Source organism: Ruegeria sp. BC1 (assembly GCF_056539305.1).
The window spans coordinates 1-54,582 of sequence record NZ_JBQFUT010000011.1 but is presented as its reverse complement, the minus strand read 5'-3'; the positions used below and the strand labels follow the sequence as shown (position 1 = coordinate 54,582).

Annotated in this window: 59 protein-coding genes and 2 pseudogenes (1 of these 61 only partly in view); 23 read left to right on the top strand and 38 right to left on the bottom strand. The window is 58.2% G+C overall.

Annotation, left to right across the window (positions count from 1 at the left end):
• On the bottom strand, positions 1-41 hold the start of the coding sequence (locus ACR0IY_RS19695) for a ribonuclease HII (protein ID WP_480676365.1). Its footprint begins 577 nt before the window's first position; 41 of the gene's 618 nt are visible here — the first part of the coding sequence; its start codon is at positions 39-41; the stop codon falls past the left edge of the window.
• A 110-nt stretch (positions 42-151) separates the two neighbouring features.
• Entirely contained in the window at positions 152-676 is a 525-nt protein-coding gene (locus tag ACR0IY_RS19690) for a hypothetical protein (RefSeq protein WP_480676363.1), read from the bottom strand.
• 138 nt (positions 677-814) lie between these two features.
• Between ACR0IY_RS19690 and ACR0IY_RS19685 the strand changes: the two genes are divergently transcribed.
• The 3 genes from ACR0IY_RS19685 (at position 815) to ACR0IY_RS19675 (ending at position 3,451) form a co-directional block, all read left to right on the top strand.
• Positions 815-1,102 carry a hypothetical protein gene (locus ACR0IY_RS19685; RefSeq protein ID WP_480676361.1) on the top strand — a complete coding sequence of 96 codons (288 nt, stop codon included), beginning with the start codon at positions 815-817 and terminating at the stop codon, positions 1,100-1,102.
• A complete protein-coding gene (locus ACR0IY_RS19680; RefSeq protein WP_480676359.1) occupies positions 1,074-1,775 on the top strand; it encodes a winged helix-turn-helix domain-containing protein in 702 nt (233 codons plus the stop codon). Before ACR0IY_RS19685 ends, ACR0IY_RS19680 begins: the two co-directional genes overlap by 29 nt.
• Before the next feature lie 104 nt (positions 1,776-1,879).
• Entirely contained in the window at positions 1,880-3,451 is a 1,572-nt protein-coding gene (locus ACR0IY_RS19675; protein ID WP_480676502.1) for a DUF427 domain-containing protein, read from the top strand.
• 85 nt (positions 3,452-3,536) lie between these two features.
• Here ACR0IY_RS19675 and ACR0IY_RS19670 read toward each other — a convergent pair whose 3' ends face one another.
• From ACR0IY_RS19670 to ACR0IY_RS19645, 6 genes are all read right to left on the bottom strand, one after another.
• Entirely contained in the window at positions 3,537-4,328 is a 792-nt protein-coding gene (locus tag ACR0IY_RS19670) for a DUF1217 domain-containing protein (protein ID WP_480676357.1), read from the bottom strand.
• Complete coding sequence (gene flbT / locus ACR0IY_RS19665) at positions 4,325-4,726, bottom strand: flagellar biosynthesis repressor FlbT (protein ID WP_480676355.1); 402 nt, start codon at positions 4,724-4,726, stop codon at positions 4,325-4,327. The genes ACR0IY_RS19670 and flbT overlap by 4 nt, the downstream gene beginning before the upstream one ends.
• Complete coding sequence (flaF, locus tag ACR0IY_RS19660) at positions 4,726-5,100, bottom strand: flagellar biosynthesis regulator FlaF (protein ID WP_480676353.1); 375 nt, start codon at positions 5,098-5,100, stop codon at positions 4,726-4,728. Before flaF ends, flbT begins: the two co-directional genes overlap by 1 nt.
• 77 nt (positions 5,101-5,177) lie before the next feature.
• The gene (locus ACR0IY_RS19655; RefSeq protein ID WP_480676351.1) at positions 5,178-6,389 is read right to left on the bottom strand and encodes a flagellin N-terminal helical domain-containing protein; all 1,212 of its coding nucleotides are present in this window, start codon (positions 6,387-6,389) and stop codon (positions 5,178-5,180) included.
• A 207-nt stretch (positions 6,390-6,596) separates the two neighbouring features.
• Positions 6,597-6,956 carry a flagellar biosynthesis protein FlgN gene (locus ACR0IY_RS19650; protein WP_480676349.1) on the bottom strand — a complete coding sequence of 120 codons (360 nt, stop codon included), beginning with the start codon at positions 6,954-6,956 and terminating at the stop codon, positions 6,597-6,599.
• Entirely contained in the window at positions 6,940-7,221 is a 282-nt protein-coding gene (locus ACR0IY_RS19645; protein WP_480676347.1) for a rod-binding protein, read from the bottom strand. The genes ACR0IY_RS19650 and ACR0IY_RS19645 overlap by 17 nt, the downstream gene beginning before the upstream one ends.
• A 110-nt stretch (positions 7,222-7,331) precedes the next feature.
• Between ACR0IY_RS19645 and ACR0IY_RS19640 the strand changes: the two genes are divergently transcribed.
• The 3 genes from ACR0IY_RS19640 to ACR0IY_RS19630 all read left to right on the top strand — a co-directional run bounded on the left by ACR0IY_RS19640 (position 7,332) and on the right by ACR0IY_RS19630 (position 10,128).
• Positions 7,332-8,537 carry a flagellar hook-length control protein FliK gene (locus tag ACR0IY_RS19640; RefSeq protein ID WP_480676345.1) on the top strand — a complete coding sequence of 402 codons (1,206 nt, stop codon included), beginning with the start codon at positions 7,332-7,334 and terminating at the stop codon, positions 8,535-8,537.
• 2 nt (positions 8,538-8,539) lie between these two features.
• Positions 8,540-9,205, top strand: coding sequence for a flagellar hook capping FlgD N-terminal domain-containing protein (locus ACR0IY_RS19635; protein ID WP_480676343.1), 666 nt, complete (start codon positions 8,540-8,542; stop codon positions 9,203-9,205).
• Positions 9,206-9,294: 89 nt separating this feature from the next.
• On the top strand, positions 9,295-10,128 hold the full coding sequence (locus ACR0IY_RS19630; RefSeq protein ID WP_480676341.1) for a phosphotransferase family protein: 834 nt from the start codon (positions 9,295-9,297) through the stop codon (positions 10,126-10,128).
• Between the two features lie 3 nt (positions 10,129-10,131).
• On the opposite strand, the gene ACR0IY_RS19625 is transcribed toward ACR0IY_RS19630, so the two are convergent.
• From ACR0IY_RS19625 to ACR0IY_RS19605, 5 genes are read right to left on the bottom strand one after another with little or no spacing between them, the layout of a single operon-like run.
• Positions 10,132-11,433, bottom strand: coding sequence for an NAD(P)/FAD-dependent oxidoreductase (locus ACR0IY_RS19625; protein ID WP_480676339.1), 1,302 nt, complete (start codon positions 11,431-11,433; stop codon positions 10,132-10,134).
• Positions 11,430-12,251, bottom strand: coding sequence for an ABC transporter permease (locus tag ACR0IY_RS19620; RefSeq protein WP_480676337.1), 822 nt, complete (start codon positions 12,249-12,251; stop codon positions 11,430-11,432). The genes ACR0IY_RS19625 and ACR0IY_RS19620 overlap by 4 nt, the downstream gene beginning before the upstream one ends.
• The gene (locus ACR0IY_RS19615) at positions 12,248-13,138 is read right to left on the bottom strand and encodes an ABC transporter permease subunit (protein ID WP_480676335.1); all 891 of its coding nucleotides are present in this window, start codon (positions 13,136-13,138) and stop codon (positions 12,248-12,250) included. Before ACR0IY_RS19615 ends, ACR0IY_RS19620 begins: the two co-directional genes overlap by 4 nt.
• Positions 13,138-14,304, bottom strand: coding sequence for an ABC transporter ATP-binding protein (locus tag ACR0IY_RS19610; RefSeq protein ID WP_480676333.1), 1,167 nt, complete (start codon positions 14,302-14,304; stop codon positions 13,138-13,140). Before ACR0IY_RS19610 ends, ACR0IY_RS19615 begins: the two co-directional genes overlap by 1 nt.
• A 35-nt stretch (positions 14,305-14,339) precedes the next feature.
• A complete protein-coding gene (locus ACR0IY_RS19605; RefSeq protein WP_480676331.1) occupies positions 14,340-15,425 on the bottom strand; it encodes a polyamine ABC transporter substrate-binding protein in 1,086 nt (361 codons plus the stop codon).
• A 142-nt stretch (positions 15,426-15,567) separates the two neighbouring features.
• On the opposite strand from ACR0IY_RS19605, the gene ACR0IY_RS19600 reads away from it, so the two are divergent.
• From ACR0IY_RS19600 to ACR0IY_RS19590, 3 genes are all read left to right on the top strand, one after another.
• Positions 15,568-16,245, top strand: coding sequence for a GntR family transcriptional regulator (locus tag ACR0IY_RS19600; protein ID WP_480676329.1), 678 nt, complete (start codon positions 15,568-15,570; stop codon positions 16,243-16,245).
• A 75-nt stretch (positions 16,246-16,320) separates the two neighbouring features.
• Positions 16,321-17,718 (top strand): aspartate aminotransferase family protein, encoded by a 1,398-nt coding sequence (locus ACR0IY_RS19595; RefSeq protein ID WP_480676327.1) that lies wholly within the window; start codon positions 16,321-16,323, stop codon positions 17,716-17,718.
• Positions 17,719-17,914: 196 nt separating this feature from the next.
• Positions 17,915-18,472, top strand: coding sequence for an ankyrin repeat domain-containing protein (locus ACR0IY_RS19590; RefSeq protein ID WP_480676325.1), 558 nt, complete (start codon positions 17,915-17,917; stop codon positions 18,470-18,472).
• 76 nt (positions 18,473-18,548) lie between these two features.
• Here the strand turns inward: ACR0IY_RS19590 and ACR0IY_RS19585 are convergent, their stop codons facing one another.
• Together ACR0IY_RS19585 and ACR0IY_RS19580 are read right to left on the bottom strand one after the other, a co-directional pair.
• Positions 18,549-19,847, bottom strand: a complete 1,299-nt coding sequence (locus ACR0IY_RS19585; protein WP_480676323.1) for a lytic murein transglycosylase — start codon at positions 19,845-19,847, stop codon at positions 18,549-18,551.
• Positions 19,848-19,909: 62 nt separating this feature from the next.
• Positions 19,910-20,623, bottom strand: a complete 714-nt coding sequence (locus ACR0IY_RS19580) for a helix-turn-helix transcriptional regulator (RefSeq protein WP_480676321.1) — start codon at positions 20,621-20,623, stop codon at positions 19,910-19,912.
• A gap of 82 nt (positions 20,624-20,705) precedes the next feature.
• On the opposite strand from ACR0IY_RS19580, the gene ACR0IY_RS19575 reads away from it, so the two are divergent.
• Positions 20,706-21,404 carry a glutathione S-transferase family protein gene (locus ACR0IY_RS19575; protein WP_480676319.1) on the top strand — a complete coding sequence of 233 codons (699 nt, stop codon included), beginning with the start codon at positions 20,706-20,708 and terminating at the stop codon, positions 21,402-21,404.
• Positions 21,401-21,799: a DUF1801 domain-containing protein gene (locus ACR0IY_RS19570; RefSeq protein WP_480676317.1), complete on the top strand. Its 399-nt coding sequence runs from the start codon at positions 21,401-21,403 to the stop codon at positions 21,797-21,799. The genes ACR0IY_RS19575 and ACR0IY_RS19570 overlap by 4 nt, the downstream gene beginning before the upstream one ends.
• Positions 21,800-21,876: 77 nt before the next feature.
• Here ACR0IY_RS19570 and rnr read toward each other — a convergent pair whose 3' ends face one another.
• From rnr to dapE, 3 genes are read right to left on the bottom strand one after another with little or no spacing between them, the layout of a single operon-like run.
• Positions 21,877-24,135: a ribonuclease R gene (rnr, locus tag ACR0IY_RS19565; RefSeq protein ID WP_480676315.1), complete on the bottom strand. Its 2,259-nt coding sequence runs from the start codon at positions 24,133-24,135 to the stop codon at positions 21,877-21,879.
• Positions 24,136-24,183: 48 nt separating this feature from the next.
• Positions 24,184-24,759 carry a TIGR04282 family arsenosugar biosynthesis glycosyltransferase gene (locus ACR0IY_RS19560; RefSeq protein ID WP_480676313.1) on the bottom strand — a complete coding sequence of 192 codons (576 nt, stop codon included), beginning with the start codon at positions 24,757-24,759 and terminating at the stop codon, positions 24,184-24,186.
• Positions 24,760-24,762: 3 nt separating this feature from the next.
• Complete coding sequence (dapE, locus tag ACR0IY_RS19555; RefSeq protein ID WP_480676311.1) at positions 24,763-25,902, bottom strand: succinyl-diaminopimelate desuccinylase; 1,140 nt, start codon at positions 25,900-25,902, stop codon at positions 24,763-24,765.
• A gap of 211 nt (positions 25,903-26,113) precedes the next feature.
• On the opposite strand from dapE, the gene ACR0IY_RS19550 reads away from it, so the two are divergent.
• Positions 26,114-27,169 (top strand): transporter substrate-binding domain-containing protein, encoded by a 1,056-nt coding sequence (locus ACR0IY_RS19550; protein ID WP_480676309.1) that lies wholly within the window; start codon positions 26,114-26,116, stop codon positions 27,167-27,169.
• On the opposite strand, the gene ACR0IY_RS19545 is transcribed toward ACR0IY_RS19550, so the two are convergent.
• Positions 27,166-27,510 carry a hypothetical protein gene (locus ACR0IY_RS19545; RefSeq protein WP_480676307.1) on the bottom strand — a complete coding sequence of 115 codons (345 nt, stop codon included), beginning with the start codon at positions 27,508-27,510 and terminating at the stop codon, positions 27,166-27,168. The two genes, ACR0IY_RS19550 and ACR0IY_RS19545, sit on opposite strands and share 4 nt — an antisense overlap.
• A gap of 346 nt (positions 27,511-27,856) precedes the next feature.
• Between ACR0IY_RS19545 and ACR0IY_RS19540 the strand changes: the two genes are divergently transcribed.
• Entirely contained in the window at positions 27,857-28,420 is a 564-nt protein-coding gene (locus ACR0IY_RS19540; RefSeq protein WP_480676305.1) for a hypothetical protein, read from the top strand.
• Positions 28,421-28,562: 142 nt separating this feature from the next.
• Here ACR0IY_RS19540 and dapD read toward each other — a convergent pair whose 3' ends face one another.
• Positions 28,563-29,390, bottom strand: a complete 828-nt coding sequence (gene dapD, locus ACR0IY_RS19535; protein ID WP_480676304.1) for a 2,3,4,5-tetrahydropyridine-2,6-dicarboxylate N-succinyltransferase — start codon at positions 29,388-29,390, stop codon at positions 28,563-28,565.
• Between the two features lie 108 nt (positions 29,391-29,498).
• Positions 29,499-30,416, bottom strand: coding sequence for a threonine/serine dehydratase (locus ACR0IY_RS19530; RefSeq protein ID WP_480676302.1), 918 nt, complete (start codon positions 30,414-30,416; stop codon positions 29,499-29,501).
• 78 nt (positions 30,417-30,494) lie between these two features.
• Here ACR0IY_RS19530 and ACR0IY_RS19525 point away from each other — a divergent pair, with 78 nt between their 5' ends.
• Both ACR0IY_RS19525 and ACR0IY_RS19520 read left to right on the top strand, forming a co-directional pair.
• On the top strand, positions 30,495-31,337 hold the full coding sequence (locus tag ACR0IY_RS19525) for an LOG family protein (protein WP_480676300.1): 843 nt from the start codon (positions 30,495-30,497) through the stop codon (positions 31,335-31,337).
• A gap of 24 nt (positions 31,338-31,361) precedes the next feature.
• Positions 31,362-32,438, top strand: a complete 1,077-nt coding sequence (locus ACR0IY_RS19520; protein WP_480676500.1) for a cystathionine gamma-lyase — start codon at positions 31,362-31,364, stop codon at positions 32,436-32,438.
• Here the strand turns inward: ACR0IY_RS19520 and ACR0IY_RS19515 are convergent, their stop codons facing one another.
• Complete coding sequence (locus tag ACR0IY_RS19515; protein WP_480676298.1) at positions 32,439-32,822, bottom strand: hypothetical protein; 384 nt, start codon at positions 32,820-32,822, stop codon at positions 32,439-32,441.
• A 162-nt stretch (positions 32,823-32,984) separates the two neighbouring features.
• Here ACR0IY_RS19515 and ACR0IY_RS19510 point away from each other — a divergent pair, with 162 nt between their 5' ends.
• The 3 genes from ACR0IY_RS19510 (at position 32,985) to ACR0IY_RS19500 (ending at position 35,959) form a co-directional block, all read left to right on the top strand.
• Positions 32,985-33,902, top strand: coding sequence for a DnaJ C-terminal domain-containing protein (locus ACR0IY_RS19510; RefSeq protein ID WP_480676296.1), 918 nt, complete (start codon positions 32,985-32,987; stop codon positions 33,900-33,902).
• Positions 33,899-34,237 (top strand): chaperone modulator CbpM, encoded by a 339-nt coding sequence (locus ACR0IY_RS19505; RefSeq protein ID WP_480676295.1) that lies wholly within the window; start codon positions 33,899-33,901, stop codon positions 34,235-34,237. Before ACR0IY_RS19510 ends, ACR0IY_RS19505 begins: the two co-directional genes overlap by 4 nt.
• Positions 34,238-34,300: 63 nt before the next feature.
• Complete coding sequence (locus tag ACR0IY_RS19500) at positions 34,301-35,959, top strand: U32 family peptidase (RefSeq protein WP_480676293.1); 1,659 nt, start codon at positions 34,301-34,303, stop codon at positions 35,957-35,959.
• Here the strand turns inward: ACR0IY_RS19500 and ACR0IY_RS19495 are convergent.
• The 5 genes from ACR0IY_RS19495 to ACR0IY_RS19475 all read right to left on the bottom strand — a co-directional run bounded on the left by ACR0IY_RS19495 (position 35,956) and on the right by ACR0IY_RS19475 (position 39,443).
• The gene (locus ACR0IY_RS19495) at positions 35,956-36,582 is read right to left on the bottom strand and encodes a cytochrome P460 family protein (protein ID WP_480676291.1); all 627 of its coding nucleotides are present in this window, start codon (positions 36,580-36,582) and stop codon (positions 35,956-35,958) included. The genes ACR0IY_RS19500 and ACR0IY_RS19495 overlap by 4 nt on opposite strands.
• A 236-nt stretch (positions 36,583-36,818) precedes the next feature.
• Positions 36,819-38,000 carry a dual-specificity RNA methyltransferase RlmN gene (gene rlmN / locus ACR0IY_RS19490; protein ID WP_480676289.1) on the bottom strand — a complete coding sequence of 394 codons (1,182 nt, stop codon included), beginning with the start codon at positions 37,998-38,000 and terminating at the stop codon, positions 36,819-36,821.
• 79 nt (positions 38,001-38,079) lie between these two features.
• Positions 38,080-38,457, bottom strand: a complete 378-nt coding sequence (locus ACR0IY_RS19485) for a lysozyme inhibitor LprI family protein (protein ID WP_480676287.1) — start codon at positions 38,455-38,457, stop codon at positions 38,080-38,082.
• A gap of 121 nt (positions 38,458-38,578) precedes the next feature.
• A complete protein-coding gene (locus ACR0IY_RS19480; protein ID WP_480676285.1) occupies positions 38,579-38,746 on the bottom strand; it encodes a hypothetical protein in 168 nt (55 codons plus the stop codon).
• Between the two features lie 163 nt (positions 38,747-38,909).
• Entirely contained in the window at positions 38,910-39,443 is a 534-nt protein-coding gene (locus tag ACR0IY_RS19475) for an invasion associated locus B family protein (RefSeq protein WP_480676283.1), read from the bottom strand.
• 177 nt (positions 39,444-39,620) lie between these two features.
• Between ACR0IY_RS19475 and ACR0IY_RS19470 the strand changes: the two genes are divergently transcribed.
• Positions 39,621-40,619 (top strand): asparaginase, encoded by a 999-nt coding sequence (locus tag ACR0IY_RS19470; RefSeq protein ID WP_480676281.1) that lies wholly within the window; start codon positions 39,621-39,623, stop codon positions 40,617-40,619.
• 196 nt (positions 40,620-40,815) lie between these two features.
• Positions 40,816-41,169: a hypothetical protein gene (locus ACR0IY_RS19465; RefSeq protein WP_480676279.1), complete on the top strand. Its 354-nt coding sequence runs from the start codon at positions 40,816-40,818 to the stop codon at positions 41,167-41,169.
• A 122-nt stretch (positions 41,170-41,291) separates the two neighbouring features.
• Here ACR0IY_RS19465 and ACR0IY_RS19460 read toward each other — a convergent pair whose 3' ends face one another.
• From ACR0IY_RS19460 to hutI, 9 genes and pseudogenes are all read right to left on the bottom strand, one after another.
• Positions 41,292-41,612, bottom strand: coding sequence for a YciI family protein (locus ACR0IY_RS19460; protein WP_480676277.1), 321 nt, complete (start codon positions 41,610-41,612; stop codon positions 41,292-41,294).
• 21 nt (positions 41,613-41,633) lie between these two features.
• Positions 41,634-42,062: an SRPBCC family protein gene (locus tag ACR0IY_RS19455; RefSeq protein ID WP_480676275.1), complete on the bottom strand. Its 429-nt coding sequence runs from the start codon at positions 42,060-42,062 to the stop codon at positions 41,634-41,636.
• On the bottom strand, positions 42,050-42,379 hold the full coding sequence (locus ACR0IY_RS19450) for an ArsR/SmtB family transcription factor (protein ID WP_480676273.1): 330 nt from the start codon (positions 42,377-42,379) through the stop codon (positions 42,050-42,052). Before ACR0IY_RS19450 ends, ACR0IY_RS19455 begins: the two co-directional genes overlap by 13 nt.
• A gap of 44 nt (positions 42,380-42,423) precedes the next feature.
• Positions 42,424-43,302 carry a phosphoserine phosphatase SerB gene (gene serB / locus ACR0IY_RS19445; RefSeq protein WP_480676271.1) on the bottom strand — a complete coding sequence of 293 codons (879 nt, stop codon included), beginning with the start codon at positions 43,300-43,302 and terminating at the stop codon, positions 42,424-42,426.
• 62 nt (positions 43,303-43,364) lie between these two features.
• Positions 43,365-44,224: pseudogene (locus ACR0IY_RS19440) on the bottom strand (urocanate hydratase family protein).
• Positions 44,225-44,272: 48 nt separating this feature from the next.
• Positions 44,273-44,596 (bottom strand): annotated as a pseudogene (locus tag ACR0IY_RS19435) (N-formylglutamate amidohydrolase); the annotation flags it as partial.
• A gap of 6 nt (positions 44,597-44,602) precedes the next feature.
• Positions 44,603-44,791: a hypothetical protein gene (locus ACR0IY_RS19430; protein WP_480676269.1), complete on the bottom strand. Its 189-nt coding sequence runs from the start codon at positions 44,789-44,791 to the stop codon at positions 44,603-44,605.
• 41 nt (positions 44,792-44,832) lie between these two features.
• Entirely contained in the window at positions 44,833-46,368 is a 1,536-nt protein-coding gene (gene hutH, locus ACR0IY_RS19425; protein WP_480676267.1) for a histidine ammonia-lyase, read from the bottom strand.
• Positions 46,365-47,573, bottom strand: a complete 1,209-nt coding sequence (gene hutI, locus ACR0IY_RS19420; protein WP_480676265.1) for an imidazolonepropionase — start codon at positions 47,571-47,573, stop codon at positions 46,365-46,367. Before hutI ends, hutH begins: the two co-directional genes overlap by 4 nt.
• A gap of 81 nt (positions 47,574-47,654) precedes the next feature.
• Here hutI and ACR0IY_RS19415 point away from each other — a divergent pair, with 81 nt between their 5' ends.
• From ACR0IY_RS19415 to ACR0IY_RS19405, 3 genes are all read left to right on the top strand, one after another.
• Positions 47,655-49,037, top strand: coding sequence for a formimidoylglutamate deiminase (locus tag ACR0IY_RS19415; RefSeq protein WP_480676263.1), 1,383 nt, complete (start codon positions 47,655-47,657; stop codon positions 49,035-49,037).
• The gene (locus tag ACR0IY_RS19410; protein ID WP_480676261.1) at positions 49,021-49,725 is read left to right on the top strand and encodes a GntR family transcriptional regulator; all 705 of its coding nucleotides are present in this window, start codon (positions 49,021-49,023) and stop codon (positions 49,723-49,725) included. The genes ACR0IY_RS19415 and ACR0IY_RS19410 overlap by 17 nt, the downstream gene beginning before the upstream one ends.
• 92 nt (positions 49,726-49,817) lie before the next feature.
• Positions 49,818-51,335, top strand: coding sequence for a malonate--CoA ligase (locus ACR0IY_RS19405; RefSeq protein ID WP_480676259.1), 1,518 nt, complete (start codon positions 49,818-49,820; stop codon positions 51,333-51,335).
• Between the two features lie 146 nt (positions 51,336-51,481).
• Here ACR0IY_RS19405 and serA read toward each other — a convergent pair whose 3' ends face one another.
• Complete coding sequence (serA, locus tag ACR0IY_RS19400; RefSeq protein WP_480676257.1) at positions 51,482-53,077, bottom strand: phosphoglycerate dehydrogenase; 1,596 nt, start codon at positions 53,075-53,077, stop codon at positions 51,482-51,484.
• 58 nt (positions 53,078-53,135) lie between these two features.
• Positions 53,136-54,290, bottom strand: coding sequence for a phosphoserine transaminase (locus ACR0IY_RS19395; protein ID WP_480676255.1), 1,155 nt, complete (start codon positions 54,288-54,290; stop codon positions 53,136-53,138).
• Positions 54,291-54,582 lie beyond the last annotated feature (292 nt).

Sequence of the window (54,582 nt, the reverse complement as noted above, 5' to 3'; positions counted from 1 at the left end):
GCCAACAACGCCCGTTCAAGTTCAAAATCTGGTATCGTCATATCACCGGAAAATCGCGTTTCACCGCCTATCGCAAGAAAAAAGAGAGGGTGGCCCGCGCCACCCTCTCTCTGCGCGGCGCTTCTGCGGCGCCGCTCCTGCTCGAAAACGATTACTTGTAAACCACTCGGTATCCTTGCTGGCGCAGGCATACGGGTTCATACGCCCGCTTCACCTTTTTGCCATCCCAGAACCCGACTTTGCACTTTTGCGGCAGGCTATTGGCATATTTGTAATGTTTGGTAAGGCACTTCTGCCGAAGCAGCGGGCGCTTGGACGAATAGGTTTCATAGGTCTTCAAGCATTTCTGCGGCAGGTCATACTTTGCAACGCGACGCGGCAATGGCCGCACCGGGTAACGAGGTTTAACCGGGTCCGGGCGATAAACTGGGGCCGGTCGATAAACATGCGTCTGATTACGGCTGACGCGCTGCTTGTCTTTCTCGTTGTTATAGTAATGAACCCCTGCGCCAATAAGCGCGATGGCCGCCAGGCCCCCTAGAATATCCTTGGCGTCGGCTGCACGCGCCTGAGAGGCCGATACGCCGGTAATGGCAATTGCGGTGGCAACAATCAGTGCAATGAATTTTCGGTGCATGATGCTTGTCCTTGTTTGTCGTTTGATGCGATCCGGCATGAGCCGCGAATTCCTTGCACCGAACCTGGGCCCTGTCCCCTCAGACAAGCAATAACGCCCCCTTGTTATCGGATATCAGGCCACCGAAACCCCTTAGGTTATTGAATATCGCGCAATCCCGTGCGCAGGATGCGGCCTATGAAACAGATCCTCTCTTCTCTGGCCCTGTTGGCCCTGATATCGCTAGGCACTGCTGCGGCGGCGGCCGATTGCTATGCCGATTACAAGGCCAAGCAGGATAATCCGCTTCGTCTGCACTACGGCGTGATGCAGGTTTCAGCCTGCGACAAAGGGCAGGCAAAGAAAGAGATTGCCCAACGCCTCAACGGGTCGGGCTGGACCCTGCTGAACGTCATGTCCGTTTTCGGACCGGAAGGGTTGGATAAAAGGAAGGCCAATGCCGGAAAATTCTATCTCCGTTACTGAGGCCCGCCGATCCGGTGTCAGACTGGTCGGCGCGGGCATCGCGGCAATCGTAGTGATTCTGGTGACGGCAGCGATCTTTCTGTTCTGGACCCTGCCCGATGCCAACGCCTTCAACGCCAGGGTGGAACGGCTGTTTATCGAAAGCGACCTGACCTCGCAGACCGAGATTCGCCTGTTAGAGATTTTGGCGCAATCAGGCACCGCCTTTGCCGATACGTTGTCCAGCTATCGCATGGTCATTTTTGTTCTGCTGGTTTTTGCCAGCGCCATGTTGGTGACCGCGCTGGTGTTTCTGGTGATGCTGGTACTGCTGAACCGCCGGATGGCTCAGATCGAGCGCACCGGCATTCAGGTGACCTCGCTGCTGATCAGCCGCGAGGAAAATACTGTTTACCTGAACAACATGGATTTCAAACTGACCCCGGCGGCGATGGAAACCCTATCCGTGCTGGCGGAATCTCGACTGGATGATGAGGTTCTGTCCGGTGCCCAAATCGAAGGGATGATATCGGGCAAAGACGCCGCCGATTGCGATGAGGCCGCAGGAGCAACGCGGATCAAACGGCTTCGCGATGCTTTGGGCAATCAGATGGTCAGCGAATTGTTGGTCAAGAACATCGCGAAAAAGGGTTATATGCTGTCGATTGAGAAAAGCGTGATTCAGATGGTCTGAGCGCGGCTTTGCACAAGTATTGTTCAGAAAAATACCGGTGTTCCCCCTTGGAAAACCCAGGCCAAAGACCCATCCTATAACAACCTGTGCCAGGGAGGTTGATGATGAACGTCCACGCCACACCAAAAACCAAGGGCTATGGGATCTCAGTTGAGCGATTGAGCGGCCGGATCGCGATTTACCGGGATGAGGTTCTGTTGGCCGAAAGCTCTGACGCCAAGGTCATGTACGAAACGCGCCTGCCGGCGACAATTTACATCCCGCGCAAGGATGTTTGCATCGAACTGAGCGAAGAGACCGAACTGCAGACCTTCTGCCCGTTCAAAGGGACGGCAACCTATCACGATATCCTTGTTGACGGTCAGCGGTTGGCGAATTCCGTCTGGGCCTACGAAGATGCTCTGCCCGAAAGCACTGCTATTCAGGGTCACATCGGGTTCATGCCGAACGCTTATTCGCGGATTGATCTGGGTAAAAACCAACTCAGAGCCCCCGATGACGGCAATATCAGCGGGCCGCTTATTGACTGGTTGATGCGCGGCGCGTCCGAGAATGATTCTCCGGAGACATTCACCAAAGCGCTGGCCGAAAAGATGCTGGAACACGGGATCGCCATTCAGCGGCTGAGCATCCTGGCTTGGTCCTTGCATCCGCTGATTGCCGGGAAACACTACATCTGGGAAAAGGGCGAGGAAGAGATTTCGACCAATGTGCCCACTTATGAGATTCATGATCACCCGGCCTACATCAACAGCCCCCTGCGCCACGTGGCGAACGGGCTGGGCGGTGTGCGCCAGCGTCTGAACGATGAAAACCCCCAAAACAGTTTTCCGATCATGGAGGATCTGCGGGCAAAGGGAGCCACTGATTACGTCGCCATGCCGCTGCCGTTTTCCGATGGGCGAACCAATGTTTTGACCCTGACCTGTGATCACCCGGACGGATTTACCACGGCAAATCTCGGGCTGGTTTTTGAATGCTCGGCGGTGATTGCCCGATACTATGAGGCCTTCATGCAGCGTGAAAATGCCCAGGTCCTGCTTGAAACCTATGTAGGCAAGCGGTCCGGTGCCCGAGTCCTGGGTGGGGAAATCCGGCGCGGCGACGGGGATGAGATCGACGCCGCCATCATGTTCTGCGACCTGCGCAACTCTACCAGCCTCGAAGAACAACTGGGTCGGGCTGACTATATCAACCTGCTGAACGATTTTTTCGAAACCGTGTCCGGAGTTGTACATGACAACGGAGGAGAGGTTCTGAAGTTCATCGGCGACGCTGTTCTGGCAGTTTTCCCCGAGGGTGAGGACTCGATCGTTGCGCGCGGAAATGCGCAACGCTCGGCCATCGAAATCGTCGAAAAACTGGACGAACTGCGGCTGTCAGGCTCCGATACCCATTGCGATTGCTCAATCGGCGTCGCTTATGGGCAGGTCACTTACGGCAACGTCGGGTCCCGCGAGCGGTTGGATTTTACGGTGATCGGTCAGGCCGCGAACATTGCCGCCCGGTTGGGCGAGTATGGTAAGACGGTAAATCACAGAATTGTCGTGTCAGCAGACATCATGCCTGCCTGCGCCAATGCACTGCCGTTGGGGGAGGTCAAGCTGCACAACGTGTCCCAACCCGTTAAGTCCTATGCCCTCAGAACATCCGCAGACGCCCCGTTAAACTCCTGAAGTCTCGGGATGAGGCTTCTACCGCCCTCGCTGAGGGAATGATCCAACGCCTTGCAACCCGCACACCGGGCCAATGCCGCTTTGGTTACGCCCCCAACAGGATCAAGGCCGTTTGCGCAGGCGAAATGATGCTTTGAAGTTGGGCGATCTGGCTGCGGGCAAGATACTGATCCGTCAGACGGGCAATAGCTCCCTCGTCAGTGAATTGCCCAAGATCGTCGGACCCGGTTATCCCTGACAACCTGTCCTTGAACACCTCGAGCTGTTTGTCGATATCCAACTGGGCAAAGCTAGATGGCAATCCTAGCGCCGTTTCAATCATGCTCCGCAGCGGCGGCAGGCCCATCAAGTCAAACCACTTTGTGTCCGGGCTGCTGTCCTGTGCAGCCAGATCAGCAAGGGCGTGCTGCGCGTAAAGAGATATACGCATCGTTTCGTTAGCCGAGCCCACGGCGATTTCAAAGCGGGACACAACATTGTTCTGGGCTATGTCTTCCATGTTGGAGATCACACTCGTCTTTCGAACCTCTCCCGGCCCCAACCCGAAAGCCGCAGAAAACTCCCGGTATCTTTTGTCCGCCAACCTGTTTGACAAAGCGTCATCTGCATGTGTGCCATCGGACAGGATTTTCTGGACGAAATAGCGATTGTCCAGATCACCCTCCAAACCGAAAGCACCCAACGCGACTTGAAGAAGGCGGCGATCCGAAACAAGGTCTTCAGCTGTTTGCACCCTGCCAATGTTATTCAAAAAATACTCCGTCTCCCTTTCATTGGCGGCTGATGACGAAAAGCTGTCCAGTTGCGCCTCGTAGGTGCGTTGCAGGAACCGCCAGCCGACAACGCCGCCAGAAGGTATGACGGGCTGGAACGTCATTGCTGGTACGCCATCAACCGTTCTTCACGCGGCAACAAGGCCCGCAGCGATTTCAGACACCTGTAATACTGCTCGGCCAGCAAAGCCTCAGTAGCTTCGGACAATACCCGACGACTGTCTGCGTCGGTAAATACCTGGCTCAATTCCTCAACCCGCCGCAGCAATTGTTGGCGCGCCCGGTCAGGCTCCATATCGCCGGACAGAACAAGCTGAGCGGCATAGCACACTCGCCGTACCGGCGTGTTCACTTCATCCGGATGAATCGCGTCACGCAAGCGCAGGACATTCGCGTCCGGTGTCATGATCGAAAACCGGCTGCGGCGATCCCCGTTTTCAACAACCACCCCGTTGATCAGCACCCTCTCTTTCGGAGCCAGTTTCAGAACCAACCCCCCCATCAGGATGCACTCATCTGCCGCAACCCACGCAGCACAGCCATGTTGATCTCAAGTAAGGGCTCTACCGTTGCCTTGTTGCCCAAAACCTGACTGCTGTGTTGCTCGGTAAACTCTGCCAGATAGAATATCCGGGCGCGCAGCTCGTTGGGTAGAGCGTTGTCGGAATCCGATACTCCGGTCGCCAGTAAAGTCCACAACCGGCGATTCTCGTGCAGCGCCTGAACGAACGCGCCGAAATCGGTCTTGCGTCGCGCCGCAGCGGCTTTGAGTCGATGCGTGATCTTGGAGATCGCCTCGTACTCGGTATCACGCGGAGTGCGGGTTGGGGCGGTGGTTTGCGCATACGCGCGCTGTGCAAGAGTTTGCGGGGTCACTTGAAATCCTTCCGGTAGGCCGTCTTTTGGCGGTCATTGCCGGGGCGCGAAAACGCGCCCCGGCCAGATTCCGAAACTTAGCGGAACAGCGACAGAATCGACTGCGGTGCCTGGTTGGCGATCGACAGCGACTGCGTGGCCAACTGCTGCTGCACCTGAAGAGCCTGCAGACGCGCCGAGGTCTCTTCCATATCGGCATCAACCAGCGAGCCGATGCCTGATTTGAACGAGTCAGACAGGTTCGAGATGAACTCTTTCTGAGTCTCGATCCGGCTCTGGGACGAACCGAAGGCGGCCGATGCATCAATCGACGTGTCGATCAAGGACTCAATCGCAGCCAGAGCAGACGTCGCGCCCGCACCGGTTGAAACGTCAATGCCCGTCAGTGCGCCAAGGCCACCTGCACCCGCATTCACGTACTGTGCCGAGAAGGAGATATCGTCACCGGTTGCATTACTGACAGACAGGGTGCCCTGCGTGCCCGAGTCGTAGTCGACGGTCAGACCGGTAATACCCAACTCATCAATTTTGGCCTTCAGCCCCACGGCAACCAAATCGCCGGTAGTGGTAGCAGCTGCGTCTGCCGCTGATACCGTGTACGACACAACCTGATCGTCGATTGCGACAATTACTTTATCTCCGGCAGCAAACGTCCCGCTGGATTCATCGGTTACCAATGCGGTCGCCGAGGTTGCGCCGTTATCAATGGTGGCACCCACTCGGTCATTGCCGGTCGAAGCGCCCGTCGATCCGTCAAATACCTGAGCCGTGACATATCCACCGGTCGACAGGTCTTGACCAGCGACCGAGATTGACGAGGCCGTTACCGCACCGGTGTTGTCCCGATCCAGTGACGCCAGGATCGAGGCCGAACCCGCCGAGCCATCCACCAGATTCAGGCCATTGAACTGCGCTGCACTGACGACCGAGGCAATCTGGTCTTTCAGAGCGGTCACATCGTCATTGATCTTACCTCGGTCGACATTGTCCTCCTGTGCAGAGACGATCTTGCCTTTCATCTGAGTCAAAAGGTCGGTCACAGTTTCGGCCGCGTTTCGTGCCACAGCTACCGTCGATTCACCCAGCGCAAGGCTGTCTTTGATGGCGTTGAAGCCGTTGACGTCGGATTCCATAACCTTTGAAATCGCCCAGACGGCCGAATTGTCCTTGGCGGTCGCGACATCCTTACCGGTCGAGATCGCGTTCTGGGTCTGTGCCAGGTTCTTGTTGACCGATTTCAGGGTTTGAAGCGCAACCATTGCGCCATTGTTGGTCAGAATGCTGGACATAGCTTTCTTCCTTTTTCGTTCGGGCCTTTCGCGCCCATGCTGACCCCGCAAGGTGCGGGCTTTGACGTCTTTCTGATCGGTGCGATCCGCCGTCGGGCTGTTCGCGCCACCTGCTGTTTCAGGTGCAAGCCCACCATTGACCCCGATCCCCTAACGGAGTGCTAAAGCCCCCGAGTCAGAAAAATCGGATTTGAATCAAACGCGCCACTATGCCCGTTTTTCCAGTTTCGCGTGGCTGCGGACGGTGAACCCGTTTCGCTGACCGTCTGCGCCATAGGTGTTGAATTCCTGCCGAACCCGACGCAATTCAGCCATACGCGCGGCAATGCTGCGAATGCCTTCGGCCGCGCTGTTCAATAACGCCTGATTTCGTTCAACCTTGTCCTGAAGGCGAACCAACTCGGAACTCTCATAATCCCTAAGTCCATTGATCGCTTTAATAAGCTTTTCCTTTTCAGGACCAGTTTGATTCAAACGTTCCAAATCGCCTTCGACAAGCACTTTGCGCTCAACGTCCAGCAGGTCTTCCAGCGATCGGATCAGGTCGGTTTCAGGCTTGGTCGGCATTGGTTTTCTCCATCATGGAACGAAATAGAATCTCGGACAGCCCAACGCCCCCGGCCTCAGCCAGCGCTCGGGCCTGATGCTGCACAAGAAAGGACGAGAACTGGTCTTCGCCTGCCCCGCCCCCAAAGGATTTGCGCGCCTCGCCCAATCCAGCGGATTTAAGCATTTCCGTCAGAAACGCCGTTTCCAGCTCGACTGCCACAGCCTGTAATTTTTCTGTCGGCGTTGGCAGTTGCCCGGTGGCAGGCGGCGCAGAAATCTTCATCGTTTTCTCCGAATTTGCATTGAACTTTCTCGATCAAAGGCGAAAGCGGTTAAAATAAATGTAACTTCCTGCGGGCAGATTTCGGGTCACACAAACGGAGTCGGAGCAAAATGCCCAACCCTCTTTCAACGGTGATGCCGTCGCCATCCACGGCACCAGATGCGGCCCCGCCAACACCGCGCACACTCAACGGCGCTATGTCCTTTCAGGTCATCATGGCGCAGGAAACCGGCCCCTCGCCCGCAGAACAGCACACACCCGCTCTGCGGGTTCAGGGCACCGACACCGGACCGGAATTGGAAGAGGTCATCGAGGAAGAAGAGATGATAGAAATCTCTGCAGTACCGGAGGATCAGCAACCCGCCAAAGTTCGGCCGGTTGCACAGGACACTGTTCCGGCCCCTTACAGAGACGCGACCGGTAAGGAAACGATATTACCGCCTTCAATCCCGAGGAAAAAGGATAAGACGGGTGAACCACAGACGGGTTCTGACACAACCGCCCCGACCTCCGCATCAAACCCTCACCCGGTCGCGTTTCAGGCTTTGATCTGGAAGGCCGCTAAACCGGCGGCACCGACGCAAACCATCGCGAAATCGCAGAACATACAGAACTCACCGACACCTGCGGACGCGCGCGTGATCCAAAGGAGCGATCCGCCGCCGGCCGTCGAGCCGGAGCGGGACGTGCCGCAAAGCCCGCCCTCTGTCAATCAGGCATCAAAACAACCAACCCCAGTCAATCACGCACCCGCATTCGGTCAAATCCAGCTGTTGGCAGCAGACAGCGCTGCCTCCCCGTCCGAGGGCGAGCCGCATCCGGAAATCGAAGATGTTCAAGGGGCAAATGAGTCGACGGTTCTGACCACGACTCGCGATACTGGCCCCGCTGTTCAATCCGTGACAGCAACCGCCCGCGCAGAAACCGCGCGTGCCATCGCAAGTCAGGTGGCGTCGGTTATCACATCACGCGCGCACCCCGGCACGATCGAAGTCGCACTGAACCCCGAGGAGCTTGGGCGTGTCTCGATCGTTTTGAACGGTCGTGACGACGGGCTGCACATGACGATTTCAGCGGAACGCCCGGAAACACTGGATTTGATGCGCCGGCACCTCTCAGTACTGGAATCCGAGTTTAAGAGTTTTGATTTGGGCAATCTGTCCCTTGATCTGGGCACCTCAGCAGACAACCAACAAGAGGCTTCTCCTGCCGACCGGGATGCGATGTCTTCCGAGGCGCACCCCGCGCCAGCCATCGAAGCTGACGCCGCCGTTCCCGAAACGAACCCAGATGGACGCATCGACATAAGGCTTTAACCATGATTACTCCGACGCAATCCACAGCCCAGGCCAACACTCAACCTCAGGCATCAGCCCAGCCAAGCACGTCCTCTCTGGCAGCTGATTTCGATACTTTTCTGCTGTTGATGACGACACAGGCTCAGAATCAGGACCCTCTGGAACCAATGGATTCAACCGAATACGCCTCGCAACTGGCGCAGTTTTCTATGGTTGAACAGCAGGTCCAGACGAATGATCTGCTGTCGGCACTGACCGTGTCACTGAGTAGTGCCAACCTGGAAGAACTCGCCGGTTGGGTGGGTATGGATGTCCAGACGACCGCTGCATTCCGTTTTGAAGGTGAACCGATAAACCTGTTTGCGCAGGCGTCATCTGCGGCAGACAGAGCCGTTATGGTGATCCGCGACAGCGAAGGCGCGGTCATTGAGCGACTGTCTGTTTCTGCGACTGCGGCCGAATTTGTCTGGACCGGAACGCAGAGCGATGGCAGCACGCTACCGGCAGGCAACTATGCCGCCACGTTGGAAAGTTACGACGGGGACGAGCTGCTGTCTGAACAGCCCGTGTCGTCATACAATCAGGTGGTTGAGGCTCAGGTCGGCGATGATACCGTCTTGCTGACGTTAGAAAGCGGAGAGGTTGTACCAGCGGGGATGGTGACAGCAGTCCGAACCGGCGCTTGATCTGAGGGGCGGGACAGGCCACACCTGTGCAACCTGCGACTCGCTTTTTTCAACCGGTGACCCTTCTGCCTACCCTGACTGACCCCCCGATGGATCTTATTGACGGCCTGCTACAACGAGGCCTGATTGCAGAAGGAGTGCAGTTTCAGGCGTTGTATGGCGGACGCACCAATCAGGTCTGGAAAGTGCTTGAGGCAGGTGGCGGAAAAGTTCTGAAACTTTATCGTACCGGGCTGCGCAATCCGCTGTTCCGCAACGATGCGGCGCTGGAGGCCAAATGCCTGAGGGCCTTGAAAACTACTGGCTTTGTCCCGCATCTGCGGGCAACTGGCCAACACCAAAACGGTCAATGGGTGTTTTATGATCATGCGCCGGGATCGCCCTGGCAGAAGGGGTCAGCGCAAGTGGCGGTGCTGTTGCGCCAGCTCCATGCTCAGGACCTGCCTGCGCAGTTGCCCATTGGATGCAACGGCAGCGCGGACCTGGAACGGCACGGAGGCGCAATTCTTAATGGCTGCACATCCGGCGGAAAGGCCCGGCTGGACGGCCTGAAACCCAAAAACCAAGTTCCACCAACCGACCGTACCTGCCTGATACATGGCGACCCGGTCGCCGGAAACATTCTAGTCGCGCCTACAGGCCTGACCCTTATCGACTGGCAGTGCCCGGCACAGGGCGACCCGTGCGAGGACCTTTCGCTGTTCCTGTCCCCGGCCATGCAACACTTATACCGTGGGGCGGCATTGTCGATGTCGGAACAGGATCAATTTTTGTCCGCCTATGGCGACACGGAAACGGTTGAACGGTTTCTGTCCCTGCGCCGTTGGTACGCGTGGCGCATGGCGGCCTATTGCCTGTGGCGCGTTGAAAACGGCGCACCGGATTATGCAGCGGGGTTGGAGTTGGAACTCGCAACCCTGTGACCGTCACAAATCAGCCAATGCCATCGCCGCGTAGGCCGGCGGCATCAACGCCCGCCGCCACCGTCCCAAGGGAAACCGTGCAGGCGCACGCGAAATCGGAAGCGGCAACCCCGTTTCTTGTCCCAAAACCAATCGAGCCAACGCACGCCCGCTATAGGTGCCCATCGCCACTCCGTTCCCGTGATAGGCAAAACCGGCGAATAGTCCCGGTTGATCCGGAATGGGTCCGACATAAGGGGTCAGCTTACGCGACAGGCAGACCATACCGGACCACATATGGGTCGCCTCAACGCTTTCCCATTCAGGGAACATTTGCCTGAAATCCTTGATGGCTTTTTGCCGAATGGCGGCCTCGGCCCGAGGCGATGAAAACAATCCGCCGCGCATCCCAAACAGGAACCGCCTGTCGGGCATCAGCCGGAAATAGTGCAGCAAATTGCGCGTGTCGTAGGACATTTGATCCGAGGTCCAGCCCTGCGCCTGCAATTCGGCTTCGGACAGCGGCCGGGTGACCAATACCGTGGATTGCGTGGGCAGGTATCGACCAGACATCCATGCCGGGATATCCTCGCTGGAATACCCATTGGTACAGATCAGCACGTTTGACGCCTTGATCTGACCAGCCTTGGTCTGAACCTCGAACCCGGACTGCACTTTTTGGACGGTTTGAACCGCACTTTTCTGAAACAGGTGTGCGCCGGCTTCGTGCGCAGCTTTAGCCAGACCGAACAGGTATTTGCGCGGGTTCAGTCCAAATCCGACCGGTGTGGTATAACCGCCGTGAAACGCACCGCCCAAGCCCAAACCCGGCAGATCTGCGGGTTCATGAATCCGGCCAGGGGCTTCGGCATGTCGCCGCAGCTTCTCCATCGCGCGGGGCGAATGGGCCAGCTGAGTTTCGCCTTTTGAATGGACGTCCGCGTCGATCTGATGCGCGCCAAGCAGATCAGCGACAAGGTCTACTGCATCTTCTTCGGCCTGCGCATAGGCGTGCGCGGCGCTGTCACCATATTGCCGGACCATGGCTTTATGGCTCAGCTTTGACCCACCCAGACAGCAAAAGCCGCCATTACGCCCCGACGCACCCCAGCCCGGCGTCTCGGCCTCAAGCACCGCGACCGAGGCCCCCGCACTAGCCAAATGCAACGCGGCCGAAACCCCGGTGAAACCGCCACCGACAATGGCGACATCAACGTTCAAGTCGCTTTGCAGCACCGGCCAGTCCGGGGTGTCTATGGTCTCGTCCCACCAGCAATTGGTGCGGGGGCCAAGACCGTAGGTGTAGTCTGGAAACAGCCGCATCATTCGTCCGTGCGCGCGGCGGCCATTTCTTCTTGCTTTTGCCGCACCACAGCCCGCTTGGTGACCAGAGATGCGGTTATCACACCTATTGTCACGACAGCGATCATGATCGTAGACAGCGCGTTAATCTCGGGACTGACACCCAGACGCACTGCCGAGAATATCCTCATCGGCAGGGTCGTGGCGGACGGGCCCGAAGTGAACGACGCGATGACCAGATCATCCAGCGACAGAGTGAAGGCCAGAAGCCATCCCGAGATCACCGCAGGTGCAACGATCGGCAGGGTCACAAGGCGGAACGCTTGAGCGGGCGAACAGCCCAGATCCAGCGCGGCCTCTTCCAGTGACTGATCAAAGGTAACCAGTCGGGACGAGACGACAACCGAGACGAAACACATCGAAAAGGTCGTATGCGCAAGAACGATGGTCAGGATACCCCGATCCAGCCCGATGCCGATGAACAGCAACAGTAACGATAGACCGGTGATAACCTCGGGCATCACCAGCGGTGCGTAAATCATGCCCGAAAACAGGGTGCGACCAAAGAACCGCCCGCCGCGCACCAACACGTAAGCGGCGGCGGTGCCCAGAACTGTCGCGATTGTCGATGAGAACACCGCAACGCGCAAAGTCACCCATGCTGCGTTCAGCATCTGCTCGTTCTGGAAAAGCTCGCCATACCATTTGGTCGAGAACCCGGCCCAGACCGTCACCAGTTTGCTTTCGTTGAAGCTGAAGATGATCAGGATGATCATCGGGATGTAAAGGAACGCAAATCCCAGCGTCAGGGACACCGCGTTGAACCAGCTCAGCTTGTTCATTGTTCGGCCTCCGTCTGTTTTTGCTGGTTGCGCTGGAACAGCACGATCGGCACCACGAGGATCAGCAGCAGAACCACCGCCACGGCACTGGCCACTGGCCAGTCGCGGTTCGAGAAGAACTCTTCCCACAGAACTTTACCAATCATGAGCGTACCCGATCCACCCAGCAGCGAAGGGATGACAAACTCGCCAATTACGGGGATCATCACCAGGAAACACCCTGCGATGATACCGGGGCGTGACAGCGGGATGGTCACCAGCCAGAACGCTTTCAGACGCGAACACCCCAAATCCTCAGCCGCTTCGATCAGCGACCCGTCCATCCGTTCAAGCGATGAATAGATCGGCAGGATCATGAACGGAAGATAGGTGTAGACGATGCCGATATAGACCGCCGTATTGGTGTTCAGAATGGTCAGCGGGGTCGAGATGATACCAAGCCATAACAGAACTTGGTTCAGGTACCCTTCGTTGCCAAGGATACCGATCCACGCATAGACGCGGATCAGGAATGAGGTCCAGAACGGCAAAATGATCAACATCATTAGCGTCGGACGCCATTCTGTTGGCGCGCGGGCCATACCATAGGCGATCGGGTATCCTACCAACAACGTCAGAAAGGTCGAGATCAGCGCGATCTTGACGCTGGACAGGTAGGCTTTCCAGTAAAGGGCGTCTTCGGTCAGCCAGACATAGTTTTCGAAATCCAACTGGCTGAAGAAGCTTTTGACACCAGCCCAGCCTTCGGACAGGTCTAGCGTCGGCGTGTAGGGCGGGATGGCCAGGGCTGTATCCGACAGGGAGATCTTCAGAACAATGAAGAATGGCACCAGGAACAGTGCCAGCAGCCAGGCGTACGGGAGGGCAATCAGAAAGGCGCGGCGCATCAGCTGGCCAGCAGAACCGCAGCCGTCGCTGTCCAGGACAGCCAGACCGGGTCTTCCCAAGTAAACGAACGGCGCGAGATTCGGCGGGTGTTGGCCGTCTGTGCCTTGATGATCGTGCCGTTGCTCAGCTCGACATGGTAGGTGGACAGGTTGCCCAGATAAGCGATGTCATGCACCTTACCTTGGATTGCATTCGCGGCACTGTCGGGGCGCTCGGATGTGATTGTGACCTTTTCCGGCCGAATTGCCAGATGGCACCCTTGCCCGTTCGACAGGGCAACCGACGAATTTGCGGTCAAAGGCGCCTGACCCTCCGCCCATTCGATTTGATAGGTCTCGTCTCCTTGGGAGGTCGCCCGCCCTTCAATGATGTTCACGTCGCCGATGAAATCGGCCACATAAACCGAGTTGGGATATTCATAAATATTGTCCGGCGTAGCCACCTGCATCAGTTGACCCTGATCCATTACGGCAACGCGGCTGGCAACGGTCATGGCTTCCTCTTGATCGTGGGTCACGATCACAAAGGTGGTGCCTGTTTTTTCCTGAATATCCATCAGCTCGAACTGCGTGTCCTGGCGCAACTTTTTGTCAAGCGCACCAAGTGGTTCGTCCAGCAGCAGCAGTTTCGGAGCTTTGGCGAGAGATCGCGCCAGCGCCACGCGCTGCCTTTGACCACCAGAAATCTGGTGCGGTTTCCGGCGGGCGAACTGTTCCAGCCGTGTCAGGCGCAGCATTTCTTCAACGCGGGCCTGAAGATCGGCTTTGGGCATGTTGTCGCGACGCAGACCGAACGCGATGTTGTCCCAGATACTCAGATGCGGAAACAGCGCGTAGGACTGGAACATCATGTTCACCGCCCGCTTGTTTGGTGGGATCGGATCAATGTCTTGCCCGCCCAGCATGATGTGTCCTTCCGTCGGGGTTTCAAACCCGGCCAGCATCCGCATCATGGTTGTCTTTCCGCACCCGGACGGACCAAGTAGCGCAAAGAACTCTTTCTCGAAAATATCCAAGGACAGGTTGTCGATGGCGGTGAATTCACCAAAACGTTTGGTCACGTTCTGGAATTGAATCAAGGGTTTCGCCTGCGGGTCTTCCCACGGCGCAAAAACAGTCGAGTTCAAAGCGGCCCCCGTATCTCGATACGCGAAAGGAATGCGCATGGCGGACGGTTACCGCCATGCGCGATTAAATCACATCAGGTGCCTGATTTGATTTTGGTCCACAGGCGCGTCACGGTGCGCTGGGTTTTGGGCGGATAAGGTGTCGTGATGTACAGATTCTGCATCGTGGCATCATCCGGGTAGATGGCTGGATCGCCGATCACGTCTTCTTCCAGGAACTCCTGCGATGCCTTGTTGCCGTTGGCGTAATAAACATAGTTCGAGGCTGCCGCCATGTTGTTAGCATCCAGAATGAAGTCCAGGAATTTATGCGCCCCTTCTGGGTTCGGAGCGTCCGCCGGGATCGCCATCTGATCGAACCACATCAACGAACCCTCTGCAAAGGGGTGGTATTCAATCTCGACCCCGTTTTCGGCTTCGGCTGCGCGATCGCGGGCCTGCAGAATATCACCCGACCATCCCACTGCGACGCAGATGTCGCCATTTGCCAGAGCATTGATGTATTCCGAGCTGTGGAACTTTTGAACATATGGACGAACCCCAAGCAAAATCTCTTCGGATTTGCCGATTACGTCAGGGTCGTGGCTGTCAGGATCCTCACCGATATACTGGAGCACCATCGGAATGATCTCGGCCGGGGCGTCCAGGAAATGCACGCCGCAAGACGCCAGTTTCTCCATGTTTTCCGGCTTCAGCACCAGATCCATGCTGTTCAGCGGAGCATCATCGCCAAGCACTTCCTTGACCTTGTTGACGTTCAGGCCGATGCCGGTGGTGCCCCACATGTAGTTGATCGAATATGCGTTGTCGGGATCATAACCAGCGGTGCGTTCCTGTATCACGTCCCACAAGTTGCCCGAGTTCGACAGCTTCGATTCATCCAGCGCCTGGAATGCGCCCGCCTGAATCTGACGCTGAAGGAAGGTCCCAGACGGAACCACCACGTCATAGCCCGAACCACCTGCCAGCATCTTGGTTTCCAGAACCTCATTGCTGTCGAACACGTCGTAAATAAGTGTCAGGCCCGTTTCCTCTTCGAACTTCTTCAGCAGTTCCTCGTCAATATAGTCAGACCAGTTGTAAACACGCACCTCTTCGGCGAAGGCTACCGAAGCTCCCATTGCGAAGGCCGCTGTCATCATCAGCGTTTTGATCGACATATTATTCTCCCTGTAAGTTGTGCGGCCTATTTTCACGTTTTTTTGGATTTGATCAAGTTTTGCGTTTTCCTTCAGTTCGGCGTATGGTTTCACGAAGTCAGATGTATGACCCACCAACAACACTATAATCAGGGCAAACCAATTGGATTTGATCAAAAATAGAGCTGCGAGTGCTGGAACCGAAAAACGACCCGCGCATGAACAGGTCTACCAAACCCTCAGAGCGCAGATCTTATTTGGGGAACTGGTGCCCGGACAACCGGTAACGATCCAGGGTCTGACCGATTCGCTTGGCGTTGGAATGACACCGGTCCGTGAGGCGATTCGGCGTCTGATCTCGGATGGTGCGCTTGTGTTTCAAGGCAATCGCAGGGTGAGTGTCCCGTTATTGTCAAAGGGCGATGTCGAGCAGCTGATTTTTGCGAGAATTTCTATAGAATCAGAGCTTTCCAAACGCGCAGCGCTAAAGATTTCGCGCGAAGGTGTCACCAATCTGGAACGCATTGACCAACGGTTGGATCGCTCCATCTCAGATGGTGATGTAAGCGGCTATCTGCATCAGAACCACATGTTCCATGAAACGCTGTACTCTTACGCAGACGCTCCGATTCTGTGCGACCTCGCAGAACGGCTCTGGCTCAGATTCGGACCATCTCTACGGGTGGTATGTGGGCGATTTGGCACTCAGAACCTGCCGGATCGGCACAAGGACATCATTACTGCCCTGCGCGCGCATGATGCTGAAATGGCAGCAAAAGCGATGGCTCAGGACATCGAGCAGGGAATGGAATTGATGGCTGAGGCCCTGAACAACGGTTAAATCTGGTCGATTCGATTGACAGGAAAAAATTTGATCATATTGTGATTGGCAATCGCTCTTTCAGGAGATTCCGGGATGTCTACAATCACCAATCACTTGCCCACCGCTGAATTACAGGCGCTGGATGCAGCCCATCACATGCACCCGTTCTCGACCAATGCATCGATTGCCGAGGATGGCGTGCGCGTTATCACCCGCGCTAAAGGCGTTTATCTGACCGATAGTGAAGGCGAAGAAATTCTGGACGCCATGGCTGGCCTGTGGTGCGTCAACCTTGGCTACGGTCGGGAAGAGTTGGCACAGGTCGCCGCCCGTCAGATGCAAGAGCTGCCGTTCTACAACACCTTCTTCAAAACGACTCACGTGCCAGCGATTGCCTTGGCTGCAAAACTGGCAGAACTGGCGCCGGGTGATCTAAACCACGTTTTCTTCGCCGGTGGCGGGTCCGAGGCGAATGACACCAATATCCGCATGGTGCGCACCTACTGGGCTGAAAAGGGCCAGCCTGACAAGAACATCATCATCAGCCGCAAAAACGCCTATCACGGCTCGACCGTTGGGGCGGCGTCGCTGGGTGGTATGTCTGGGATGCACGCGCAGGGCGGCATTCCCATTCCAAACATCCATCACATCAATCAGCCGGACTGGTGGGCCGAAGGCGGCGACATGACGCCCGAAGACTTCGGTCTGGCCCGTGCGCGTGAGTTGGAAGAGGCGATTCTTGAGCTGGGCGAAGACCGCGTCGCCGCCTTTATCGCCGAACCGGTTCAGGGTGCCGGCGGCGTGATCGTTGCGCCCGACAGCTATTGGCCCGAAATTCAGCGCATCTGCGACAAGTACGATATCCTGCTGATTGTAGACGAGGTGATCTGCGGCTTTGGCCGGACCGGCAATTGGTTCGGATCGCAAACCCTTGGGATCAAGCCGGATATCATAACCATCGCGAAGGGGCTCAGCTCGGGTTACGCGCCGATTGGCGGATCCATCGTCAATGATGAGGTTGCCAAGGTGATTGGCGATACCGAATTCAATCACGGTTACACCTATTGCGGCCATCCGGTTGCTGCCGCCGTGGCGCTGGAAAACCTGCGTATTTTTGAAGAGGAAAAGGTTCTGGATCACGTCCGTGATGTGGCTGCGCCCTATCTGAAAAAGAAGTGGGAGGCCCTGACCGATCATCCGCTGGTCGGTGAGGCCAAGATCGTGGGCATGATGGCTTCGATCGCGCTCACACCAAATAAGGCGACCCGCGCGGAGTTTTCCGCCGAGGCGGGCACGGTTGGCCTGATCTGCCGCGAGCACTGCTTTGCCAATAACCTGGTTATGCGCCACGTAGGCGACCGGCTGGTCATCTCTCCCCCGCTGACCATCACACCGGCGGAAATCGACGAGATGTTCGTGCGCATCCACAAATCGCTGGACGAGGCGCTGGCCAGGATTACGGACGAAGGGTTGATGAAGGCGGCGGCTTAAGTCAACGACCCACTGGCACCGAAAACGACTAAGAGGCGGCCCCCTTGGATCGCCTCTTAGCCACTATAGGCACAACAATTTTGTCGCGATCCAGTATCCGTCCTTCATGCGGGTCCACTCAGACATTGCAGGTTTATGCGCATCCGGTTTGACTTTAGCATCGGTGGCAGAGTTATGGGCTGCAGGGAACAGTCTGATGAAACGGTCGTCTAAAGCAGATACCAATGCAGATTACAGACGCGATCAACAAGCGTCTTATGTAGAGTATTCTGAAATTGTTGAGTATCTCTCCCGCGGAGCCATAACCGATCTCGAGTATGCCGCAGATATTGTAGACAGCTTCCCTTATGGCAGGGACAACTTTCTGAATTCACATTGGATCACCACCGCGGCCGGAGTTGCGTCTGATGAGGCTTTGTTGTGGATGATAGAAAAAGGTGTGAACCTTCGCGTTCAGGAAGACGATGGTTTTCCACCGGTGATTTCCTGCATTGAACGCGTGTCCGACGACAAACACAGAATTCTTGAAATCCTGATCAAGTCCGGTGCGGATTTGAACGAGCGTGGTATCAATGGCTGGACACCACTGCATCTGGCAGCCATCCGAGATGACGAGATATCAATGCGAATGTTGCTGGACGCAGGCGCTGACAAAACGATCCGGACCGGATGCGACGACGACGCGACGCCTGAGGAAGAGGCCCGGAATCTCGGACATCATCGGTCTGCCGACTTTCTGGCGGATTACCCGTGATCAAGGCGTATCTTCAGGTTTTCGCCGTTGGCCAGTGCGCCTTGGCGTCGGACTACAACACGCTGGGCATCGCCAACTACCGCATCCTTTCCAACAACTTCAGACTGGCATAGCCATCCGGCAGCAACCCCTGCGCCAGCTGATACGCCCGCACTGCATTGGTCGTGTTTGGTCCTGTGCGCCCATCGACGCCCTGGGTATCAAAGCCAGCATCGGTCAGTAGGGATTGAAGTTCCTTTTTCTCGGTAAAGCTCAACGCTCGGTCGCTGCGGGGCCAATCGGCCTGAAACGCACCGCGACCAGCCAAACGGTCGGATAGGTGACCGATCCCGATCACATAGGCATCGGCGCCGTTGTATTTTTCGATAACCCCAAAATTATCAAAGATCATCAGCGCGACGCCCTGCCCGCCTGCCGGCAGTAGGATGGCGGCTTGACCGTGGTCAGAAACCGGCTTGCCGTCGCGCCCGACAACTCCCAATGCGGCCCATTCGGAAGGCATCAGGGTGTTCTCCCGCTTGGCCGTGGCAAAATCAAACCCAGCAGGCAGGTGCACTTCGACGCCCCAGGGCTGCCCCTTGGTCCAACCGTGCCGCGCCAGATAAGACGCGGCCGAGGCCAGCGCGTCAGTCGGGTCATCCGCCCAGATGTCACGTCGCCCATCGCCATCGAAATCCACCGCATGATCCAGATACGAGGTCGGCATGAACTGGGTATGCCCCATCGCGCCAGCCCAGCTTCCGATCATATTGTCAGGGCTGACATCTCCGGCCTGAATGATCCGCAAGGCGGCAATCAGCTGGGTTTCAAAGAACTGCGCACGCCGCGCATCAAAGGCCAAAGTCGCCAGCGACCGGATGGTGTGATCACTACCCCTGAACGTCCCAAACGAGGTCTCAAGCCCCCAGATCGCGGTTATCACCTCTTTTTCGACGCCATATTCCGCCTCGATCCGGGTCAGGGCCGCGTGATGACGCTCTAGCCCGGCGCGGCCATTTGAAATCCGCGTGTCCGAAACGGCGGCATCCAAGTATTCCCAGATGGGTTTTGAGAACTCGGCCTGATTGCGATCCCGCGCGATGATCTTCTTATCATAAGTTACACCCGCCAGCGATCGGTCCAAGGTAGAGGCGAAAATACCCTGCTCTGCCGCGCGCTCACGAAACGCGCCCAGCCACGCCTGAAACCGCGCATTGCCTTCGGTCGACACCCGGTACTCCTTAACTGATGGCCGTACGACCGGCCGGATTGAAACCGCCACATCTGCCGAGGCCAGCTGTAACGCCTGCGACCCATCTGGTGTGTTGAACGATTCCGCCTGCACTATGGATGCCCACAATGCGGCGGTCATGACGCCACCTATGCATTTACGCATTCCGAATTTCCTGATTACTGCTCATCCCCAGAGTAGCGCAAAACCGGGAATTCACAAAGCACTCAGACCGGGGGCGCGCAATCCTTTGCCTCGCGTTCGGCCCGAATTCGGGCCAGTGCCTCGCGCAGCAGGGGCACACGATTGGGCCTAAAGCTTTCATCCGTCACGGCCATTTCGCGCATCCGGTCCAGGCGGAAAACGCGGAAATCCTGCCTGAGATGGCACCAGGACACCAACACGCTGGCGCGATCCATATAGACGATGCTCAGGGGGCTGACTTTGCGCTGGGTGTCATCGCCCTTGGCATCGGTATAGGCAAAAGCGATCACCCGCTCGTCCCACGCGGCCTGCCGCAGATCGGCCACATCTACCGTCGGTCGCGCCGGACGATCAAACCGCGTGGCAGTCAGCACCGCATGACTGAGACGATGCGATTGTCGTTGCGGCAAACGTCCCTGCAATTTGTTCAGCACTTTGCTGGCTGCGTCTGACAGGCCCGGATCACCAATAGATTGCACCTCGCGCAATCCCAGAACAATCGCCTCGATCTCATCATCGGTGAAACCCAACGGAGGCAGAGTGGCGTCTTCGATCAAGGTAAAGCCATACCCTGCCTCTCCGTCGATCACCGCTCCCAAACCCCGCAGCGCATCGATGTCGCGATGGATAGTGCGGGCCGAAACCCCCAGATCCTGCGCCAATTGCACCGACGTCTTGGGCGACGGGCCGGATCGCAGGGCTTGCATCAGTTGGAACAAACGGGCGGTACGGGACATAGCGCAGGTTAGCCTACTACTAATGACAGTAACTGTCATCAGGCAAAGTTATTCATCCGACACCCCAATTCCGGAGATTTCGATGCTGACCCTTTTGACTTTTCCTGCCGCCTTTGGCGAATTCAGCGCCAGCCCGTTTTGCGTCAAGACAGCGTATATGCTGCAATCATCCGGCCAGCGTTGGCAACGATCAGACATGCTCGATCCCCGTAAAATGCCACATCAGAAGCTGCCGGTTTTACGTACACCAGACCGTCTGGTTCCTGACAGCGACCTAATCCGCGGTTGGCTTGAGGCGCAGGGAGCGAATTTCGATCCGGGCCTGACTGATTTGCAACGGGCCCAATCCCGCGCCTTGATCCGCCTTGCCGAAGAACATCTGTATTTCCAGATCGTCCAAGATCGCTGGGACAATGACGACGTCTGGCCAATCCTGCGCGAGACGTTCTTTTCGGTGATACCGGCATTGATCCGCAAGCCGGTCTCCACTTCCATTCGCAAAAAGGTTGTCCGTGGATTGGCGTTTCAGGGCGTGTCACGGTTTTCCCCCGCCGAGCGGCAAGACAGGATTGAGCGCGATCTTGAGGCGATATCGGCCTATCTTTGGCACTCTGCTTATCTGATGGGCGATCAGCCGACCTCGGCAGACATGAGCGTTGGCCCAATGTTGGCTGCCATGCGCGCGACGCCAGCAGAAACCTACCTGACCCGCCGGATCAAACAGGATACGCTGCTGAACAGTTACGTTGACCGGATGGAGCAGGCGATCCCCCTGACATGACACCGTTTGATGACCCCACTGTAGCGGCAGCTTTTGGATCGATGCATCGGGACACGCGACCCGGGGCACTAGCGCTGCGGGAACTGATCCTAAGCACCGCGCGTGAATTGCCTCACGCCCAACCGTTGACCGAAGCGCTGCGCTGGGGGCAGCCTGCATACCTGGCACCCAAGGGATCGACGATACGGGTAGGTGGTCACAAAACAGCAAATTTTGCCCTGTTCGTGCATTGCCAAAGCCGCCTGATCGCAGAATTCACCTCGGCATTCCCGGGTGAGGATCGGATAGACGGCAACCGGGCCATCCTGTTTGATGACCCGGACCAGATCGACGAAACCCGCCATGGATGGCTGATTGCACGGGCACTGACCTATCGCGTTTCGGGAAAATCCTGAGACACAATCATCGCTGTTCAGGTTGGGGCGCAGCCGAGAGCCAGCGAAAAGGGACTCTGTACCTCCCCAGGCGCGTATCACCTTTGACGGCGCTTGCGTTCGACCTTGCGTTTGATCTTGTCCTTCTTACGCTTGGTGCTGACCGCCTTGCGACGGGTTGACCGCTTGGCCGGCCCGCGACCACGCGGCAGGGCCTGATCGTCGATGGACAGAAGCTCCAGTTCCAGACCTCCGGTTACAGGCGTCGCCTCGGTCAGCCGGACCGTGACCCGCTGTCCGATGGCGATGATCAGGCCGGTATCCGAGCCCATCAGTGTTCCAGCCTCACGATCAAAGTGAAAAAATTCGCGGCCGAGCGAGCGCACCGGCACCAGACCATCTGCACCGGTTTCATCCATTTTCACGAAGGCCCCGAACCGGGCTATGCCACTGATCCGACCCGAGAACTCGTTCCCAACCCGTTCACTCAAATACGCGGCAAGATAGCGGTCGGTGGTGTCGCGTTCCGCCATCATCGAGCGGCGCTCGGTGTCCGAGATATGGGTGGCGGTTTCGTCCAGCCGCGCGATTTCATCCTCGGTCAGCCCGTCCTTGCCCCAGCCATGGGCTGAGATCAACGCCCGATGCACGATCAGATCGGCATAGCGGCGAATGGGTGATGTGAAATGGGCATAGTTACGCAAAGCTAGCCCGAAATGGCCGAAATTCTCGGCGTTGTAATAGGCCTGCGCCATCGATCGTAGGGTGCTGAGGTTGATCAGCTCGGCATCCTCGGTTCCGGCGGCGGCGTTCAGCAATGCGTTCAGGTGCCGGGTCTGCAACACCTGCCCTTTGGCGAGGTTCAGACCGGCAGCTTGCGCCGTCTCCCGCAGGCTTTCCAATTTCTCGGGCGCGGGCTCTTCGTGAACGCGGAACAGCAGCGGGCGACGTTTAGCGATCAGCGTCTCAGCGGCGGCGACATTGGCGAGGATCATGAATTCCTCGATCAGCTTGTGCGCGTCCAGCCGGTCACGGAAGGCCACGCTGGTCACTTCACCTTTTTCGCTGAGAACAATTTGGCGTTCGGGCAGGTCCAATTCCAGCGGCTGCCGTTCAGCCCGTGCCTTTTTCAGCGCGGTATAAGCAGCGTAGAGCGGTTTCAGAACCGTTTCCAACAGCGGCCCGGTGCGGTCGTTCGGATTGCCGTCAATGGCCTCCTGCACCTCGGCATAGTGCAACGACGCTGCCGAGCGCATCAGGCCGCGCACAAAGCGGTGGCCTACCTTGTTGCCGTTCGCATCGATCTGCATCCGCACAGCAATACAGGCGCGTGGAACGCCTTCGTGCAGCGAACAAAGATCACCCGACAGCCGGTCGGGCAACATTGGCACCACCCGGTCGGGGAAATAGCTGGAATTGCCCCGCTTGCGCGCCTCACGGTCCAGCGCCGTCCCGGGCTGCACGTAAGCCGCGACATCGGCAATCGCGACCCAGATCACATGACCGCCGGGGTTCTTGGGGTCATCGTCGGCGTGCGCATAACACGCATCGTCATGATCCCGCGCATCCGAGGGGTCGATCGTCAACAGCGGCATATCCCGCAGGTCCTCGCGCCCTTTCAGGCCAACGGGTTTGGCCTTGTCAGCCTCGGCAATCACCTTGTCAGGGAAGTCGTCAGGGATGCCGTGCTGATGGATGGCAATCAGCGATACCGCCTTAGGTGCCGACGGATCACCCAGCCGTTCGACAATCCGCGCACGCGGTAAGCCCATGCGGTTTTTCGGCCCAGCCTGTTCAGCCTCGACCAGTTCGCCATCCTTTGCGCCCAGCACCGCGCCGTCGGGGACAAGCCATTCGTTCTGGCCGGTCTTGTCGATGGGCACGATCCGGCCACCCTCGGTGGTTTTGCGGAAAATGCCGACGATCTTGCGTGGGTTGGTCCCGATGCGACGGATCAGGCGGGCTTCGTAATTATGGTCTTCTTCTTGCACTACGGTCAGGCGGGCCAGAATCCGGTCGCCCTCACCCAGCGCCGGGTCACTGGCGCGGGCGACGATCAGGACGATGGGTTCGACCCCTTCACCATGCCACTCCAGCGGGCGCGCGAACAGGTCGCCGTCAGCATTCGGAGCCTTCACCTGCAACACGCTGACCGGCGGCAGGCGATCCGGGTCACGATAGCTGCGCTTGCGCTTTTCCAGATGCCCTTCGGCCTCAAGTTCCTTGAGGATACGCTTCAGGTCGATGCGATCCGCGCCTTTGATGCCAAAGGCCTTGGCGATATCGCGTTTCGAGGTAAGGGTGGGGTTCGCCGAGATCCAATCGAGGACCTCTTGCTTAGTAGGGATGCGAGTCATAATTCCGGCGTATCACGGGGATGCGACCGCGTCATGACCAAAAAAGGATCAGGGTTTCAGATCGGCAACCGTGTCCACATCGCGCAACTGGTCCAGCAAAGCCACGCGTGTGCCGGGGACAGAGGCGAGCGTGTCCGCCAGAGCGTGTTCAGTCGACCAGCGCACATCGCGAAATAGGGTCGTCGGCAAGGCCCTATAACGTTGCGCGCCAACCAGCCAATATCCCCCATCCGGTGCAGGTCCGAACACCCACTGCGCCGGGCCCAGCGCCTTGAACGCCTGCGCGACATGCCCGCGTGTAATACCGGGGATATCCGCGCCGATCAGGCAGACCGGACCCTTCGGCATGCCCCGTAGCATCCGTCCCATCCGGTCCCCCAGATCACCGTGCCCTTGCGCCGTTCGTGGCAAGTCTGGGGGCCAGATACGGCCAGTCAGTCCCTCGCGGTCCGGCGAGACCGCCAGCACAATTTGCCAGCGTGGATCGCGCAGCCGACGGATCAGCGACCTCGTCTGATGACGAAACCACCAGGCCGCGCCTATCATTCCAATATCGCGCCCCAGTCGTGTCTTGACCCGACCCGGGCGCGGTTCCTTGACCATGATGACCAAAGTGCGCTGCATGGATCAGGCGAAATAGTCCCTCAGGATACGGCCATAAATGGACTTGAGCTGTTCGATCTGCGCCACCTCGACGCATTCATCCACCTGATGCATCGTCCGGCCGACAAGGCCGAATTCCACCACCGGACAGTGGTTCTTGACGAACCGCGCGTCCGAAGTGCCGCCGGTTGTTGACATCTCAGGCCGCATACCGGTTTCCGCTTCGACCGCTGCTGCCACCAGATCGGACAGCGGACCGGGCGGGGTCAGGAAGCTTTCGCCCGAGATTTTGATCCGAACGTCCACCTCGACATCGCAAGCCTCGGCAACAGAGCGGGCTTCGGCCTGTAGCCAGTCGCTGAGGCTGGCACCAGAGTGCAAATCGTTGAACCGGATATTCACTGCGCCACTGCACTGCGCCGGTATTACATTGGTGGCCGCGTTGCCGGTGTCGATATTCACCACTGCCAGAGTCGACGCGTCGAAATGATCCGTGCCCTGATCCAATTCATGACTGGCCAGCCGATCCATCAGCCGCGCCATCGCGGGCAGAGGATTCTTGGCCCGGTGTGGATAGGCGGAATGCCCCTGCACCCCTGTGACGGTAAACCATGCGGTCATCGAGCCGCGCCGCCCGATTTTCATCATCTCACCCATCTCGTTCGGGCAGGTCGGTTCACCCACAAGACAGACCGACATTTTTTCATCGGCCTCGGCCATGTAGTCCAACAGCGCGGTGGTGCCATCCACCGCATCACCCTCTTCGTCACCAGTGATCGTCAGGATCACTGCTCCGTCGGGCGGCGTGTCGCGTATAAAATCCACAGCCGCCGCCGCAAAAGCCGCCACGCCGGATTTCATGTCAGTTGTCCCACGGCCATACATCACACCATCGTGGACTTCTGCTTCGAATGGCGGCTTGGTCCACGCGGCCTCGTCCCCGACAGGCACAACATCCGTGTGGCCGTTAAAGCCAAAGCTGCGCGCATGACCCTTATTGCCCCATCTCGCGAACAGATTGCTGACGCCACCGCGATCAACCCGGGTGCAGTCAAACCCCGCATCGGACAGAAGTTTATCCAGCAAAACCAGCGCGCCGCCTTCTTCAGGTGTGACCGATGGGCAACGGATCAGCTCTGCCGTCAACTTTACCGGATCTGTCATGGTTCGGCCCCTTTGGTTCTTTGACATGCAGGTTCGCGCACAGATTCAACGAATTGGCCCGATTGCCAACCCCCGCTGGGCTAAATCTGCCCGCTTTTTTACTCCGGTGTCGACATGACACACTCATAAAACATGGTGGTTTACCCCGCGACCACCTTGCCGCAGCGTTCAAATCTGCGTTAGAGGGCCGCGAAACAGGTAAGTTGAAACGATGCGCGCCCTTTTTACTTGGATCTGTCTGACCTACGCCGTTCTTGCACAGCAAAGCCAGGCACAGACACTGACAGTCACCACTGTGACCCGCCCTCCGTTTTCCTATGTTGAAGACGAGGCCCAGACCGGTTTTTCAATGGATCTGCTGGATGCACTGGCTCAGTCGCTGAACTGGGACTACTCGGTCAACAGGTTGGATGCGTTCGGTGATATGCTGGGGGCGGTACAGGATGGGTCTGCGGATCTGGCCATTGCCAACATCTCAATCACCGCCGCGCGCGAGACGCAGATGGATTTCAGCCAGCCGATATTTGAGGCCGGCCTTCAGATCATGGTCCCGTCCGAGGCTGCACGCCGACCGTCGCTGCTGCATGCCCTGCTGTCGCGCGAGTTGTTCATTGCCATCGGTCTGGCCTTTGCGATTCTGCTAGGAGGCGGGATGCTGATGTGGGGATTCGAACGCCGCGCGCAGCCCTATTTCGACCGCAAGCTGAACGAGGCCTGGTTTCCGTCTTTCTGGTGGGCGCTGAACCTGGTGGTGAACGGCGGATTCGAGGAACGCATGCCGCGCACCCCTTTTGGGCGGCTACTGGGCGTGGTGCTGGTGGTTTCTTCCCTGTTCATCGTGTCGGTCTTCACAGCCCGGATCACCTCGGTCATGACAGTGGATGCGATCAGCGGCAACGTGAACTCGGTCAACGATCTTTATGGCAAACAGGTTGGGACGATTTCGGATTCAACCGCTGCCAGTTTCCTGAACCGGCGCGAGATTGAATTCACCGGCTATCCCGGTCTGGACGAAATGCTGACTGCTTTCCAAAACAAGGATCTGGACGCCGTGGTCTTCGACGCGCCGATCCTGTCCTACTATGCCTCACACGAAGGACGCCGGATTGCATCGGTAACCGGCGGTGTATTCCTGCGCGAGAATTACGGGATCGCCTTCCCGACCGGCTCGCCATTGGTCGAGGACGTCAATCAGGCCCTGCTGTCGCTGCGCGAGGATGGCACCTATGACGAGATTTATCGCAAATGGTTCGGAGCGCGGAACTAAGCCGGTTCCTCATCGCCGAAAAACGGCGTCATCTGCGCAACAATGACAGCGTTTTCATCCAAAGCCCGCTGCATTAACGCCCGCTCGCCCGGGTCGATGTCATGGCCCTGTGCCTCGCGCTCAGCCAATGTGCCATAGCCGGTCACGTCTAACGGCGCGGTATCGGCCTGCTTCAGGATGGCCACGGTTTCGCGCACGGCTTCGGCCTCATCCACGCCGCTTGCAAAACACATCAGCGCCGCCCCGGTGGCACCTTCCGGCAATCCGTCACCGTCCTTACGACCGATCTGAACAAGCAGGGTATAGACTTGCTGGCGAGAGGGTTTCTTTTGCTTTTCCATGCCGCCTGCCATACGTGCGGAACAAGGCATGGTCAACTTGTTCAGCCGTCAACCAGCACACCCTTTCGAGGGAAGTTCAGAAACAGCAGATGTCAGGCTCGTGTAAATCGAATCTTGGCTTGGCAAAAATTACACACCCACAACATCAACTTCACCGTGGGATTGACATCCTATTCAGCAAGAATCTGCATGGTTGAAAATGGCGCCCTTTTGCCGACGTCACCGACCTTTTTGAGCAAGTTTTGGCTGAACGCGTCGCCACAACGGCAGGCCGGTCCGTGCTGAAATAGGCAAATTCTAAAATACCGACACTTTTGAAGTTTCTGTTTTTGAGAAGGAAAGTTCGATGAGTATGTTGTCCAAACTTCTAACGACTACAGCAAGCCTATCCCTGTTAGCTCTTGCTCCGGCATCTATTAGCTTGATTGCTTTCTCCCCCGACGCGGCATACGCGCAAGAATATGGCGGCGATGAAGGCGGCGACGACGAAAGCCACGACGACGAAGGACGCGACGACGACGGCGGCGACGATGACGGTGGCGACGACGACGGCCGCGACGATGACGGTGGCGACGACGATGGCCGCGACGATGACGGCGGCGACGACGATGGCCGCGACGATGACGGCGGCGACGACGATGGCCGCGACAATGACGGCGGCGACGACGATGGCCGCGACGATGACGGCGGCGACGACGATGGCCGCGACGATGACGGTGGCGACGACGATGGCCGCGATGATGACGGCGGCGACGACGATGGCCGCGACGGTGACGGCGACGACGATGGCCGCGACGGTGACGGAGACGACGACTACGGCAGCGACGATGACGGCGGCGACGATGACGGAGCTGCTGAAACCAACGCTGGCAATTCAGAAGTGGACGCGATGCAAGGAGAAGATCGCTAACCCACTATGAGTTAGAATTTTAGCCTGGCGAATTGATCTGTGCTAAAACTGGCCGAGGATCTGGTTCGTTCCTTTGCCAAAACGCAACAAAGTCGAAAGGCCGGAGATGCTGTACTCCGGCCTTTTTATTTCATTCGGACTATCAGTACCGCAGCAACTCGTTGATCCCGGTTTTCGAGCGGGTCTTTTCATCCACCCGTTTCACGATCACCGCACAATAGAGGCTGATGTTGTTTTTGGACGGCATCGAACCGGCCACAACCACCGAATAGGGCGGCACTTCGCCATAGGTGACCTCGCCAGTTTCGCGATCCACGATCTTCGTAGATTTGCCGATGAACACGCCCATGCCCAGAACCGACCCTTCGCGGACGATGCAGCCCTCGACCACTTCAGAGCGCGCACCGATAAAGCAGTTATCTTCGATGATGGTCGGGCCTGCCTGCATCGGCTCGAGCACGCCGCCGATGCCAACGCCGCCCGACAGGTGCACGTTCTTGCCGATCTGCGCGCAGGATCCAACCGTGGCCCAGGTGTCGACCATTGTGCCTTCGTCGACATAAGCGCCCAGGTTTACAAAGGACGGCATCAGAACCGCACCCGGCGCGATATAGGCCGACTTGCGCACGACGCAGTTGGGCACAGCGCGGAACCCGGCAGCCTGCCATTGATTTTCACCCCATCCGGCAAACTTGCTGTCCACCTTATCCCACCAACCACCGGCCTGCGGGCCGCCCGGCTGGATTTCCATATCCTTGATGCGGAAGCCCAGCAGAACCGCTTTCTTTGCCCACTGGTTTACGTGCCAGTCGCCGCCGTCGCGCTTTTCCGCCACGCGCAGCGAACCGCTGTCCAGCGCGTTCAGCGTATCTTCGATCGCTTCGCGTTGTTCGCCGGTGGTGGCTGGGGTGATGGTGTCGCGCGCCTCCCAGGCGGCTTCGATGGCGGCTTCCAGTTGCGCGTTGGACATGGGGGTGCTCCCTGCTGAATCTGTTCACGTTGGTCTTGCCTATACGCAAGCGAAAGACTGGCTGCAATGCGACGCGAGATGCACGCTTTGCGGCTGATTGTTGCGATTTCAGCAGGCCAACGGGTCAGGAGAGATATTGCCACCACAAATCAGCACTGCCACACGCTCATCCGGTTCCGGCTGATAGGCCCCGGAAAGCAACGCGGCCAAAGCGGTCGCGCCCGCAGGTTCCACCAGAATCCGATGCGCCCGCCACAGAACCTGCTGCGCCTGCGTGATGGCTTCATCCGACACCAGTACCGACGTCATCCCCTGAGCTAGATCAAAACAGATCGACCCGATCCGCCGCGCGCCCAGCGCATTGGCGGCAACACCCGACACCGACACATCCACTGGCTCCCCGGCCTGCAAAGCCGCATTCAGCGCGCATGACCTTTCGGGCTCGACCGCCACAACCTTGCGCGCGCCCTGAAACCAACCCAAGGCCCCGGCGATCAGACCGCCACCGCCCACAGCAACCAGAACGGTGTCGGCCCGAAGGCCCTGCGCCTCCCATTCGGCGAAACAGGTTCCCTGTCCGGCCACGGTGGCGGGCGCGTCATAGGCATGGATCTGCATCGCGCCCGTAGCGTTTTCATACGCCTGCGCCTCGGTCAGGGCGTTGGCGTATTCGCCAGAGACCACGCTCAGCTTAGCGCCGGTCTGTTCGATGAGGGCGATCTTGGACGGGCCTGCCATTTCCGGGACGAAAATCTTGGCGGGGTATCCCAATGCCCGCGCCGCATAGGCTGCCGCAGCCCCGTGATTGCCACCGGATGCGGCCACCACACCCGCCTCTGGAACCTCTAGGCTAAGTAGCGTGTTGAACGCCCCACGCACTTTGAAACTGCCCGTATGTTGCAAGTGTTCCAATTTTATTTCGATTGGATAGTCCAGCCCCAGCGCGCGGCTCTCCATCACCGGTGTCACCTGCGCATGTCCGGCAATCCGGTCAGCGGCGGCTGAAATATCACTCTTCCAATTCATTCGTGTCTTTCCGTGACTGGCGCTCTGCCCGCGAACCCTATAGCTGTTTTGAAAACACGCAAGCAGGGAACACCCGTGATGAGAGAAGACCGCCTCAGCCCATTCCGCGACGCGCAGACCGACCGCTCGACCGCGAGCGAGGTGCCGGATACGCCGCAGACGCGCTCGCCCGCCTATCGCCTTGCCTTTGCCGATGACGATTTCCTGTGCCGGGATGAGCTGCGCCCGGTGCGCCTGCAACTGGAACTGCTAAAGCCCGAGATGATCATGACCGAGCGTGAGATCACCTCAACCATCGTCATGTTTGGCGGCGCGCGCATCCCCGAGCCCGCGCAAAAACATACCGCCCGGACGAAAACGCTGGCGGATTTGTCGGCCTATTACATCGAAGCGCGCGAATTCGCCCGGCTAATGACCGAAAAGTCCATCAAAACCGGTCACCGCGAAAATGTCATTGTCACCGGCGGCGGCCCCGGCGTGATGGAGGCCGGAAACCGTGGTGCGCAGGACGCTGGTGGATGCTCGATCGGGTTGAACATCGTTCTGCCGCATGAGCAGGCTCCGAATGAGTATGTCACGCCCGAGCTCAGCTTCAATTTCCACTATTTCGCCATCCGCAAGATGCATTTTTTGATGCGCGCCCGCGCCATCACCATCTTTCCCGGTGGTTTCGGTACCATGGATGAGTTGTTCGAATCCCTAACCCTGATCCAAACTGGCCGGATGGAGCGTGTGCCGTTTCTGCTGTTCGGCCGTGCCTTCTGGGAAAAGGTCATCAACTGGGAGGCGCTGGCCGACGCGGGCACCATTTCGGACGAGGATCTGGACTTGTTCCGGTTCGTGGATACGGCGCAGGAGGCGGTCGAGATCATCGAGAATTGGGAACCCGCCCCGCCCCGCGACGAAATCCCGGGGCGCTGAGCCTTGGCACCGAAGACCGGAGAGATGTTACATCTGCGCGGCAATGCGTTAACAGCGGGTGAGCCTGTGGCCCTACCCCTAACCCAAAGCAGCATGTTCCACTTGCCCGGATCCCCGGACGGCCTGCCCACTTATGGTCGCGTCGATAACCCGACATGGCAGCATCTGGAACACGTTCTGGCCCATCTGGAAGACGCGCCCTGCCTGACATTCCCGTCAGGCATGGGAGCAATCTCGGCCGCGTTGTTCGCGACACTGAAGGCCGGGTCGCGCCTGCTGATTCCATCCGACGGTTATTATGTGACCCGGGTGCTGGCAGATCGGTTCCTGACCGGGATGGGAGTCACCGTAACGGAACGCCCGACCATCGCCTTCGACGACGGTGGGTTTGACGGGTTTGACGTGGTCTTTCTGGAAAGCCCCTCGAACCCCGGGCTGGACATGATGGACCTACCCGCTATCGCCGCCGCCGTGCGCGACGCGGGGGGCATAACCATTACCGACAACACTACGATGACCCCGCTGGGGCAACGCCCATTGGATTTGGGTATTGACGTGGTCGTGGCCTCGGACACCAAGGCCATGGGCGGTCATTCCGACCTGCTGATGGGCCATGTCGCCAGCCGCGACGTGCAAATCATGGAACGGGTCGAGGAATGGCGCCGCGTCTCGGGCGCGATCCCCGGACCGCACGAGGCATGGCTGCTGCACCGCGGTTTAGAAACGCTGGACGTACGCTTTGACCGGATGTGCAGTTCGGCTCAGGTGCTGGCCGAGCGGCTGGTGGATCACCCAGCGGTCAAACACATCCGGTTCCCCGGCCTACCCGACGACCCCGCGCATTCACTGGCGAAAACTCAGACCGCCCGCTTCGGGTTCCTGCTGTCGATCACGTTGGAAAGCGAGGCCAGGGCCGAAGAGTTCATCAACACCTGCCCTATGCTGCGCCCTGCGACGTCCTTCGGTGGCGTCCACAGCTCGGCCGAACGGCGCGCCCGGTGGGGTGACGATGTCGACCCGGCCTTCATCCGTCTGTCCGTTGGATGTGAACCGGTGGAGGAGCTATGGCAGGCGATCGTGGCCAGCCTGAACGCGCTGTAACTACTTCTTAGGCTCGCGCAGTTCCTTGAACACGTAGATCGGCAGCACAACACTGGCGATCAACGCCCCCAGCCAGACCAGCAGTGTTGCGGCCAGCAGGTTCGAAACCCCTCCGACCGTCAGCCCGGCTGTAACCAGATCGGTCACCAGCAATCCGACAAAAGTCACGATCAAAGCGATCCCACCTTTCAGTGCAGGTGCCCGCTTTTCTCCCAGCTTCAGAATTAGCGGCTCGGCCACCACCTGCACCAGCGTAAAGACGATCACCACCACGATGAACGAGATCGGCTTGATCGCAAATCCCGACAACAAAAGCGCCGCAAGTAACAACCCGATGGCGTTCCCGGCCAGCAGGGCCAGAGCGGATTTGATTCTGCGCGTCATGGTGGTCTCCGTCCAAGAAATAATTCGAAACATGCATATGTTAACAAAACCATGGGAATTTGCGAGCGGTTTCAAAAGCCTCTTTCATTCGGGGCATTGAAATCGCATGTTAAAATACATCCATCCTGTTCAGACCCGCATCCGACATCGATGAGAGGTGAGATGAGCGACGATCCCTATTCCGTCCTTGGTGTCGCCAAGGACGCCAGCGCCGCCGAGATCAAAAAGGCGTATCGGCGCATTGCAAAGGAATACCACCCCGACCTGAAACCCGGCGACGCCGAGGCCGAGGCGAAGTTCAAAGCAGCAGCCGCTGCATATGACCTGCTGAAAGACCCAGAGAAGCGTGCGCGTTTTGACAATGGCGAGATTGACGCCTCGGGACAGGAACGCCCGCAGCAGCAATATTATCGCGACTATGCCGAGGCCGCCGGAAACCCCTATCGCGGGCGTCAGGCCGATCCGGACGATATGTCGGACATCTTTGCCGAGTTCATGCGCGGTCGTGGCGGATACGGCCAGCGTACGCACGAATTCCATGCACCTGGCCACAATCGCGCTTATAGCCTGCAGATCAGTTTTCTTGATTCGGTGTTCGGAGCCAGCCAGAAGCTGACCCTGCCCGATGGCGACAGGATCGAGGTCAAGATTCCGGCTGGCATCACCGATGGCCAGACCATCCGCCTACGCGGCAAGGGCGATCCGGGCTTTGGCGAGGGGCCAGCAGGCGATGCGCTGGTGACGGTTACCGTGGCGAAACACCCGGTGTTCGACCGTCAGGGCGATGACATCCACATCACTCTGCCAATTACGATTGACGAGGCCATTCTGGGCGGAAAGGTTCCCGCGCCAACGATTGACGGCGGCGTCAAAGTCAGCGTTCCGGAAGGTACCAGCAGCGGCAAAACCCTGCGCCTGCGCGGCAAAGGGGTCAAGAAACGCGGCTCATCCGAACGCGGCGACCAGCTGATCGAACTGACCATTACGATGCCCGACCAGATCGACGACGAGTTGAAGCAGTTTATAGAAACATGGCGCGACAACCACAGCTATGATCCGCGCAAAGGAATGCCGTCATGAGCCTGACCGAAGAGCAACTGATCGCAACCGTCACCCGACTGACTTCGGCCCGCCTGACCGAATACCTGGCCGCCGAGATCGTGATCCCTGAACAAACGGATGAGGGTCTGGTCTATCACAGCCTCGATGTCGCCCGTCTGGAACTGGCCTGTGAGTTGCACGACCAATACGACATGGAGCCGGATGCGCTGTCTATGATGATCTCGCTGATCGACCAGATGCACTGCCTGCGCGCCGAACTGCGTGAGGTGTTGAACGCGGTCGACGCTCAGCCTGAAACGGTGCGCAAACAAATGATCGAGGTGATCGGAACAGCGCGATTCCGCCGCAGCTGACGGGGTTTTGGAACGGGGAAAATTGCCCTAGAAGGCCGCATTGATCCAGAGCCCGGTGCGCCAATGACCCAATCCAGATCCGAATTGCTGATGCCTGCGGGCAATCTGCGCAAGCTGAAACTCGCCATCCTCTATGGGGCGGACGCGGTGTATCTGGGTACGCCGGATATGTCGCTGCGTACGAAATCCGAGTTTTCGCTGGAAGAGGTGATCGAAGGGGTCGAGTTCTGCCACAGCCACGGACGACGCGCTTATCTGACGCTGAACCTGTTTTCGCACAACAAAGACATCCCGAAGCTGGATGAATATATCGACACTGTGCGCAAGGTGCAGCCCGACGGGTTGATAATCGCCGATCCCGGCGTATTCCAATACGTCCGCGAACGGGCACCCGAACTGCCGCTTCATATCTCGACCCAGGCCAATATCTGCTCGTGGCTGTCGGTGAAGTTCTGGCAGGATCAGGGGGCCGAGCTAGTGGTTCTGGCGCGCGAGGTCTCCTATCCCGAACTGGTCGAGATCCGCGAGAAATGCCCCGACATCAAGCTGGAGGCGTTTGTCCACGGCGCCATGTGCATGACCTATTCGGGCCGCTGCCTGCTGTCGAACTTCATGGCCGAACGCGGTGCCAATCAGGGCAACTGCGCCAATTCCTGCCGTTGGAACTATGGCCTGAAACTGCGCCTGAAGGACGGTACACATCAGGAGCTTCGCATCACCGACGACAACGCCGAGCTGTTCGAGTTCCTGTTAGAAGAAGGCTGCCGTCCCGGCGAGCTGATGCCCATCGAAGAGGATGATCGCGGCTCGTATATCCTGAACTCGCGCGATCTGTGCATCATGCCGAAACTGGATGAGTACCTGAAGATCGGCGTCGACAGCCTCAAGGTCGAAGGGCGCGGCAAGTCGGAATATTACGCTGCGATCGTCGCCCGCGCCTATCGCATGGCTATCGATGACTATCACGCCGACCCTGAGAACTGGGACCCGAAGCCCTATATGCGCGAGTTGGAGACCGTCGGAAACCGTGGTTACACGCTGGCCTTTCACGAAGGTCGCCTGACCAACTACGCGCATGATTACGAGCACACAGCCGCCATCGCCCAATGGGAATATGCCGGGATCGTCACCGAAGTGACCGAAGATGCGTTTCTGGTCGAGGTGAAGAACAAGCTGGAACCGGGCGACGTTCTGGATTTCGTCTCACCCATCTCGCGCGAAACCGTTCTGCTGCGGGTTTATGAATTCGAGCGTACATCAGATGGCGCGCGTCTGGACGTAGTGCATGGCAGTACGAAAACCGTCATCCGCCTGCCCTTCACTCTGTTCGATCACGAGGACATCGACGACCTGCGCGCCCGTTTTCCGGTCTATTCCGTTCTGCGCAAGGAACGCGCCCTGACCGACGAACACTGGAGCCGAATTCGCTTTGACAAGCTGGTTCAGGGGCTGGAAACCACGGGCCGCGACAACCCTGCCGCTTATGCCCGCCGCCGCGATGATCTGGTTGAGAAAATCGGTGAGGACGGTAACGAGCGCCGCTTCAATACCAACCGGATCGGCACCGAAGGCTGCTGTGGCAAGGGGTGCAACGGTTGTCTGATCTTCTGGCAGGACGACAAATACGCACTGGCGCGGGAGGTCCTTGCGAAACGCAAACAGGGCGAACAACTCAGCCGCCGCGAGGCGACGGAGCTAAAACTGCCAAGCGAAAACGCTTAGTTCCCGACGATGTATTCCTCGGGCACAAAGAAGGTAAAGTCGCGATCCGCGACGGCCTCGTGGCAGTCGTGGCAATAGGCAACCGCCGGGGCGCGGAACCCCGTCGTGTCGCCGAACAGTGATCCATCTGGCATCACCATGACATACCGCCAGTCACCCGTATCCGGGTTGGTGCCTTCGGGCAGTTTTTCCATCACAAACAAAGCACCAGGATGTACGTTCCCCTCGTCCGTGACGGTAACGCTGTCCTTGGCCAGGACCGAACCTGCAGGCAGTTTTTCGCCCTCTTGCAGGGTTCCATAGTTATGCGCCATGCGATTGGCATAGCTGTTCACATAGCGCTGGCCATGGGTGGCCGAAATATAGGGTGCATCGTTGAACAACGGCCAGTTCTGATAATTCAGCAGCTCATCCAATTGCGCCGCGCCGTAGCCGCGCGCCATGCGCTTTTGCAAGGACTGGTAGATTTGCAGCGCTTCTTCCTTGGACAAATCTGCAGGATTCTCGATGGCGATATGGGCATCTTCGGCTTCGGATTGCGCGAAAGCACCCGCAGCGACCACGCCCGAAAGTAGTGGTACTGACAGGGTAATCGACAAAAGTCGTTTAAATCGAAAATACATCTATATGGCCCACCTGGCTTGTTAGGTTCGCCTGAACGCCGCACGTCATTGCCAAAAAGATAGCGGCCCTGAACAAACACGCCAAACCCGGATCGCGGCAATCACCGCATTGTGCGCAAGAGTGAAATACGTCTATCCGGACTGACGGGTGAAATATAACAAATTTTGCATGCAAAAAACAGCAGGCCGAAAATTAAATTATTGTCGTCTGTTGTTATACAATCCAGGGCGTCGCATTACAGGCCAGCTTCGGACTCGATTTGTTTGCGCGATTTACGTGCGCGCTCGGTCGCCGATTTCAGCTGACCGCAGGCCGCCATGATATCCTCGCCCCGCGTCTTGCGGATCGGAGATGCGTAGCCAGCCTGATAGATGATGTTCGCAAAAGCGCGGATACGGTTGTTTGAACTGCGCTTATACGGAGCGCCGGGCCACTCGTTGAACGGGATCAGGTTGATCTTGGCAGGAATGTTGTGACGTTTGATGTGGTCGATCAGACGGTGGGCATCTTCGTCACTGTCATTCACCCCATCCAGCATCACATATTCAAACGTGATCCGTTCCGAATTCGAAGCCTTGGGGTAGCTGGCCAGCGCCTGCAACAGTTCTTCGATGTTCCAGCGCTTGTTGATCGGCACCAGCACATCGCGGGTTTCATTGGTGGTCGCGTGGAAGGAAATTGCCAGAAGGCAGCCGATTTCTTCCGCTGTACGGGCAATTTCAGGCACAACACCCGAGGTCGACAAGGTGATCCGGCGGCGCGACAGGGAAATACCTTCGGGGTCCATGGCGATCTTCATCGCATCGCGCACGTTTTCGAAGTTATAGAGTGGCTCACCCATCCCCATCAGAACGATATTCGACAGCAGGCGGGTTTCATCCTTGGGCGCGCCGGGGGTTGGCCATTCCTCAAGATCGTCGCGGGCCATCATCACCTGACCAACGATCTCGGCTGCCGTCAGGTTACGCACGAGTTTTTGCGTGCCGGTATGGCAGAAGGAACAGGTCAGCGTGCACCCGACCTGAGACGAGATGCACAAGGTCCCGCGATCCTCTTCGGGGATATACACCACCTCTACCTCGTGGCCGCCAGCGATGCGGCACAGATACTTACGAGTGCCGTCCTCAGAAACTTGTCGCGTCACAACCTCGGGGATCTCAATGACGAAATTCTCGGCCAGTTGCGCGCGGTATGCCTTGGCCAGATTGGTCATCTCGGCAAAGTCGCGCACACCCCACTGATAGATCCACTGCCAAATCTGGCCGGTGCGCATCTTGGCCTGCTTTTCTGGCGTGCCGTGTTCGACCAAAATCTCACGCAACTGGTCGCGGGTCAGTCCAACAAGGTTGATCTTCCCCTCGGGCAGCTTGCGAGGGATGGTCATGACGTCTTGAGTGATCGGCGCTTTGGGCGACATTGGAGTATCTCTAAGGATTCTGGCTTGGGATGCGCCTCTATATAGGACTGCGCACAAAGATCAAAAGAATTCGTGCGACCTAATTTGCAAAGCGCAACAATTCGTCCACACGCGCCCGGCCCAGATCAACCCGGCAGGACGTGATCGCTATGCCGGTTCCCGATCCGCCGCCAAACGATGCACCAATCGCATCACATTGCGCATCTCTGTAGCTTGCCCAGGCGGATTGGGATGCTTCCAACGCAGGTTGCGCGACAATGCGGCCTGTGACCTCATCCAGCTCTTTTGCGGCTTGCATTGCGATCCCGAAACTTTCCGCGAGGGCCTGATCGACCCGTTTTTCCATTTCACCGACACAAGACCCAATTTCGACCTGGGAACCCGCGTCCGAACACTCCAACGTGGGGTCGGCCAAAACAGGCGTGGCAACACACAAGGCGAACAAGAGGTGGCGCATGATTTGGTCCCGTAACATTTCCATGTACGCGCCTTATAACACGGGTGTCAGACGCCCCCCAAATGCAACTCGGCCGCAAGGGTCAAACCCCTGCGGCCCAATTATTGCGGAATTGTGCCTATCACACGCCTGGGGGCAGTACGTCACAATCCGCGGCCTCCAAAGTTTTCACAGGATCATTCGGACCGCATTGCTCGCCGGTCACCGGATATGTTTCGCTCTGTTTCTCACATGCGCTCAGCAATACAGCAGCCGCCATCATCAACACGGCAAGAGACTTGTTCAGCATCAGCCAGCTCCTTTTCTTCTCTTGAACAGATTAGTTCAGAAAATTGAGCGGCTAACTTTGACAGGGATCAATTCAGAAAGTCGACGTCGCGTCAAGCTGAGGCAGGCGTCACCCATAAGAAAACCCCGCCGAAAGACGGGGTTTCGTACGCCTTGGTCACACGTTAGTTCGTACAGCGTTTCTCGGCATCTTCGATCGCAGCGGTGAAGCCCAGCAACGAAAAGGTGTCCTTGGTCTGGGTGCCGCGTTCGGACCGGGCGGTCAGCACCGCCTCGGTACCGCGTTTCATGGCGGCGACCACTTTCAGGTCTTCGCCTTCGGTCGCGGGCCACGCCCATTCGCCTTCTGTGATCAGCTCAAACTCGGTTCCGTCGATCTCAAGGTTGACGGTCGATCCGGCCGCAAAAGGGTAGCCGCCGGTAAAGGTCACCTGGCCTTTGACCTCGGCATTGGGGCGGTAGAACACGAACAGCAGAATGTCACTGCGGCGTACCGAAACCACCCGACCACCGCGCGTGTTGACGGTTTCCCTGGGGGCCGAAACGCTCCAGCATTCGGTGGGATCATCTTCGACGAAAACGCTCCAATCCGTTTTGGCGGCCACGCGATTGGTGCTTGTGGCCTGCTGAGCGATTGCAGTTGTGGCCATCCCTGCCATGCACAGACCCGCGATTGCGCGGACGAGTTTTGATCCCATCTGTCCAGCCTCCTAGCTCGACCCATACCTCATACCCATCGAAAACGCCTGCGCACCCTGCCGGTTCGTCTGTAAGTTGCGTATTCCGATGATTGCCGACATACACACACTAACGCAGGTTTCGCCACAGGCGAAAGGGCGATTGGCAGAATTTTGCGCATTATTCCGGAGGTTCCCATGACGCAGCCCGTAGCAATGACAGAACTTTGGCGTGGACCGCTGCTGGAAAGCCTGCATCTGGGGCACGCAGTGATCTGCGATGACACCGGTCAGATCGTGCGCAGCTGGGGCGATCCCAATGCAGTGATCTATCCCCGATCCTCAGCCAAGATGATCCAGGGGCTGCCGCTGGTGACCTCGGGGGCGGCGGCAAAATTCGGGCTGAACAGCGAGCATCTGGCGCTGGCCTGCGCATCGCATATCGGGGCGCATATCCATACCGACCGGGTGTCCGCCTGGCTGGACCATCTGGGCCTGACCGAAGGAGATCTGCGCTGCGGCCCGCAGGAACCTGACGATATGGCGGCCCGCGACGGCCTGATTCTGGCCGATGACACGCCCTGCCAGATCCATAACAACTGTTCGGGCAAGCACTGCGGATTCCTGACCGTGGCACAGCATATGGGCGCCGGGCCGGAATATCTGGAAATCGACCATCCCGTACAGCAGGCCTGCCTGTCCGCCCTAGAAGAAACCACCGGCGAAACCAGCCCCGCCTATGGGATCGACGGGTGTTCGGCGCCGAACTTTGCCACCACACTGGTGGGGCTGGCGCGGTCGATGGCGTGGTTTGCCTCAGCCACCGACCGATCTGACCGGGCCAGCGATGCGGCGCAGCAACTCACCGCTGCGATGATCAAGCACCCCGAGCTGGTGGCCGGTGAAAGCAAAGCCTGTACCGAGTTGATGCGCGCCATGGACGGGCGTGCCGCGATCAAGACCGGGGCCGAGGCGGTCTATGTCGCGATCCTGCCGGAAAAACGGATGGGCGTCGCACTGAAGATCACGGATGGCACCACGCGCGCCAGCGAATGCGCCGTTGCCGCGATTCTGGTCAGCCTTGGCGTGCTGGAGGCCGACCACCCGGCCACCCGCACCTTCATGAATGCCACCCAATACAGCCGCCGTGGGTTCGAGTGCGGCGTGATCCGGCCAGCGCGGGGGTTTCCGGACTAAATCCGGTATTCCAAGCAGACTTTGAGTTTGAGTTGAGATCAGAGGCAACACATTGAACCATACGCGGACTCTAAAGAAGCCAAAGAACGGCAAGCGCCAGATACTAAATCGCCTCGTGGGATACCTGTTCTCGTTGGCAGTTCTGTTGTGTTTGTCTCCTGCATACGCGGAATCAAACGACAGCTCATGCCTGGATATGACCCTCGATGAATCTGAGATTTGGGACAGAGATCACACGACCAACTACATTATTGAGGTTTTGCACGAAAACTACCGCACATTCGGTCAGATCAACTGGAACTGTATTGCCAAAAAGTTTGAAGGATTGAGTCCGAAAACATCTGTCCGTCGTTTTGAAGGCCCGACAGTTGGCGACAGAATAATCTATCAGTTCACTGTCGATAGAACCAGCAACCTGTTTGTGGCTTTGTTTTTCATAGGCCCCGGAAAATCGAAGGGGAAGTTTACCGCGTTTATAAACATTTTTCCTTCGGGAGAGGTGGCGGCCATTAGAAAAGGCGGGAAAGAGGAATGGCTTACTTTCGAATAGCAAAGACGCTGCCACATCTCTCTCTTCCCAAACACTTGCAACGGATCATCTGCTCTAACACTTAGGTTTCGCTGATCCCGCACCATCTTGCACGGGACCAGTGGAACCTGTTTCCGAAGACTTTACATCTCGATCGGATGCACCTCGGCCACTTCGACCGAGCCCGAGCCATTCACGACCATCGGGCAGCCCTTGGCCATCTCGGTCGCGGCATCGATGCTGTCGGCCCTGATGACGGTAAAGCCCGACGCCGGGTTGGCACCGCCGTTGTCGACGGTACCGCTTTGGCTGACCGTATAGGACTGGCCCACCGGGTTGCCGGGGATGTCCAGCGCCTCGCCCATGTTCTGAAACCAGGCACCCCAGGCGGCCATGGTCGCTTCGATTTCTGCCGGGTCTGTCGGGGTGTGACCGCCATGATAGACAAACAAATATTGGGGCATATCGCTCCTCCCTTATGAAATCTATTCCAATTGGGCTGCGAGCTTGTTCAGCGTCGATGTCCAGCCCTTTTCGTGATTAGCCGCAATCTCATCATCGCCCAGATCGCGGTGATCCAAAGTCAAGCGCGCACCACTGGCCGTGGCTGCGACCGTCAAAGTGACATGGCTTTCCGCCCCGCGCTGATCCTGATCATCGTGCCAACCCCAGGTGAATCCGACTGAATTGGGCGGATCGACATGGGTCACGTGGCCTGACACCTTGAACCGCTGACCCTCGCCGTTTTGCATCACCGAATACCACGGTCCAAGGCGCGAGAAATCCAGGTCGTGCTCGGGCACGTGCATTCCTTCCGGCCCCCACCATTGCAACAGCTTTGAACCGTCGCTGATCCATGCGAACAGGGTATCGGGGCTGGTGGGGAACTCACGTTCCAGTTTCAGGTCGGCCATGAATTCTCCCTTTCAATCAAATCACCCAGTCGGTCCAGGCTGCTCTCCCAGAACTGCCGTTTCGAAATGGTCCATTCGGCGATGGCCCGCAGACCGTCGGGTTGGATCGAATACATCCGCTGTGTGCCCTGCACACGCTGCTGCACCAGCCCGGCCACGCGCAGCACCTTCAGATGGCGCGAGATCGCGGCCCCCGACATGCCGCGCCCTTCTATCAGGTCACCGGCAGATAACTCACCGTCCTGCATCAGCTGTTCTACAATCGAGAATCGGGTGGCGTCGGACAATGCGGAAAATGTGGCCAGAAGCTTGCTCATGACCATTACTTAACATTTAAGTTAAATAAAGGAAAGCCTGGCGATCAAACGTCGGCAAAATCCGTCCGGGCATATCCCTGAAGGTACAGCAGAGCCGTCAGATCCCCGTAGTTGATCCGAATGTCGCATTTTTCAGCGACCGAGGGCTTGGCATGCAGCGCAACACCGGTTCCGGCCATGCGCAACATGCCCAGATCGTTGGCACCGTCACCCACGGCGATCACATCTGCTTCGGACAGGCCCAGCCGCGCCGTGATCTGCTCCAATGCATCGACCTTGGCCTGCTTGCCCAGAATCGGCCGCTGCACATCGCCGGTCAGTGTGCCGTTTTCCGCCAGCAATGTATTGGCGCGGTTTTCGTCGAACCCGAGTTCGCTTGCCACTTTGGCGGTAAAGGCTGTAAACCCGCCCGAAACCAACGCCGCATAGCCCCCGTTCTGACGCATCGTTGCAACCAGTTCCCGACCACCGGGCATCAGCGTGATGCGTTCGGCCAGAACCTTGTCGATAACGGTCTCATCCAGGCCCGCCAGCAGACCGACCCGTTCGATCAGCGCCCCTTCAAAATCCAGCTCTCCGTTCATCGCCCGCGCGGTGATTTCCTTGACCCGGTCGCCAACACCGGCTTCATCCGCCAATTCGTCAATGCATTCCTGCCGGATCATGGTGCTGTCCATATCGGCGAGCAGCATCAGCTTGCGGCGTTTTTCGAGCGGTTGCACGATCAGATCAACGCCCAAAAGCTGCAGCTCCGCCCAGACCTCCCACTGATTGTCGGGCAGTCCGGAGACTTGGAATTCCGCCGCCTCGTCTGGGCTGAGCCACACCACATCGCCCCCACCCCACGCATTGCGTAGCGACTCGACCAGAGCCTGCTCCAGCGCCGGCGCATTCGGGTTGGTCAACAGGGTGGCAACGTACATAGTCTATCTCCATCAAACTCCCCTGCGCATAGCGCAGGGGCCGCCAATTCACCAGAGACAGATTAATGCGCTTGCCCCAGAATGCCCGGCAGCCGCAGCCCGTGTTCGCGGGCGCAGTCATTGGAGATTTCGTATCCTGCATCCGCATACCGCCGAACGCCTGACGCGGGATCGTTCCACAGCACCCTCTCAAGCCGCCGTGCGGCGCCTTCGGTGCCGATCCCCCAATCCGATCCAGCAGATCCGGGCGGTCAGGCCCTGAAACGCGATCTGCTCCTGCGCCATGTCGAGCCAGCGATGCAGGTGCTCGTTCTCGGAGAACAGCTCCTTCATCTTGGTGTCGGTTTTATAGATGTCTTCGGGGTCGCCCGACAGCGCACACCAGCGAAACGGACCGATCCCCTTCCAGAATAGCGGGAGGATATAGGCTGGGACGAATCCGGGGAAGGCAAAGGCGTTCTCAAGCCCTTCGTCCTGCGCCACCTGCCGGACGTTGTTGCCGTAATCCAGTGTCGGCACGCCCGCATTCCAGAAATCGACCATTGCGGCCACATGCTGTTTCATCGAGGTATTTGGTACGCAGGCGGAAATCGATGCTGTCCGGGTTGCATTCGACCGCCAGGCAGCAAGCCCCGGCAAAAACTGCGGCCCGCGGTTGCGTGCCGATATAGATCCACGAACCAGCCGTCATCTGGCCGTACGTCATCAGGCCTTTCTTATCGAGTTCATTGAAGTGATCCCAAGTCGCCCAATGCGGAACGAGGTTGGAATTCGCGATCAACACGTGCGGGTTTTCGGATACGTCCAGGTGCAGGTTGTTCATCAACATCCGCAGCGACGCCTCGGTCACCCAGCTTTTGGCGTTCAGCTCGGGGCCGGTCGGCGGATAGATATCGCGGGTGTTCTTGCGTGGGTCGGTTATGGCAGGGTCATAAGCCCACGGGGCGGATTCGACGGCCAGATACGTGGACGGTGCCAGTTCCATCTGGATGGCATGCACCCCCTCGGTCGGGCGCCCATAGTGGCGCGTGGTCCAACCGCCCCGGAACCGTCCGTTCAGAACGGTGATGTAGGGCAATGAGACAGCGGTTTCCTGCGAGATAGACTCTATTGCAGACGCACAGGTCTCACCGCCATCTGTTCCGATATTCATAACCGTCATGGTACCTTCGAACAGAAATGGAATGCGGCTGCGGATCGAGTGACAGTGGAACAGCACCGCGACACCGTGCTTTGTACGGACGCGCTGCAATTCCTCGGACAACGTCGCATGATAGGGCGCGTGATAGGCCAGACGTTTTTAAGCTATTTCATCCTTCGAAGGCTCTTGCCCGCTTTTCCAAATCAGCTGAACGACGGTCGCAGCGCCCAAAAGCCCCTCGTAGAGCCTGTTTAGGTGCCAAACCGTATCTGCCAGCGCACACCCGATGTCATTGAGGCGGGCCAGAACATCGTCCGGCACGTAGGTGCCACCGTGAGGTTGCTCCAAAACGATAGGGCCACCGCCGCGCTAGACTCTGACAACCTGTATCACACCATCTCCGGCATCTGGGTGCCCACCGCCGTTAGGATCGCCCCGTCGGCCACCAATTTCTTTGCGGCTTCCAATTCGGGCGCCAGATAACGGTCCTCGCCCAACGCCGGGATGTCGCTTCGCAAACGGGTGATGACCTGCTGCAACGGGCTGCTGGTGCGCAAAGGTGCGCGGAATTCCACACCCTGTGCGGCACACAACAGTTCAACGCCCAGAATATAGCCTAAATTCTCGACCATACGGGTCAAACGCCGTGCCCCATGTGCAGCCATGGACACGTGATCCTCTTGATTGGCCGAGGTCGGGGTGCTGTCGGTCACACAGGGATTGGCGAGGTGCTTGTTCTCGCTCATCAGCGCCGCGGTGGTCACCTCAGCGATCATCAGGCCAGAATTCAGCCCCGGATCAGGGGTCAGAAACGGCGGCAGGTCAAAGCTGAGCGTCGGATCCACCATCAAGGCTATGCGCCGCTGCGCGATGGCACCGATCTCGGACACCGCAAGCGCTATCATATCGGCGGCAAACCCTACAGGTTCGGCATGGAAGTTCCCACCCGAGACGATGGCCCCGGTCTCTGACAGCACCAGCGGATTGTCGGTGGCGGCGTTGGCTTCGACCTCTAGCGTAGCAGCGGCCTGACGCATCACGTCCATGGCCGCACCCGTGACCTGTGGCTGACACCGGATGCAATAAGGATCCTGCACACGGGTGTCCCCTTCTCGATGGCTTTCGCGAATCTGCGAACCGGCCAATGTCGAGCGCATGGCACTGGCTGCCTCGGTCTGTCCGCGATGACCGCGTAGAGTGTGGATTTCGGGCTGCAACGGTGCCGTGGACCCCATGATGGCATCGGTCGACAGGGCCGAGATGACCAGCGCGCTTTGGGCTGCCCGCCAGGCTTCGAAAAGCCCAGCCAGCGCGAACGCAGTCGAAAACTGCGTGCCGTTGATAAAGGCCAGGCCCTCTTTCGGACCTAACTGAATAGGCTCTAATCCGACCGAATTCAGTGCTTTTTTGCCAGACAGGACCTGTCCGTCAACTTCAGCCTCACCTGCCCCGATGATCACAGCAGTCATGTGAGCCAGCGGCGCAAGGTCACCAGACGCACCAACCGACCCCTGCGCCGGAATGACAGGAGTGACTCCGCGCGCCAACATCTGCTGCAGCAGCTCAATCAGCTCCCAGCGTACGCCGGAAGCCCCGCGACCAAAGGAAAGCAGCTTGAGAGTCATCATCAAACGGGTCAGACGCCGCGGCACGGCAGGACCAACACCGCAACAATGGCTGAGGATCAGGTTCCGTTGTAGGGTCGAGGTGTCCTCGGGCGCGATCTTGTGGCTGGCCAGCTTACCGAAGCCGGTATTGACCCCATAGACCGGCGCATCACCCTGAGCTGCCGCCTGAATACGGTAGGCCGCAGCCTCGACCTTGGGTTTGCACGTGGGATCCAGCGTCACCGAGGGTTGGTCCCAGTAAATTTCAGCCAATTGCGACAGGGTCACCTGACCAGGTGACAGAGACAGGGCGGTCATCCCAATCCTCCTAAAATACGTTTGTGCAATGGATTGAAGCCGATGCGGTATGACAGCTCGGCCGGGTGCTCGATGTCCCAAATTGCCAGATCCGCCCGTTGCCCCGGTGCGATGGTACCAATGTCGCCTAGCCCTAAGGCGCGCGCGGCATTGCGGGTAACGCCGGCCAGCGCCTCTTCTGGGGTCAGACGAAACAAGGTGCAGCCCATATTCATTGTCAGCAAAAGCGATGTCAGCGGCGATGAGCCGGGATTGCAATCCGTCGCCAAGGCCATCGGCACCTGATGCTGGCGCAACAGGTCAACCGGTGGCACCTGTGTCTCGCGCAGCGTGTAGAATGCCCCGGGCAGCAGCACGGCTGCGGTTCCGGCCGCGGCCATGGCCGCCACCCCATCCTCATCCAGATACTCGATGTGATCGGCAGACATGGCCCCATAGGACGCCGCCAGCTGCGTGCCGCCAAGATTGGACAACTGCTCGGCATGCAGTTTGACCGGCAGCCCCAACTCTCGCGCTGCATCAAAGACCTGCGCAATCTGGTCGGGGTTGAACGCGATACCCTCGCAGAACCCATCCACCGCGTCCACAAGACCCTGCGCATGGGCTGCCCGCAGCGTCGGAATACAAACCTCGCGGATATAGGCATCAGGATTCGCGGAATACTCTGGTGGTACTGCATGCGCACCCAGAAAGCTGGTTTTGACCCGCACCGGGCGGACATCACCGATCCGGCGCGCCACGCGAAGCATCTTCAGTTCGGTTTCTGTATCGAGGCCATAGCCGGATTTTACCTCGATGGTACAGACACCTTCGGCGATCAGCGCGTCGACGCGGGTCAGAGCGTCCGACAACAGCGCCTCTTCTCTGGCCGAGCGTGTCGCATTGACCGTTGAGAGAATACCGCCTCCGGCCCGCGCGATATCTTCGTAAGAGGCCCCATTCAGACGCATTTCGAACTCGACCGCGCGGTTACCGCCAAAGACAACATGAGTGTGGGCGTCAATCAGCGCCGGAGTAATCAGCCGGGTGCCAAAATCCTCGACCGGCCAATCGCTGTAGTCCGTCGGCAAGTCCTGACGGCGTCCCGCCCAGACGATGTCCGATCCGCTTATTGCAATGGCCGCGTCCCGGCAAAGCCCATAGGGGGCGCCGCCTTCGGCCATCGTGGCCACCTGTGCACTGGCAAGGACCGATTTGCTTGTCATGGCGAACCTTTTTTACTCCCCTCTTGTCAGAATTTTTCGTATATGGGAAAAATTATAAAGTCTACACAAATTGGAAATCAAATGCCGGTACACGCAAAAATTGCCTTGTTAGGCTCTGATTGGCATTGTGACGTCCGGGTTGAAATTGATCACGGGCGCCTGCCCCGCGTACAGACACAGGCCACCCCAATGCCCGAGGATACGCAGGTCGATGTGTTGTTACCGGCGCTGGGCAACCTGCACAGCCACGCCTTTCAGCGCGCGATGGCGGGCATGACCGAAACCCGTGCAGCTGGGTGCGAGAGTTTTTTGGCATGGCGCGATCTGATGTATCGCTTTCTGGATCAGCTGACGCCGGATCAGATCGAGGCCGTTGCCGCACTGGTCTTCATAGAGATGCAGGAAGCTGGATACGCTGCGGTTGACGAATTTCATTATGTCCACCACCAACCCGGCGGTGCTATCTATGACGGCCTGTCGGAACAGAGCCAACGCATCTTTGCAGCAGCCAGCCAGACGGGGATCGGCCTGACCCATCTGCCGGTGCTCTACAGCTATTGCGATGTTGCGCAGGAAGGCCTGTCGGGCGAGCAGTTACGCTTTGGCAATGATTTGGACCGATTTCTGAGGTTGGTTGAAGAATGCCGGACCACCTTGCCTGATTCAGAATCTGTTTTGGGGATCGCCCCACCTTCCTTGCGCGCGACGCCTCCGACTGATCTGTCCACAGTTCCGCGGTCCACGCCAGACGGGCCAGTGCATATTCACATCGCGGAGCAGATGCAGGAAGTGACGGATGTTCAGGCTGAATTGGGGCAGCGTCCTGTGGACTGGCTGTTGGACAATGTGGACGTCAACACCCGGTGGTGCATGATTCACGCCACCCACATGACTGATACCGAAACCTGTGCTCTGGCCCGATCCGGTGCAGTTGCGGGCCTCTGCCCGATCACCGAAGCCAATCTGGGCAACGGCATATTCAACGGTGCAACCTATGTCACCGAAGGGGAGCGATTTAGCGCAGAATCAGACTCTAATACTAGGACTTCGCTACCTGAAGAGTTGGGAACACTGGAATATTCCCAGCGTTTACGAGACCAGCAAAGCGTGGTTCTGGTCGAAGAAGGGCCCGTCGAACGGGCGCTTTACACGAGCGCCGCGCAGGGTGGAGCGCAGGCCCTTGGGCGCGATGCGGGTGAGATCGCCGAGGGCAAGTTGGCTGATCTTGTCGCCATTGATCGGAGCCACCCGACGCTCTGCGCCCTGACGGACGATCAGTTTCTGGATGGGCTGTGTTTCGCGGCACTCGACGGGTTGGTCACCGATCTCTGGAACGCCGGGCGCCACATGGTGCAACAGGGGCGACACATCGCAAGCGATCAGATCATAACCGCTTACAGATCCGCAATTGCGGGTCTTCTGGCCTCTGTCTATAGGTGCGGTCACCATGCCCCAAAGCAATGAAACCACCAGTTACAAAGACATCAAGCAGACAGTGCTGGCGCGTATCCGGTCAGGCGAATGGCGACCCGACTCTCTGCTGCCCAACGAACAGGATCTGGCGGTCGAGTTTTCCTGCACCCGCACCACGGTGAACCGGGCTCTGCGGGAACTGGCAGAAGAAGGTTATCTGGAACGCCGTCGCAAGGCCGGAACCCGGGTCCTGAGCGCCCCGCAACGGCAAGCGCGGTTTACAATCCCCATGGTGCGGGATGAGGTCGAGGCATTGGGCGGCACCTACCGCTATGCACTGGTATCTTCTGCGTTAGAGACTGCACCTGAGTGGTTGAGCGCCCGATTGGCATTGGAACCCGGGCAGCGCGTGATGCATGTGCGTTGCATGCATTTCAACGGCAATACACCTTTTCAGTACGAGGATCGCTGGATCGTTACCGACCCAGTCCCGCAGGTGGAACAGGCGGATTTCTCAACCACCGGTCCGAATGAGTGGCTGATCCAGACCGTACCCTTCACCAATGTTGAACTGAGCTTTCTGGCCAGCCGCGCCGATGCAACGGTTGCGGGGTTTCTGGATGTGCCAGAGGGCGAGCCCGTTTTCACCGGCGAGAGGATCACCTGGCTGCAGGGTAAACCAGTCACCTTTGCCAAGATGTTCTTTGCCGCGGGATATCGAATGACCACGGAATTCTGATTTCGGGTGCAAATTTTCCCGTCCGGGGCTTTACCCCATCTGCATTCCACGACAGATTCATGCAAAGGCATCCGACGCAGAGGGAAGATGAAATGGGCAACCCGCTCTATGATCGCTTGTTTGGCATTCACGCGGGTCGGGACACTCCATTTTTGCATTTGCCCGATGGCACGACCCTGACCCATGCGGGCTTTCTGGATATGGCAGCGCGGATCGCCAATACACTGACCGGATTTGAGCTTGAACCCGGCGACCGGGTTGCCGTGCAGGTTGAGAAATCACCCGAGGCGCTGGCCCTCTATGCCGCCTGCGTACAGACTGGGTTGATCTTTCTGCCGCTGAATACCGGATACACCACTGCCGAACTGCGTTATTTCATCGAGAACAGTGGTGCGTCCTTTGTGGTCTGTGACACCGCAAAAGAAACCGGTCTTGCGCCTATCGCGGCGGCACAAAACGCCCGGTTAGAGACACTGAACGCGGATGGATCGGGCAGTCTGATGCGCCGGGCGTTGGGGATGTTGCCTGCGTTCGCACCCGTCCGACGCACCGAGGAAGATCTGGCCGCATTCCTTTATACGTCCGGCACAACCGGCCGTTCCAAGGGCGCGATGCTGACACAGGCCAATCTGCTGTCGAATGCCGAAATGCTGGTTCAGGAATGGCGCTTCACGAAAGATGACGTGCTGTTGCATGCGTTGCCGATCTTTCACACCCACGGGCTGTTCGTCGCCACAAATGTGGTGCTGGCCTCGGGCGGATCGATGATATTTCTGCCGAAATTCGACCTTGAGGATATGCTGCGATTGATGCCGCAAGCCACCGCGATGATGGGCGTGCCGACCTTTTACACCCGCCTGCTGGGGGACGACAGGTTCACCACCGATCTGGCGCAGCACATGCGCGTGTTCATTTCGGGCTCGGCGCCCTTGCTGGCTGAAACCCATGAACGGTTCGAAGCCCGCACCGGCCATCGTATTCTGGAACGCTATGGGATGACCGAAACCAATATGAACACCTCAAATCCCTATGACGGCGAACGGCGCGCGGGGACGGTTGGTTTTCCCCTGCCCGATGTCGAGTTGAAGGTTTCCAACCCGGACACAGGTGTTGAACTGCCGCAGGGTGAGATCGGCATGATCGAGGTGCGCGGCCCGAACGTGTTCAGCGGTTATTGGCAGATGCCCGAGAAAACCGCCGCCGAATTGCGCGAGGATGGGTTCTTCATCACCGGCGATCTGGGACGAGTGGATGAAGACGGCTATGTCCATATCGTCGGGCGCGGCAAGGATCTGATCATCTCCGGCGGCTACAACATCTACCCCAAAGAGATTGAACTGGTGCTGGATGACCAACCCGGCGTGTTGGAAAGCGCGGTGATTGGCGTGCCTCACCCGGATTTTGGAGAAACCGTTCTGGGCATTCTGGTGGCTGAGCCGGGCGAAACACCGGACCCCGAAGCCATCCTGTCCAACGTGCAGGGCGCACTGGCCCGGTTCAAACATCCCCGCAAGCTGATCGTGCTGGACGAACTGCCCCGCAACACCATGGGCAAAGTTCAGAAAAACGTCCTGCGCGAGGATTACAAAGACCTGTTCACGCAGCCATAAGGGGTAGCGGAACAGGGGGCCAATCTATGCCGACAGCTGGTTTACTCGGCTTTTGACCGATATGGCTTCCCAAGCAGCCGGAAAAACAATGCCCGCACCTTTGTGGGCACGGGCATCGTAATAAATTACAGGTTCATCACCCCGCCTCAGGCGACGTCGAACTCCAGCGGCTTGATCTGGGTGAACAGACCGGTTTCCGCCAGCTTTGCGCGCGCCTCGGCCGGGACCGGCTCGTCCACATAAAGCAGCGCAATCGCCTCGCCGCCGGCCTCGGTCCGTCCGAGGGTAAAGTTGGCGATGTTCACGTTGTTCTCACCCATGGTTTGACCCAGTGCACCGATGATGCCCGGCACATCCTCGTTGGTGGTATACAGCATATGCGCGCCGATCTCAGCGTCGATATTGATGCCTTTGATCTGGATGAACCGCGGTTTGCCATCGCTGAACACTGTGCCGCCAATCGAGCGCTCGCGTTTTTCGGTGACCACGGTCACTTTGATATAACCCTCGAACGCACCCGACTTGTCTTGATTGGTCGTCGAGATTTTAATTCCGCGCTCTTTGGCAACAACCGGGGCTGAAACCATGTTCACCTCGGGATTGAATTTCTTCATGATCCCCGCCACGACCGAACAGTTCAGAGCCGCCAGATTCATCTCGGCCGCGACACCATCATAGAGGATGTTGATCGCCTTGATCGGTTCGTCCGTCATCTGTCCAATGAAACTGCCCAGATGCCCGGCCAGTTTGATCCAAGGCCCCATGACCTTGGCTTCTTCAGCGGTAACGCTTGGCATGTTCAGCGCGTTTTCCACCGCACCGGTCAGCAGATAGTTCGAAATCTGCTCGGCCACCTGAAGCGCCACGTTTTCCTGCGCTTCGGTCGTCGCCGCGCCCAAGTGCGGAGTGCAGACCACGTTGGGCAAGTTGAACAGGGCGTTTTCCTTGGCTGGTTCCTCGCTGAACACGTCAAAGGCTGCACCGGCAACATGGCCCGATTGCAGCATCTCGGCCAGCGCGTCTTCGTCGACCAGACCACCACGGGCACAGTTGACGATACGCACGCCGGGTTTTGTCTTGGCCAGATTCTCGCGGCTCAGGATGTTGCGGGTCTGGTCAGTCAGCGGTACGTGCAGGGTGATGAAATCGGCCCGCGCCAGCAGCTCGTCCAGCTCAACCTTTTCCACGCCCATCTTTGCCGCTTTCTCTTCGCCCAGATAAGGGTCATAGGCGACAACTTTCATTTTCAAACCCAGCGCACGTTCACAGACGATACCGCCAATATTGCCCGCGCCGATCACGCCCAGGGTCTTGTTGGTCAGCTCGATCCCCATGAACTTGGACTTTTCCCACTTGCCCGCATGGGTCGAGGTGCTGGCCTCGGGGATTTGCCGTGCCACAGCGAACATCATCGCAATCGCATGCTCGGCGGTGGTGATCATGTTGCCAAAAGGCGTGTTCATCACGATCACACCTTTTTTCGACGCGGCCTCTTTATCGACATTGTCGGTGCCGATCCCGGCCCGGCCAATGACTTTCAGATTGTCGGCTTTTTCCAGCAGAGTCGGTGTGACCTTGGTGGCCGAGCGGATAGCAAGGCCGTCATACTGGCCGATTACCTCGGCCAGCTTGTCCTTGTCCTTGCCGAGGTCGGGCATGAAATCCACATCGATGCCACGGTCGCGGAAAATCTGCACGGCGGTTTCGCTGAGCTTGTCAGATACGAGTACTTTGGGGGCCATATCTCTGGTCCTTGAATTATATGAAAGGTCCGGGCCTGAAGTGGCCCGGTGAGAAAGGTCAGGCGGCTTCGGTTTGCGCCGCGATCTCGGCCTCAAAGGCCCAGGCCAGCCAGGGCAACATCGCCTCGATATCCGAGGTCTCGACCGTACCGCCGCACCAGATGCGCAGGCCCGCAGGGGCGTCGCGATAGGCGCCGATATCCAGCGCGATATTCTCGGCCTCTAGCCGTTTCGCTACGGCCTTGGCAAAGCTTGCACCATCCTGAATGCGGGCGTCTGTGAATTTCAGGCAAACCGAGGTATTCGACTGCGTCGCCGCATCCTTAGCCAGATTGGCGATCCAGTCATTTTGGTCGCAGAACGCATGCACAGCACCGGCATTGGCATCGGCCCGGGCGATCAACCCTTGCAGGCCCCCGACCGAGCGTGCCCAATCCAGCGCGAACAGGTAATCTTCGACCGCCAGCATCGACGGCGTGTTGATCGTCGCCCCGGTAAAGATACCCTCGATCAGCTTGCCGCCCTTGGTCAGGCGGAAAATCTTCGGCAAAGGCCAAGCGGGGGTATAGCTTTCCAGCCGTTCCACCGCACGAGGGCTGAGGATCAGCATCCCGTGGGCCGCTTCGCCACCCAGAACCTTCTGCCAGCTGAAGGTGGTCACATCCAGCTTGTCCCAGGGCAGGTCCATCGCAAAGGCCGCCGAGGTCGCATCGCAGATCGTCAGGCCCTGACGGTCATCGGCAATCCAGTTGCCATTGGGAACCCGCACGCCCGAGGTCGTGCCGTTCCAGGTAAACACCACGTCATTGGCGAAATCGACCGACGCCAGATCAACGATCTGGCCGTATTCAGTAGTCTTTACCTCGGCATCGATTTTCAGCTGCTTGACCACGTCGGTTACCCAACCGGAACCGAAGCTCTCCCACGCCAGCATCTCGACCTTGCGTTCACCCAGCAGCGACCATAGCGCCATCTCGACCGCGCCGGTGTCCGAGGCGGGAACGATGCCAATCTTGTAATCTGCAGGAATGCCCAACAGTTCACGTGTGCCTTCGATGGCCGCCTTCAGCTTGTCCTTGCCAACAGGGGCACGGTGCGAACGGCCCAGGGCGGCATCGGCCAGCTTGCTCAGGTCAAATGTGGGGGGTTTGGCGCAGGGGCCCGAAGAAAAACGCGGATTGGCCGGCCGCGTTGCCGGTTTTTGAATACTCATCTGTATTACCCTTCCAGATACACGCCCCTCGTTGGGGAGGGGTGTCCCACGAACAGGCGTATGGGCTGTTTGCAGATGCAGCAAGCGTAAAAGACGCTTTAAATCCAAAAAACGACACCAGAAGGGATAACAATTCAGAACACGTGTTTCCGATCCGCTAAAAAACCCCCGCCTGATCTGGCGGGGGTCTTAGTAATTCACTCAGCGGCGTCTTGGTATGCGTCCATTGGTGGGCATGTGCAGATGAGGTTTCTGTCGCCGTATGCGTTGTCGACGCGGTTGACTGGGGACC

What these genes read in the sequence shown, in the direction of transcription:
- ACR0IY_RS19640 (WP_480676345.1), top strand. Translation starts at nt 7,332, where the DNA reads ATGCCCAACCCTCTTTCAACGGTGATGCCGTCGCCATCCACGGCACCA.
- ACR0IY_RS19685 (WP_480676361.1), top strand. Translation starts at nt 815, where the DNA reads ATGAAACAGATCCTCTCTTCTCTGGCCCTGTTGGCCCTGATATCGCTA.
- serB (WP_480676271.1), bottom strand. Translation starts at nt 43,302, where the DNA reads ATGTACGTTGCCACCCTGTTGACCAACCCGAATGCGCCGGCGCTGGAG.
- dapE (WP_480676311.1), bottom strand. Translation starts at nt 25,902, where the DNA reads ATGACAGATCCGGTAAAGTTGACGGCAGAGCTGATCCGTTGCCCATCG.
- ACR0IY_RS19545 (WP_480676307.1), bottom strand. Translation starts at nt 27,510, where the DNA reads ATGGAAAAGCAAAAGAAACCCTCTCGCCAGCAAGTCTATACCCTGCTT.
- ACR0IY_RS19605 (WP_480676331.1), bottom strand. Translation starts at nt 15,425, where the DNA reads ATGTCGATCAAAACGCTGATGATGACAGCGGCCTTCGCAATGGGAGCT.
- ACR0IY_RS19395 (WP_480676255.1), bottom strand. Translation starts at nt 54,290, where the DNA reads ATGAGTATTCAAAAACCGGCAACGCGGCCGGCCAATCCGCGTTTTTCT.
- flbT (WP_480676355.1), bottom strand. Translation starts at nt 4,726, where the DNA reads ATGGGGGGGTTGGTTCTGAAACTGGCTCCGAAAGAGAGGGTGCTGATC.
- ACR0IY_RS19585 (WP_480676323.1), bottom strand. Translation starts at nt 19,847, where the DNA reads ATGCGTAAATGCATAGGTGGCGTCATGACCGCCGCATTGTGGGCATCC.
- ACR0IY_RS19410 (WP_480676261.1), top strand. Translation starts at nt 49,021, where the DNA reads ATGCCCCAAAGCAATGAAACCACCAGTTACAAAGACATCAAGCAGACA.
- ACR0IY_RS19575 (WP_480676319.1), top strand. Translation starts at nt 20,706, where the DNA reads ATGCTGACCCTTTTGACTTTTCCTGCCGCCTTTGGCGAATTCAGCGCC.
- ACR0IY_RS19415 (WP_480676263.1), top strand. Translation starts at nt 47,655, where the DNA reads ATGCCGGTACACGCAAAAATTGCCTTGTTAGGCTCTGATTGGCATTGT.
- ACR0IY_RS19615 (WP_480676335.1), bottom strand. Translation starts at nt 13,138, where the DNA reads ATGCGCCGCGCCTTTCTGATTGCCCTCCCGTACGCCTGGCTGCTGGCA.
- ACR0IY_RS19630 (WP_480676341.1), top strand. Translation starts at nt 9,295, where the DNA reads ATGGATCTTATTGACGGCCTGCTACAACGAGGCCTGATTGCAGAAGGA.
- ACR0IY_RS19460 (WP_480676277.1), bottom strand. Translation starts at nt 41,612, where the DNA reads ATGCCCCAATATTTGTTTGTCTATCATGGCGGTCACACCCCGACAGAC.
- ACR0IY_RS19625 (WP_480676339.1), bottom strand. Translation starts at nt 11,433, where the DNA reads ATGATGCGGCTGTTTCCAGACTACACCTACGGTCTTGGCCCCCGCACC.
- ACR0IY_RS19610 (WP_480676333.1), bottom strand. Translation starts at nt 14,304, where the DNA reads ATGCGCATTCCTTTCGCGTATCGAGATACGGGGGCCGCTTTGAACTCG.
- ACR0IY_RS19540 (WP_480676305.1), top strand. Translation starts at nt 27,857, where the DNA reads ATGAGTATGTTGTCCAAACTTCTAACGACTACAGCAAGCCTATCCCTG.
- ACR0IY_RS19510 (WP_480676296.1), top strand. Translation starts at nt 32,985, where the DNA reads ATGAGCGACGATCCCTATTCCGTCCTTGGTGTCGCCAAGGACGCCAGC.
- ACR0IY_RS19450 (WP_480676273.1), bottom strand. Translation starts at nt 42,379, where the DNA reads ATGAGCAAGCTTCTGGCCACATTTTCCGCATTGTCCGACGCCACCCGA.
- ACR0IY_RS19525 (WP_480676300.1), top strand. Translation starts at nt 30,495, where the DNA reads ATGAGAGAAGACCGCCTCAGCCCATTCCGCGACGCGCAGACCGACCGC.
- ACR0IY_RS19470 (WP_480676281.1), top strand. Translation starts at nt 39,621, where the DNA reads ATGACGCAGCCCGTAGCAATGACAGAACTTTGGCGTGGACCGCTGCTG.
- hutI (WP_480676265.1), bottom strand. Translation starts at nt 47,573, where the DNA reads ATGACAAGCAAATCGGTCCTTGCCAGTGCACAGGTGGCCACGATGGCC.
- ACR0IY_RS19550 (WP_480676309.1), top strand. Translation starts at nt 26,114, where the DNA reads ATGCGCGCCCTTTTTACTTGGATCTGTCTGACCTACGCCGTTCTTGCA.
- serA (WP_480676257.1), bottom strand. Translation starts at nt 53,077, where the DNA reads ATGGCCCCCAAAGTACTCGTATCTGACAAGCTCAGCGAAACCGCCGTG.
- ACR0IY_RS19515 (WP_480676298.1), bottom strand. Translation starts at nt 32,822, where the DNA reads ATGACGCGCAGAATCAAATCCGCTCTGGCCCTGCTGGCCGGGAACGCC.
- ACR0IY_RS19690 (WP_480676363.1), bottom strand. Translation starts at nt 676, where the DNA reads ATGCCGGATCGCATCAAACGACAAACAAGGACAAGCATCATGCACCGA.
- ACR0IY_RS19485 (WP_480676287.1), bottom strand. Translation starts at nt 38,457, where the DNA reads ATGCGCCACCTCTTGTTCGCCTTGTGTGTTGCCACGCCTGTTTTGGCC.
- ACR0IY_RS19650 (WP_480676349.1), bottom strand. Translation starts at nt 6,956, where the DNA reads ATGCCGACCAAGCCTGAAACCGACCTGATCCGATCGCTGGAAGACCTG.
- ACR0IY_RS19635 (WP_480676343.1), top strand. Translation starts at nt 8,540, where the DNA reads ATGATTACTCCGACGCAATCCACAGCCCAGGCCAACACTCAACCTCAG.
- ACR0IY_RS19655 (WP_480676351.1), bottom strand. Translation starts at nt 6,389, where the DNA reads ATGTCCAGCATTCTGACCAACAATGGCGCAATGGTTGCGCTTCAAACC.
- ACR0IY_RS19675 (WP_480676502.1), top strand. Translation starts at nt 1,880, where the DNA reads ATGAACGTCCACGCCACACCAAAAACCAAGGGCTATGGGATCTCAGTT.
- hutH (WP_480676267.1), bottom strand. Translation starts at nt 46,368, where the DNA reads ATGACCGCCCTGTCTCTGTCACCTGGTCAGGTGACCCTGTCGCAATTG.
- ACR0IY_RS19680 (WP_480676359.1), top strand. Translation starts at nt 1,074, where the DNA reads ATGCCGGAAAATTCTATCTCCGTTACTGAGGCCCGCCGATCCGGTGTC.
- ACR0IY_RS19570 (WP_480676317.1), top strand. Translation starts at nt 21,401, where the DNA reads ATGACACCGTTTGATGACCCCACTGTAGCGGCAGCTTTTGGATCGATG.
- ACR0IY_RS19465 (WP_480676279.1), top strand. Translation starts at nt 40,816, where the DNA reads ATGACCCTCGATGAATCTGAGATTTGGGACAGAGATCACACGACCAAC.
- ACR0IY_RS19645 (WP_480676347.1), bottom strand. Translation starts at nt 7,221, where the DNA reads ATGAAGATTTCTGCGCCGCCTGCCACCGGGCAACTGCCAACGCCGACA.
- ACR0IY_RS19405 (WP_480676259.1), top strand. Translation starts at nt 49,818, where the DNA reads ATGGGCAACCCGCTCTATGATCGCTTGTTTGGCATTCACGCGGGTCGG.
- ACR0IY_RS19455 (WP_480676275.1), bottom strand. Translation starts at nt 42,062, where the DNA reads ATGGCCGACCTGAAACTGGAACGTGAGTTCCCCACCAGCCCCGATACC.
- dapD (WP_480676304.1), bottom strand. Translation starts at nt 29,390, where the DNA reads ATGTCCAACGCGCAACTGGAAGCCGCCATCGAAGCCGCCTGGGAGGCG.
- ACR0IY_RS19500 (WP_480676293.1), top strand. Translation starts at nt 34,301, where the DNA reads ATGACCCAATCCAGATCCGAATTGCTGATGCCTGCGGGCAATCTGCGC.
- ACR0IY_RS19590 (WP_480676325.1), top strand. Translation starts at nt 17,915, where the DNA reads ATGAAACGGTCGTCTAAAGCAGATACCAATGCAGATTACAGACGCGAT.
- ACR0IY_RS19480 (WP_480676285.1), bottom strand. Translation starts at nt 38,746, where the DNA reads ATGCTGAACAAGTCTCTTGCCGTGTTGATGATGGCGGCTGCTGTATTG.
- ACR0IY_RS19495 (WP_480676291.1), bottom strand. Translation starts at nt 36,582, where the DNA reads ATGTATTTTCGATTTAAACGACTTTTGTCGATTACCCTGTCAGTACCA.
- rnr (WP_480676315.1), bottom strand. Translation starts at nt 24,135, where the DNA reads ATGACTCGCATCCCTACTAAGCAAGAGGTCCTCGATTGGATCTCGGCG.
- ACR0IY_RS19505 (WP_480676295.1), top strand. Translation starts at nt 33,899, where the DNA reads ATGAGCCTGACCGAAGAGCAACTGATCGCAACCGTCACCCGACTGACT.
- ACR0IY_RS19580 (WP_480676321.1), bottom strand. Translation starts at nt 20,623, where the DNA reads ATGTCCCGTACCGCCCGTTTGTTCCAACTGATGCAAGCCCTGCGATCC.
- ACR0IY_RS19520 (WP_480676500.1), top strand. Translation starts at nt 31,362, where the DNA reads ATGTTACATCTGCGCGGCAATGCGTTAACAGCGGGTGAGCCTGTGGCC.
- ACR0IY_RS19595 (WP_480676327.1), top strand. Translation starts at nt 16,321, where the DNA reads ATGTCTACAATCACCAATCACTTGCCCACCGCTGAATTACAGGCGCTG.
- ACR0IY_RS19530 (WP_480676302.1), bottom strand. Translation starts at nt 30,416, where the DNA reads ATGAATTGGAAGAGTGATATTTCAGCCGCCGCTGACCGGATTGCCGGA.
- ACR0IY_RS19475 (WP_480676283.1), bottom strand. Translation starts at nt 39,443, where the DNA reads ATGGGATCAAAACTCGTCCGCGCAATCGCGGGTCTGTGCATGGCAGGG.
- ACR0IY_RS19620 (WP_480676337.1), bottom strand. Translation starts at nt 12,251, where the DNA reads ATGAACAAGCTGAGCTGGTTCAACGCGGTGTCCCTGACGCTGGGATTT.
- ACR0IY_RS19670 (WP_480676357.1), bottom strand. Translation starts at nt 4,328, where the DNA reads ATGACGTTCCAGCCCGTCATACCTTCTGGCGGCGTTGTCGGCTGGCGG.
- ACR0IY_RS19560 (WP_480676313.1), bottom strand. Translation starts at nt 24,759, where the DNA reads ATGCAGCGCACTTTGGTCATCATGGTCAAGGAACCGCGCCCGGGTCGG.
- rlmN (WP_480676289.1), bottom strand. Translation starts at nt 38,000, where the DNA reads ATGTCGCCCAAAGCGCCGATCACTCAAGACGTCATGACCATCCCTCGC.